General features: G+C 64.9%; 32 protein-coding genes and 2 pseudogenes (1 of these 34 cut by a window edge). 12 read left to right on the top strand and 22 right to left on the bottom strand.

The features are described 5' to 3' along the window. Window positions 1-122 (top strand): annotated as a pseudogene (locus ACYVL5_RS14845) (IS1595 family transposase); the annotation flags it as partial. 278 nt (window positions 123-400) lie between these two features. Here the strand turns inward: ACYVL5_RS14845 and ACYVL5_RS14840 are convergent. Next, complete coding sequence (locus ACYVL5_RS14840; RefSeq protein WP_460596357.1) at window positions 401-2437, bottom strand: TonB-dependent receptor plug domain-containing protein; 2037 nt, start codon at window positions 2435-2437, stop codon at window positions 401-403. A gap of 431 nt (window positions 2438-2868) precedes the next feature. Here ACYVL5_RS14840 and ACYVL5_RS14835 point away from each other — a divergent pair, with 431 nt between their 5' ends. Further along, a complete protein-coding gene (locus tag ACYVL5_RS14835) occupies window positions 2869-3612 on the top strand; it encodes a sulfite exporter TauE/SafE family protein (RefSeq protein ID WP_460596356.1) in 744 nt (247 codons plus the stop codon). A 4-nt stretch (window positions 3613-3616) separates the two neighbouring features. Here the strand turns inward: ACYVL5_RS14835 and ACYVL5_RS14830 are convergent, their stop codons facing one another. Beyond that, entirely contained in the window at window positions 3617-4108 is a 492-nt protein-coding gene (locus tag ACYVL5_RS14830) for a DinB family protein (RefSeq protein WP_460596355.1), read from the bottom strand. Window positions 4109-4318: 210 nt separating this feature from the next. Here ACYVL5_RS14830 and ACYVL5_RS14825 point away from each other — a divergent pair, with 210 nt between their 5' ends. After that, window positions 4319-5041, top strand: a complete 723-nt coding sequence (locus ACYVL5_RS14825) for a YkgJ family cysteine cluster protein (protein ID WP_460596354.1) — start codon at window positions 4319-4321, stop codon at window positions 5039-5041. Between the two features lie 11 nt (window positions 5042-5052). Beyond that, a complete protein-coding gene (locus ACYVL5_RS14820; RefSeq protein WP_460596353.1) occupies window positions 5053-5829 on the top strand; it encodes an SPL family radical SAM protein in 777 nt (258 codons plus the stop codon). A gap of 19 nt (window positions 5830-5848) precedes the next feature. On the opposite strand, the gene ACYVL5_RS14815 is transcribed toward ACYVL5_RS14820, so the two are convergent. The 4 genes and pseudogenes from ACYVL5_RS14815 to ACYVL5_RS14800 form a co-directional block, all read right to left on the bottom strand. Beyond that, window positions 5849-6232 (bottom strand): HipA N-terminal domain-containing protein, encoded by a 384-nt coding sequence (locus ACYVL5_RS14815; RefSeq protein ID WP_460596352.1) that lies wholly within the window; start codon window positions 6230-6232, stop codon window positions 5849-5851. A 116-nt stretch (window positions 6233-6348) separates the two neighbouring features. Beyond that, window positions 6349-6504 (bottom strand): annotated as a pseudogene (locus ACYVL5_RS14810) (helix-turn-helix domain-containing protein); the annotation flags it as partial. Between the two features lie 132 nt (window positions 6505-6636). Next, the gene (locus ACYVL5_RS14805; RefSeq protein ID WP_460596351.1) at window positions 6637-11103 is read right to left on the bottom strand and encodes a translocation/assembly module TamB domain-containing protein; all 4467 of its coding nucleotides are present in this window, start codon (window positions 11101-11103) and stop codon (window positions 6637-6639) included. Next, complete coding sequence (locus ACYVL5_RS14800) at window positions 11100-12863, bottom strand: autotransporter assembly complex protein TamA (RefSeq protein ID WP_460596350.1); 1764 nt, start codon at window positions 12861-12863, stop codon at window positions 11100-11102. The genes ACYVL5_RS14805 and ACYVL5_RS14800 overlap by 4 nt, the downstream gene beginning before the upstream one ends. A gap of 214 nt (window positions 12864-13077) precedes the next feature. Here ACYVL5_RS14800 and ACYVL5_RS14795 point away from each other — a divergent pair, with 214 nt between their 5' ends. Further along, a complete protein-coding gene (locus ACYVL5_RS14795; RefSeq protein ID WP_460596349.1) occupies window positions 13078-13590 on the top strand; it encodes a GNAT family N-acetyltransferase in 513 nt (170 codons plus the stop codon). Further along, the gene (locus ACYVL5_RS14790) at window positions 13587-14717 is read left to right on the top strand and encodes a M20 family metallopeptidase (protein ID WP_460596348.1); all 1131 of its coding nucleotides are present in this window, start codon (window positions 13587-13589) and stop codon (window positions 14715-14717) included. Before ACYVL5_RS14795 ends, ACYVL5_RS14790 begins: the two co-directional genes overlap by 4 nt. 172 nt (window positions 14718-14889) lie before the next feature. Here the strand turns inward: ACYVL5_RS14790 and ACYVL5_RS14785 are convergent, their stop codons facing one another. The 3 genes from ACYVL5_RS14785 to ACYVL5_RS14775 all read right to left on the bottom strand — a co-directional run bounded on the left by ACYVL5_RS14785 (window position 14890) and on the right by ACYVL5_RS14775 (window position 16883). Next, on the bottom strand, window positions 14890-15669 hold the full coding sequence (locus ACYVL5_RS14785; protein ID WP_460596347.1) for a cytochrome c3 family protein: 780 nt from the start codon (window positions 15667-15669) through the stop codon (window positions 14890-14892). A gap of 94 nt (window positions 15670-15763) precedes the next feature. Next, window positions 15764-16105: a hypothetical protein gene (locus ACYVL5_RS14780; protein WP_460596346.1), complete on the bottom strand. Its 342-nt coding sequence runs from the start codon at window positions 16103-16105 to the stop codon at window positions 15764-15766. Continuing rightward, entirely contained in the window at window positions 16089-16883 is a 795-nt protein-coding gene (locus tag ACYVL5_RS14775) for a cytochrome c3 family protein (protein WP_460596345.1), read from the bottom strand. Before ACYVL5_RS14775 ends, ACYVL5_RS14780 begins: the two co-directional genes overlap by 17 nt. A gap of 242 nt (window positions 16884-17125) precedes the next feature. Here ACYVL5_RS14775 and ACYVL5_RS14770 point away from each other — a divergent pair, with 242 nt between their 5' ends. The 3 genes from ACYVL5_RS14770 (at window position 17126) to murB (ending at window position 21717) form a co-directional block, all read left to right on the top strand. Continuing rightward, entirely contained in the window at window positions 17126-18367 is a 1242-nt protein-coding gene (locus tag ACYVL5_RS14770) for an exo-beta-N-acetylmuramidase NamZ family protein (protein WP_460596344.1), read from the top strand. 453 nt (window positions 18368-18820) lie between these two features. Then, complete coding sequence (locus ACYVL5_RS14765; RefSeq protein ID WP_460596343.1) at window positions 18821-20512, top strand: methyl-accepting chemotaxis protein; 1692 nt, start codon at window positions 18821-18823, stop codon at window positions 20510-20512. A gap of 227 nt (window positions 20513-20739) precedes the next feature. Beyond that, a complete protein-coding gene (gene murB, locus ACYVL5_RS14760) occupies window positions 20740-21717 on the top strand; it encodes a UDP-N-acetylmuramate dehydrogenase (protein WP_460596342.1) in 978 nt (325 codons plus the stop codon). On the opposite strand, the gene ACYVL5_RS14755 is transcribed toward murB, so the two are convergent. The 12 genes from ACYVL5_RS14755 to ACYVL5_RS14700 all read right to left on the bottom strand — a co-directional run bounded on the left by ACYVL5_RS14755 (window position 21639) and on the right by ACYVL5_RS14700 (window position 39225). Next, a complete protein-coding gene (locus tag ACYVL5_RS14755; protein WP_460596341.1) occupies window positions 21639-24167 on the bottom strand; it encodes an ATP-binding protein in 2529 nt (842 codons plus the stop codon). The genes murB and ACYVL5_RS14755 overlap by 79 nt on opposite strands. 9 nt (window positions 24168-24176) lie before the next feature. Then, window positions 24177-24812: a YfiR family protein gene (locus ACYVL5_RS14750; protein ID WP_460596340.1), complete on the bottom strand. Its 636-nt coding sequence runs from the start codon at window positions 24810-24812 to the stop codon at window positions 24177-24179. Between the two features lie 133 nt (window positions 24813-24945). Next, window positions 24946-25656 carry a hypothetical protein gene (locus ACYVL5_RS14745; RefSeq protein ID WP_460596339.1) on the bottom strand — a complete coding sequence of 237 codons (711 nt, stop codon included), beginning with the start codon at window positions 25654-25656 and terminating at the stop codon, window positions 24946-24948. Between the two features lie 192 nt (window positions 25657-25848). Beyond that, a complete protein-coding gene (locus tag ACYVL5_RS14740; protein WP_460596338.1) occupies window positions 25849-26541 on the bottom strand; it encodes a lipid-binding SYLF domain-containing protein in 693 nt (230 codons plus the stop codon). Between the two features lie 106 nt (window positions 26542-26647). Then, on the bottom strand, window positions 26648-26908 hold the full coding sequence (locus tag ACYVL5_RS14735; RefSeq protein ID WP_460596337.1) for a hypothetical protein: 261 nt from the start codon (window positions 26906-26908) through the stop codon (window positions 26648-26650). Window positions 26909-26939: 31 nt separating this feature from the next. Continuing rightward, window positions 26940-27395 carry a hypothetical protein gene (locus tag ACYVL5_RS14730; RefSeq protein WP_460596336.1) on the bottom strand — a complete coding sequence of 152 codons (456 nt, stop codon included), beginning with the start codon at window positions 27393-27395 and terminating at the stop codon, window positions 26940-26942. A 290-nt stretch (window positions 27396-27685) separates the two neighbouring features. Continuing rightward, window positions 27686-28357, bottom strand: a complete 672-nt coding sequence (locus ACYVL5_RS14725; protein ID WP_460596335.1) for a hypothetical protein — start codon at window positions 28355-28357, stop codon at window positions 27686-27688. 96 nt (window positions 28358-28453) lie between these two features. Then, window positions 28454-29875 (bottom strand): efflux transporter outer membrane subunit, encoded by a 1422-nt coding sequence (locus tag ACYVL5_RS14720; protein ID WP_460596334.1) that lies wholly within the window; start codon window positions 29873-29875, stop codon window positions 28454-28456. A gap of 134 nt (window positions 29876-30009) precedes the next feature. Beyond that, the gene (locus tag ACYVL5_RS14715; RefSeq protein ID WP_460596333.1) at window positions 30010-33144 is read right to left on the bottom strand and encodes a multidrug efflux RND transporter permease subunit; all 3135 of its coding nucleotides are present in this window, start codon (window positions 33142-33144) and stop codon (window positions 30010-30012) included. A gap of 10 nt (window positions 33145-33154) precedes the next feature. Next, entirely contained in the window at window positions 33155-36256 is a 3102-nt protein-coding gene (locus ACYVL5_RS14710; protein ID WP_460596332.1) for an MdtB/MuxB family multidrug efflux RND transporter permease subunit, read from the bottom strand. After that, complete coding sequence (locus ACYVL5_RS14705; RefSeq protein WP_460596331.1) at window positions 36253-37527, bottom strand: MdtA/MuxA family multidrug efflux RND transporter periplasmic adaptor subunit; 1275 nt, start codon at window positions 37525-37527, stop codon at window positions 36253-36255. Before ACYVL5_RS14705 ends, ACYVL5_RS14710 begins: the two co-directional genes overlap by 4 nt. Before the next feature lie 456 nt (window positions 37528-37983). Next, entirely contained in the window at window positions 37984-39225 is a 1242-nt protein-coding gene (locus tag ACYVL5_RS14700) for a hypothetical protein (protein ID WP_460596330.1), read from the bottom strand. Between the two features lie 286 nt (window positions 39226-39511). Between ACYVL5_RS14700 and ACYVL5_RS14695 the strand changes: the two genes are divergently transcribed. Then, the gene (locus tag ACYVL5_RS14695) at window positions 39512-40228 is read left to right on the top strand and encodes a hypothetical protein (RefSeq protein WP_460596329.1); all 717 of its coding nucleotides are present in this window, start codon (window positions 39512-39514) and stop codon (window positions 40226-40228) included. A gap of 129 nt (window positions 40229-40357) precedes the next feature. Here ACYVL5_RS14695 and ACYVL5_RS14690 read toward each other — a convergent pair whose 3' ends face one another. Then, window positions 40358-40807 (bottom strand): thioredoxin family protein, encoded by a 450-nt coding sequence (locus tag ACYVL5_RS14690; protein WP_460596328.1) that lies wholly within the window; start codon window positions 40805-40807, stop codon window positions 40358-40360. A gap of 315 nt (window positions 40808-41122) precedes the next feature. Here ACYVL5_RS14690 and ACYVL5_RS14685 point away from each other — a divergent pair, with 315 nt between their 5' ends. Further along, the gene (locus ACYVL5_RS14685) at window positions 41123-41944 is read left to right on the top strand and encodes a polysaccharide deacetylase family protein (protein WP_460596327.1); all 822 of its coding nucleotides are present in this window, start codon (window positions 41123-41125) and stop codon (window positions 41942-41944) included. A gap of 244 nt (window positions 41945-42188) precedes the next feature. Then, window positions 42189-42381, top strand: partial view of a methyl-accepting chemotaxis protein gene (locus ACYVL5_RS14680; RefSeq protein ID WP_460596326.1) — the start only. The gene runs 1424 nt beyond the window's last position; the window shows 193 of its 1617 coding nt (coding positions 1-193); the start codon lies at window positions 42189-42191; its stop codon lies off the right edge, out of view.

The following is a 42381-nucleotide window of genomic DNA, read 5'->3' as shown; positions in this document are numbered from 1 at the left end:
ATCAGTACCGCTTTAACCGTCGTTTCGATCTTGCTGCTATGCTTCCCCGCCTCGCTGCTGCCGCTGCCCGGACTGGCAGCCGACCAGAGCGGTGGTTACGCCTAGCGGAAGATTGGCGCTAATCAGGTTCAGTTATGCCTTCTTTGAAGTCATCGGCGCGCAATTCTGTTTCCTGCTGTTCGTGGTTTTTGCAGACGGGGCATCTCATAGCGCGTCTCCTTCGTCGGTTAGTCCAGTGGGAACCCTTGACGAAAAGTATGACGGCAATTTCTGCCTTGGCAAGGGGAGAGCCTCGGGAGGGGGCGCCCGCCGTCGCCGGGAGGGGGACGGACGGTAAAAGGCGGGCAGGCCCCGGTCGGTCGGACGAAGGGGACAGGCACCTGGCGGACGAGGGTAGGCGCTAGAACCGGTAGGTGAGCTTGAGGCGGAAGATCCTTCCCGGCCGGGGGATGACGTCCTCCGCGTGCTCGCCACTGCCGGGATCGCCGTACCGGGTGTCGAAGAGGTTGTAGACCGATCCGGAGACCTCAAGGCCGGGGTAGACGTCGCGGCTGAAGAGGGTCAGGTTGGTGAGCAGGTGATCGCCTGCCCCGCCCCCGGCCAGGGTCTTTCTCGAACTCATGTACTGCAGCTCGATCCCGGAGAAGAGCGCCTTCCGGTAGAGGGGGGCGATCAGGTTGAGCTTGGCCATGTGCCGCGGCGAGTTGACGAGCAGGGCCCCCGTCTGGTCGTCCCTGGCATCCTGGAAGGTGTAGCTGGCCCTCCCCTGGAAGCCGTTGCTCCACTTTCCTTCCAGTTCGGCCTCGGCCCCCAGGGCGGTCACCCCGGCGATATTTTCGAAGACCAGCATCCCGTCGTTGGGGTCGTTCACCTGCTTGATCATCCCGCGCACCTTGTTGTAGTACCCGGCCACCGTGCTGCGGAAGTGCTCGCCCAGCCCCTGCTCCCAGTCGATCTCGTAACTGCGGATCTTTTCGGGTCTCAGGGAGTCGTTCCCCTTCTGGTTGAAGTCGGGCACCTCGTAGTAGAGCTCGTAGCTGTTGGGTGCCCGGAACGCCTCGCCGTACAGGAGTTTGAAGGTGGTGGCATCGAGTGGCGAATAGATCAGGCCGGCGCGGGGACTGACGGCATCGCCGAAGGTGCTGTAATGGTCGAGCCTCACTCCGGCATTGAGGATGAGCCGGGAGGTGATGGTGTACTGGTCCTGGAGATAGGAGGCCCAGCGCCAGGTAGTACGGTCGACTTTAAGGTACTGGTGGAACGGGTCGATGTCGTGATTGTCGAAGAGCTGGGTCAGGTCGGCCTGGTAGTCGGCGCCGGCCACGACCCGGTGGTCGCCGAAGGTGTTGGCGGCCTTCACGTCGATCCCATACCACTTGTCGAGGGCGCTGTCGCGGTTCAGGACCGGGGGGGCGGCCGGATCCGCGGCGGCCAGCGGGATGTTTTCGTAGTAGTTGTAGTAGTCGAAGTATCCCCGGGCGGAGGTCTGCCAGCTGCCGAAGGCATGCTCGTACTTGAGATCGACGTAGCCGCGGCTGTCGGTGGTGTGGAAGCGCGGGTCGTTGAACACCGCATCGAACGAGGCGGTCGGGACCCCCTTGGTCCGGGTGGAGTAGGCCCCCTGGAGGGTGAAGTCGCCGAACGAGAAGGTGCTGAACAGGGAATGGTAGCGCTCGTAGTCGAGGTCGTGAGCCACCCCGTTGTTGTTGGCGGGGGTGTTGAACGCGGGGAAGTAGAGGTTCTTGTCCCCCTGGCTGTCGGCGACCGCCCCCGAGAGGGTGACGGCGAGGCCGTTTTGGAAGCGGTTGCCGTAGGTCACCCTTCCCTTGTAGCTCTGCTGGCTCCCCGCCTCTGCGGAGACCTCGGTCCCCTGCAGTTTCCCGTGCCGGGTGATGATATTGATGACCCCGAAGAAGGCGTTGTCCCCGTAGAGCGAGGAACCGGGCCCCCTGATGATCTCCACCCGGTCGATGAGGTCGGCGTCCAGCACGAACTCGTTGCCGATGAAGGCGGAGTCGTACATGTCCTCGTTGGTGCGGTGTCCGTCCACCAGCACCAGGACCCGGGAGTCGTATCCCCCCGAGCGGTCGACCCCGCGGGCCCCGATGTAATCGTAGTTGCGGTCGTTGTAGACATAGAACCCGCGCTGGGCGGCCAGGATATCGGAAAGGTTGCGGTAGCCGAAGGCCCGGATATCGTCGGCGGTGACGATGCTGACCGAGGAGGGGGCCTCGGTTACCTTCTGCTCGAAGCGCGATGCCCCGTACACCTTGGCCACCTCGATGGTGGTCAGTTGATCCAGGCTGAGCTCGGTCAGGTCCTCGGAACCGGGACGGATGTCATCGTCCGCGCGGCTGCTGACGCCCGTGCCAAGCAGGAGCGCGGCCGCCAGCAACAGGAGGCAGAGGGAGCGGTTTTTCGGAGAGCATTGCTGCATCGAAACCTCGAAACATCAAACCAAAGGGAACGGATTGCGGAGGCGGTACCCGGCATGGGCGGAGGTGGCGAGAAGCCCGGTGCGCCGCCTCGTGAAGAAACCTCCGGCCGCCTACCCGGAGCCGTATCGGCGTTAGCACGGAAAACTTGAGGTCATCATTAAAAGGGGCAGGACCTCAGGTGTTACCCTTTCCCCCCTCTCCCTCCAGTCAAACGCAGAGCTTCCCTCACCCCGGCCCTCTCACGGAGGGAGAGGGAGAACCTTTATGTGAGGATTTCAGGCCATTACAAGCCCTGAAGCGGAAAACTCCGGAGAGGAAGGAGGGAGGGGCGCAGGGGTCAGCACCTTGGGCGGGAAGGAAAAGAGTACCGGGAAAGGGGGCGAAATGTGGTATAAGCGGGCTGGCGGATCGACGGGGAGATCGGGATCGGATGTTCATCCAGTACGTAATCATAACTTCGGTGGCCTTCTTCGCCGCCTGCCTCAGCTCCATGAGCGGTGCGGGAGCCGGCATGCTGACCACCCCGGTCTGGCTCGCGCTGGGCTTTCCGCTGCCGGTGGTGGTGGCGTCCAACCAGCTGAACGGGGCGATCTGGACGCCGCTCGCCGCCCGCAACTACCTCAAGGGGCGTACTGTCGACTGGCGCCTCGTCCTCTTCATGATCGCCGTCGGCCTGGCGGGCGCCTATGCCGGGACCACCATCATCCGGGGGGCCAGCCAGCACCTCCTGCAACGGATCATCGGCGGCATCATCCTTTCGCTGGTGGTGCTGGTGGCGATCAACCCGTCGCTCGGAGAAAACGAAAGCGACAGCAGGCTGTCCCGGGCGGTGACCGGGCTTTTGGCCTTCCCGCTCGGGGTGTACGAGTCCTTCTTCGGTTCCGGCAACGGGCTCTTCACCTCCATGCTCCTCGTGAAAAGCCGCGGGCTCACCCTCCCGACCGCTCTCGGCTACTACTACCTCATCGCCTTCTTCTGGAACGGTTTCGCCGTCGCCGTCTACAGCGCTGGCGGCTACGCCGATGCGGGACTGATGCTCCCCTCCACCATCGGTTCGCTCGCCGGAGCCTACCTCGGATCGCGGATAGGACGCCGCAGCGGGCACCTGGTGGTGCGCAGGGTCTTCCTGGTACTGGGCGGGGTCCTCGGGACCAGGCTCGCCCTCGGGTGGTGAGGCTTTAGGCAAGCCTCGTGAGGTAGGGATCCCTGGTCAGCCAAAGCTCCTCCATCCGGTACATGTGCCAGTGGTCGTGCATCAACAGGTGGCGGACGACGATGTAAAGGGAGTAGGCATCGTACTCCGGGTGGGACCCGCTCTTTTGCCAGCACTGCTGGTCGGCGCCCTTGAGAAGCTCGAGCTGCTTCGCCCGGACGTCGGCGAACTGTTCCAGGGCTTCTGCCATCTCCAGCCGAGGAGGCGTCGCCGGTTCGTCCTCACCCTTGCCGGGAAGGTAGGGAACGAACTCCGGGTGCTCCTCCTTCAGGAACCGTTCAAAGCGCCCCAAAAGCATCGGCTGAACCTGCGCCAGGTGACTCACGTGCTCCGCGATGGTCCAGAAACCTTCCCCCCTTCTGATATCCAGCTTCTCTTGAGGGATGCTCTGCACGAACGAGGAGAGTATCTTCGGGGAGCGCCCAAGGGCGTCCAGCAAATCGGGGATATCCCGCATGGTGTTCTCCTTTGCGCTGCCGGGTAACGACAGCTTACCGAAATAATTTTACTCTCTTTCCCCCCTCATTTAGTACATTTCCATCCGGGAGTAAAGGGCGTTCACAAAGCGGTGCAAAGCAAAAGCCGATGTGCTATATCTGCACCACCACCGGCAAGATGACGGTACATTCAATCACCACGCAGGTTATGAGAGGAAGATAAGGAAGCAATGACTTCATCAAGCGAGGCAATCGAGCAGCTTCTCGACCAGGTAAAGCAACAGCAGGCCTTTCTCGAGATGTTCGTCCGCTCCTGGGTGAGCGACTACCGCTCCGGGGGCGGGACCATCTTCTGCGGCAAGGGGTGCCGCAACTGCTGCAGCCTGGCGGTCCACACCGGATTCGCCGAGGCGCTCGCCGTGGCGGCCGAGCTAGGCGAAGCCCAGGCCGGGGCCATCGACGCCTACGCCGTCAAGCTGCGGGAGCTGGTGCAGGGGGTGAGCGAGCTTCCCCACTACCTCCGCCTCCACCGGCAGCAGATCGGGTTCTGCCCCCTTTTGAACGAGGCCGGTGAGTGCAGCGTCTATCCGGTCCGCCCCATCACCTGCCGCTCGCTCATCTCCACCAAGGAGAGCGGCTGGTGCGGCACCGACTTCAGCCAACTCACCCCCTCCGACCGCGACGCATTCATCGCCAGCCTCGACCGCAAGGTGGTGGCCTTCCCCAGCCATTACGTGGCGGTGCTCCAGGAGAGCGGCAAGGAGTTCGAGGAGGCGGGTGCCAAAAGGATGCGCACCCTCCTGGGCTTCGCCCTCTACGGAAACCTGGGAATCCTCGTGCACCTCATCCGGCGGCACGGACTGGTCGAGGCGGCCCTCAAGGGGGGAACGGAAGCGGCCGAGGCGGTCGCCCGGGCAGGTTTCGACAACCCGCTCCTGGTGAGCGTCTCGTAGAGGAGGTGGGTATGACCCGTGATACCGGGCAGGAGGAGCCGGCCTTACTGGTCCGCGAGATAGAGGCGAAGAGCATCCTGACCGCCTCGAAGATCTATCCCTACGTGATCAATCCGTACGTCGGCTGCCAGCATGCCTGCTCTTACTGCTACGCCCGCTACATGAAGAAGTTCACCGGCCACCGGGAGCCGTGGGGGACCTTCGTCGACGTGAAGATCAACGCGGCCGAGTTACTGAGAAAGGAGGTCGCCAGGAAGAAGAAGGCGACCGTCTGGATGAGCGGAGTGTGCGATCCCTACCAGCCGCTGGAGGAGAAATACCGGCTGACCCGGCACTGCCTGCAGGTGCTCCTCGAGGCGGAGTGGCCGGTCGTGGTACAGACCCGTTCGCCCCTGGTGCTGCGAGACATCGACATCATTGGGATCGGGAAGAGTATCGAGGTCGGCTTCTCCATCACCACGGCCGACGACGACATCCGGAAAAGCTTCGAGCCGCACGCGCCCCCCATCGCCGAGCGGGTGAACGCCCTCGCGGAACTGAAGCGGGCGAAGGTCAGGACCTACGCGATGATCGCCCCGATCCTGCCGGGGGCGGAAAACCTCATGGAGATGCTGGCCGGGAAGGTCGATTACATCCTGGTGGACCGGATGAACTATCACTACGCGGATGCGCTTTATCGCAGGTTGAAGCTCGAGGAGAGGCGGTCGGAAGAGTACGCATCTTCGGTAGCGCACAAGATAGCCGCCGACTGCGAACGCCTGGGCATCGGCTGCACCATCGTCTTTTGACCTTTCCAAGCGACCTCTATCACTGTCTGAGGGCGCCCATCCGGGTGCAGTCCTGGACTCCCAGGAGGAAATCCCAGGCATCCAGGGTGCGCGGTGAACGCCCCTCCTCCCTGGCCTCCACCGCCTCGCGGCGCCTCATCAGGACCTGCCCCCAGCGGTCGGGGGAGGAGTCCATGAAGACTCCGAAGTTGGAGCCGCCGGGAAAGAACTCCCCCGGGAGAAGGTCAAGTTCGGGGTCGAGCGGGAAGGCCTGGGCCTGGTTGAGCCACCCCATGTCGTACGCCAAGCGGACGCTCCCCCGTTCCCCCCTGGAGAGGGTCCCGATTCGCTGCAGCGCTCCGAAGGCGGGGTCGTCCAGCCAGACCTCCAGCAGTTTCCCCTTGGGGACCCTGGCCCTAGCCATCCTCTCCACCTCCCGGGGGGGCGGATGCGGGGAGCCCTCTTCCGGTGGGGGAGCGCCTCGTCCTGGAGACGGCGCCCCAGGAGATCCTCCTTGGCGACCAGGGCGAGATCACCTACAAGACCCAGCACCCTCAGAACTTGAACGTAGGTCCCCATGGAGACCGAGGGGTCGCCGGACTCCACCTTGTAGAGGGTGGGGCGCGAGATGTCGGCGCGGGCGCAGACGGTTTCCATTGAGAAGCGCCGGCGGATCCGGGCGTCCTTGAGTGTCAATCTTTATTTACATTAACCACCAAAACCGCTACTTCAGTTTCCGCAGCGCAACGGTTGAAAAACCGCCGCCAATCGGCTTACCAGCAGTTTTTCCAACGCGGCGAAACGCTCCAACCACTTGGAAAAGTCTGCTCAGTCGAACTCCAGCTTATAGTAGATGTCCGCGCCGCTCTCGCTGCCGCTTTGGGTCTCGATCTGGATGTGGCGGAAGAGGTCGTAGCGGAGCAGGAAGAGACTGCCGCCGGTGACCAGCGAGCGGCCGTAACTGACGTAGAGCCGCGGGGTCAGGTACTTGCCGACCGTCAACAGCGACTGGGTGGCGGCGGCCTTGGAGGGGACACCGGTCGGAGAGGTGACCGGTACCTCGCGATACCCCATGCGGCCGGAGGTGGAGGGGGTGATGGTTTCCATCCCGAGGACGCTCAGCCCGAGACGGTCCTTGATCTGCGCCTGCAGCGACTCGGACTGCCCGGTCGAGAAGAGGCTGCTGGCGGCCAGGGCCAGGGTACCCGCCTGCTCGGTGCCGGTGCCGGCCGCCAGCGGATGCCCGAAGAGCATGTAGGCCAGGATGTCCACGTCCGCCATAGTCGGCTCGGAGTACAGCTTGATCACCGGCGACCGCAGGTACCCCCCCACGGTGACGCCGGCCTTGACGTCCCCCACCGTTCTCAGGGCGAGGATGTCGAGGGTCGGCTGGGTCACCGGGTCGTTGTTGTAGTAGATCCGCCCGCGGACGATGTCCAGGTCCAAGCCGTAGGCCCGGTAGCTCCCCTTGACCACCTTGATCTCCCCGCTGCTCGTGATGTGGTCGAGTCCCGCCAGGGTGAGATCCATCTCCCCTCCCAGCCTAGCGTCGATGCCGGAGGCCTTGACCTGCACCTTGTCCCCCAGCGCCACGTGGATCGCCCCGTCCAGCACCAGCGGGAACGCGGGCTTGGCCGCCTTCTTGGGGGCTCCTTCCAGCACCACGTCCGGACTCTGCTCCACCGCGCTTTGCACCGGGGGGCCCGCCACCAGCATCTCCGGAACCAGCACCGTGCCCCGCACGACCACCTTGTCCGGTCCTCCCTGGAAGGTGAGCCGCGGAGAGGTCACCATCTGGAGCTCGGGGAGGAACACCGTCCGGAAACGGTCGCCGGTGAGGGTGCCGCTGTAGCCGGCGATCCGCCAGCCGCTCAGCCGCGCCTGCAGTTTCCCCTGCAGCGATCCGGCCCCGGAATCCGCCCTCAGGGTATCGACCACGATCTGGTCCCCCTGCAGCCTGGCCGCGAGCTGGACGTTGGCGAGGGTGATCCCGGCCCGGGGGAGGTAGGCCCCGGCCTGGGCAAGCTGCACGGTCCCGTCCAGGCGGGGATCGCTCCAGATCCCCCCCACCCGCAGGTCGAGGTCGAGCCGGCCGTGGCTTTCCTGCACGAGACCGGGGAGGAAGGAGGTCAGCAGGCCGTGTTCCTGGACCCGCCCGGCGAACCTTCCCCGGACCGGACCGCGGGGATCGGGCGCCACCGGGAGACGGGCCGGGATCGGGAGGACCAGGTTTCCGCTCGCCTGGCCGTAGTCGGCGAGGGCGAGGTTGAGATCGGCGGTCAGAGTGTCGCCCCGCCAGGCGAAGGTGAGGGTGGCGATCCGGACGTTTGCCTTCAGCTCGCCCCCCTGCGATTGCCAGTTGGCCTTCCCCTGCGAGAAGACGGCCTCTCCGGCGAATTCCACCCGCTGGCCCGGGAGCAGGCGCCCGCGTCCCTGCCCGGCGAAGTTCCCCTCCAGGTCCAGCCCGGCCGGCAGCATCGGCTTGAGCAGGGCCGGATTGATCCCTCCCCACTGGACCGAGAGATCTCCCGTCGCAGGGAGCCCGAGGCCGACCGGCGCCGGCGAGGAAAGAAGGGCCCGCACGCTCCCCCCACCCTGCAGGGAAGCGTCCAGGGAGGCCCGGGTGCCTTGGCGGTTGCCGTCCAGCTTAAGGGAGAACCGGCTCAGCACGACCCGCTGTTCCTTGGCGGCCATGGTGGCCGACCCGGAGAGCCGCGCGGAGACTTCCAGGATCCCCTTCTCCCACTCCTTGCCGGCCGTCGTCCCCCACCAGTTGAACTCCACCTCCGCGGTGTCGAGCACCCCCTCCACGTCCCGTTCCTTTTCCCGGTAACCGAGCCGTCCACCGGCCACCGAGAGGTTCCCCCTCAACTCCAGCCGGGAGGCGGGACGCAGTTTCCCCCGCAAAAGCCCCCCTACCCTCCCCTCCACCGTGCTCCCCGCCGGGGCCACCGGGGCAAAGAGCGCCAGGTCGAAATTGGCCAGCTGGAGGGAAAGATCCCCCTCGCGTGGCAGCCGAAGGGCGGCCGGAGCCGTGGAGGTGAAGGTGAGGTGGGCCTCGCCGCTTCCCCGGGCCAGCTGCAGATCGGCCCTCGCCTCCATGCCGCGCCGGTCGCCACGCAGCATGACGGCGGCACGCTGGAGATCCACCCGCTCCCGGTCCCCCTCGAAGGTGCCGCTTGCTTCGGCGTCGAGCGCCACCACGACCGCCCCCCCCGGGAAGAGGGCCAGGTCGAGCCTGCCGGCGGCGGTGCCGGTAACCTGCTCACCCTTGAGCCAGGCGTCGGCGCGGGAGAGGTTCAGCCCGGTCCAGCTCCCGCGCAGCGTGCTGGAACGCGTGCCGCGGTTCATGGCGCCGGCCACCTCCACCCGCTCGCCGGGAAGGCCGTCGATGACAAGGGGGGAGACGCTGAAGCCGCTGCGAGATACCGAGAGCCGGGAGGGAGCCGCCAGGGCCCACGGCCCCACGGCGTCGCGACCGGAGAAGGTGGTGAGTAGGCCGTTCCAGGCGCCGTTGCGGTAGCCGCCGGAAAGCTCCATCCGCGCCTCCGCCCGGGAGGAAACCAGCTCGGCCTCCAGGCGATGGTTGGCCGCCGTCCCCTGCATCCCGAGATCGACGCTGTCGGTCTGGAAGCTCCCCGCGGTGACCCCGCGCAGGGATGCGGCGAGCGAGACCGGGTACTCCCTCCCCTCGCCCAGGCTCGCCTCGAGCTGCAAGGCGGCGGCCTTGACGCCGGAGACGGCCACTCCGGCCCCCTCGCCACTGGCACTCCCCGACCACTCCCCTTCGCGCCTGCGCACCCACCCGGCCGCGGCGAGCTCGCCGGAGGCCCCCGGGAGGAGGCGGGAAAGATCGCTCACCCGGGCCGAGAGCTCCAGCCGGCGTTCCAGCTCTCCCGCGCCCTGCAGGTCGAAGCCGTTACCGGCCAAAAAAAGCCGGTCGACCCGCAGCCACTCCCCGGCGAAGGCCGCCGCCCCTTCACCGTGCAGGTTCTGCCCTCGCAGGCGGCTCTCCAGGAGTTTCCCCTTCACCTCTCCGGCCGGCCTGCCGCCGGGGGGAAGTTCCAGGTTCCCCGCCAGGTCCAGGTTCACCTCACCGGGCCACCCCGCGACCAGCCGGCCGGGATTGATCCCCCGCCCCGAGAGGGTCCCGCTCACCCGCATCAGCTTTTCCCAGCCGATGACGAGGTCCCCCCGGAGAGTCCCGTCGAGGAGCTTGCCGTCCATCCGGGAAAGGGTGACTCCCCCCTTCCCTCCCCTGAAATCTGAGGCGAGGGAGGCGCTCTCCCACCCGGGCCCCCTGTTGGCCAGCGAGAAACTCCCCCGGTAATCGGCCACGCTCCCGGTGATGGAGAGGGAGCCGGAGAGCCTGGTCGGGCGCTTCACCGCCTCGGCGAGGTCGAGGTCACGGGCCTTCAGCCGGAGCGAGAAGAGGGGGTCGCCGGCGGTGAGGGTCAGGGCGCCGTCCGCGGTGACCGTCCCGCGCCGTCCGGGACGCGCCATGGTCACCTGCCGCAGGGTAAAGCCGTTGGAGGTCATCCCCACCGTCCCGGCCACCTTGAGCCGCTCCTTCCCGCGGTGCCTCCCCTCCAGGGTCAGCGGCCCGCTCATCTGCTCGGGAGCCCGGGCCGGCGTCAGGTCGCTCTTCAGGTAAAACTCCTCCATCCCCTGGAAAGGTTTCACCGCGCGGGCGGCGAGGTCGATCTTCAGGGAAGGGTGGAAAAGCCCGATGGCGAGGGTGCCCGACGCCCGCCCCTCGGGAGCCTGGAGGGCCAGGCGGGGAAGAGAGAGCAGACCGTTGTCGATGATGAGCGAGGAGAAGAAATCCTGGATGACCACCGGCTGCGCGTCAAGCCGCCGGTAGGAGAGCGCGTCCAGCTGGAGAAGCAGGACCCTGACCTTGAGGTTGGCCCAAAAGCCGGTCAGCCGGGGCCAGGTCAGGTCGGGAGCCTTCCCGGAGGGAGGGGTGTCGTCCTGCACCCGCACCCCGGTGAGGGCGAGCCGCCGCACCAGGAACTGGCCGTGGAGGAGCGCCCGCGGAGTCCAGGAGAAGTCGAGGAGATTGACCACCGCCACTTCCTTCCCCTTCTCGGCCCGCAGCCCCGACAGGACGACGTGATCCCACAACCGCCCCTGCACCTTGGCGATGGAGACCCTGAGCCCGGCCACCATGGCCCCCCTGGTCAGCGCGAAACGGGCGCCGGGAGCGGTGGCCAAAAGCCAGTAGAGTCCTCCCAGGAGGATGATGACGAGCACCGCGACCGGCACGGTTATGTAGAGCCAGAGCCGTCTCAAAGCTGGAACCCCACGGTGAAATGGATGTAGTAGACCTCCCTGCTGGTCCCGAGCCGCTTGGCCAGCGAAAGGTTGAGCCCGCCGACCGGTGTGTAGTAGTGAAGCCCGATCCCGGCCCCTTGGGCGAGGCGGACGTTACTTAAATCGTTGAAGGCGTTGCCCGCGTCATGGAAGAGGGAGACGCCCCACTTCTCGAAGAGGGCGCGCTCGATTTCCACCGTCCCGGTCACCAGGTCCCGCCCCCCCACCACCTCCCCCTGGGCGTTCTTGGGCCCGAGGCTCTGGTAGGAATAGCCGCGCACGCTCTGGTCGCCGCCGGCGAAGAAGCGGATCGAGGGGGGAAAGTCCGCCAGCGGGTCGGCCAGCTGGCTGAGCCCCACCCGGCTCTTCACGTGGAGGGAGAGCCGCCAGGGGAGCGGGAGCACGGCGTTGCCGTCCGCTATGAACTGGACCAGCGCCGAGTCGGAACCGAAGTAGGGATGGGCCCCCCTGAGATCGAGCGCGTAGCGGTACCCGATGGTCGGGCGGATGAGGTTGTCGAAACGCTCGCGGGTAAAGCGGAAGCCGGGGAGCACCAGCCGTGAGCCGGAGGTCACCCCGCCGATGGTGTACCTCTCCTCCTGCACCCTGATGTAGGGGGTGGCCAGCTCCCCCGTCCCCAGGCTGTGGTTGTAGTCGAACTCCAGGGCGGCCAGCTGGCTCACGTAGGTGGTGACGTCCTCCTGCTGGAGGTTGAGAAGAAAGGCCTTGGACCCCTTGATGTCGCGGGCGCTCGGGATCGTGTAGCGGGCGGCAAACCCCTGGAGATTCTGGGCCGCGTAGAGGGTGGAGTCGAACTCCTGCCCCTTGTGGAAGAGGTTCAGGTCGCGGAAGTGGACGGAGAACCTCCCGCCGGTGTCGGTGCCGTAACCGATGCCGGGGCGGATGGAGCGCCTCGGGGCGCTCACCAGCTTGACCAGGACGGGGACTTCGTGGTTCTTGGCCTTCTCCTTTTCCGGGGTGATCAGCACCTCCTTGAAGCGCTCGGAGTTGGAAAAGTTCAGCTGGGTCTCGCCGATCTTGGAGAAGGAGAAGAGCTCGCCCCGCTGGAAGGCGATGAACCGTCTAAGGTAGGGCTCGGGGAAATCCGTCCCCCCCTCGATGGTGGTCTCCCCGAACCGGTAGCGTTCGCCGGTCTCCAGCACGAGGGTAATGGTGGCCGCGACCTCCCCGGGGGCGATGCGGATCTCGTGGCGGGTGAAATCGGCGTCCAGGTAGCCAAGCCCCACCGCGCGGGACTTCAGGGCGCTCTTCTCCCTTTCGTAGACGGTCTGCAGGAGGATGTCCCCCGGGCGCAGCGGAAAGGTCCTGACCAGCTCCTTGATCTCCCGCTGATCCTTCCCCGCCCCGGACACGGTCACCGACACGGCGGTAAGCCGCACGGCCGGGCCCGGTTCCACGTTTACCTGCAACCGGTACTCCTCTTTTTTCGTCTCCCGGATATCGGTGGAAACCTTGGAATGGTAGTAGCCGAACGGCTCCAGGGCCAGCCGGACCTTCTCGTCGGCCTGCTTGGCGAAGCGGTCGAGCCAGAGGCGGTCGACCTTTCCCTCCCGCACCAGGCCGTAGGGAAGGACCAGGGCCTGCTCCACGTTTTTGAGGGCGTCCCCCGTCACCCCGTTCACCTCGACCTCGACCGGATCGGCCAGGGCCGGAGTCGCCAGGGAAAGGGCGACGAACATGGCGAGTAGCCATCCCTTACGCGGTGACAATGGTGGCATGACGGGCAGGTTCTCCTGAGGGGATGACCAAAGGCGGCAAATCCGCCGATTTCATTCCAAGAATTCTACCATCTTTCCCGAAAACCGTAGGACGCGGGCGAGTTCCCGCCGGATGCGGATCCTCTCATGGGACCGTATACCAATCGAGTCTAAGAACTCTCGCCAGGGCCTGCTATACTTGAGGAGATTCAAGCATGGCAGCCGGAGAACAAGCATGAGCGAACCAGGCAGTCCCCTCCCCGAATTCCCCCGTATCAGAGAAATGATGATCGACGACCTCCCCGAGGTGTTCCACATCGGGGAAGAGCTTTTCACCGCCGAGTATTCGAAGAACCTGTACCGGACGTGGGACGAGTACGAGATCACCACCCTCTTCAATTCCGACAGCGAGCTCTGCCTGGTGGCCGAGCACGAGGAGCGGCTGGTGGGGTTCGCGCTCGGCACCACGGTCAAAAAGCAGCACTCCCCCTGGAAGTACGGCTATCTGGTCTGGCTCGCGGTGCGCCCCGACATCCAGAAGATGCAGGTGGGCGCCCGCCTCTTCAAGGAGCTCAAGCGGCGCTTCAAGGAGCAGGGGGTCCGGATGATCATCATCGACACCTCCGCCGACAACGACGCGGCCATCGGCTTTTTCAAGAAGCACGGCTTCGACAACATCCAGCAGCACGTCTACATGACCCTGAACCTCTCCCGCCGGCACAAGAAAAAAACGGGGAAAAAACCATGAGGGGAGACCTCGACAAAATCGTGGCGGCAGTCGATCCGGAAAGGCTCAAGCGGACGCTCTTGGAGCTGATCGACATCTACTCCCCCTCCGGCAAGGAGGAGGACATCCAGCTCTACCTGGAAGAGCTGTTGACCCGGGCCGGGTTCGCCGTGGAGCGGCAGGAGGTCGAGGAAGAGCGCTACAACCTCAGGGTCACCATGGGGAAGGGAGAGCCGCGGCTGTACCTCGTGGGGCATGTGGACTCGGTCCCGGCCTGGGACCTTGAGGAGGTGGCGGCCCGCGAGGAGGGGGGGATCATTCACGGGCTGGGGAGCGCCGACATGAAGGGGGGATGCGCGGCGATGATCGAGGCGTGGCTCGCCGTGGCGGAGACGCTCCCCGAGGCGGAGCGCCCGCCGGTGGGGCTTTTGCTGGTGGTCGGGGAGGAGGAAAACGGCGACGGGAGCGTCCGCTTCCTGGATGAGTGCTCGGCCCCCTGGGCGGTGATCGGCGAGCCGACCGGCCTTGCCGCCTGTTTCGCCCACTACGGCTACCTCGAGGCGGGGTTCGTGACCCAGGGGGTGAAGAGCCACTCCTCGCTTCCCGAGCTGGGGCACAACGCGGTGGAATCCATGCTGAGGGTGCTGCTCCACCTGGGGCGCAACCCGCTCTTCCGGCGGGAGCAGACCGAGATCGTCTACTCCATCCGCGAGATGCACTCCTCCCGCAAGGGGTTCGTGGTCCCCGACCGCTGCGAGGCATGGATCGACCTCCACCTCCCCCCCGACCGCGACCCGGAATCGGTGGAGGAGGCGATCCGCCAGATGGCGGCCGAGGCGAAGCGCCACATCCCGGGGCTCGATCTCAGCGTCGATTTCAACTTCGCCTCCCCCGGCTACCGCCTGGGTACCGACAATCCGGTGGCGGCTGCCGTCTCCGACATCTACCGGCGGCTCGGTCTTCCCCTCAAGTTCGACGCCTTCCGTTCCCACTCCGACGGGAACCTCTTCTTCGCCGCCGGCTGCCGCCCGATCATCCTGGGGCCCGGCGCGCTGGAAATCTGCCACACACCCGGCGAACGGGTCGATTTCGCCGAGGTACTCGCCGCGGCGCGCATCTATGCAAACCTTCTCAACAACAGGTTCTAGGTTCTACGTTCTAGGTTCTACGTTGAAACCAATGACTGCAAAAAACTTGGGGCCGGCGAGCGAAGAGCTTCGCTGAAGTCTAAGAGGCTTTTCAACTTAGAACCTAGAACCTGGAACATAGAACGGCTGCTGGTTTAATACCTGGAACATAGAACGTAGAACGGCTGCTGGTTTAATGGTTACTCATCTTCCTGTGACAGCGCCGGCAGTCGTTCATCGGAAAGGCCACCTGCATGTGGCAGGCGCCGCAGAAGCTCCCGTAGATGTTGCTTTCCATGGTGAAGGAGACGGTCGACTTCCGCTTGATGTTGAAGAGATCGGGATGGCAGCTCGAGCAGTCGAGCTCGGCGAAGTGATCGGCGTGCGAGAAGAGGACGTCGCTGCGGGGGGAGTTGGTGCCGAGCTTGAGCGGCTTGCTGAGCTTTTCGGGGACACGGAGGTCGGGGGGCGTTCCGTCGAGGGAGTTGATCGGGGTGATCGCCCCCTCCCTCAAGGCCGCCGCCCAGTCTATGCCGTTGCCGAAGGAGGCCGAGGGGAGGCCGTTGATCGCCTCGAACTTATCCCTGAGGAGTTCCGGGTTGGGGAGGTGGCAGCGGTGACATTCCTGCTTGGGGCCGGGCACGACCGAAAAGGCGACCACCCCGTCATGGCAGGCTCCGCAGAACTCCCCCTTCCAGTTGCGGCGCATGGTGATCCCGGTCTCCCACTGCCGCATGCTGAATCCCAGCTCCAGGTGGCAGACCCGGCAGGTGTAGTAGCGCCGGTGAGCCCAGTGCGGGAAGATGACCGGAGCCTTTCCCGCCTTGCGCGACCTAAGCGGCATCGTCACGTTGCCGTACTCCCAGTACGCCCCGTTGGGAGGAATGGTGGCGAGGACCCTGCCGAACTCTTCACGGTCCAGCGCGTTCACCTCCGGCACGAGGAGAATCAGCAGGAAAAGGAGAGGCAGCATTTTCCCCACGGTCCTTTTACCGCCCCTCCCCGATCCTCTATCCATGCCCCACCTTCCCGACGTAGGCTCAGTCCCCGGCACTGCGGGGAGAAAATCACTCTTTGGCCGGCTGCTGGTTCTTCTTGTAGTCGAGGAGATAGGCGAAAAGGTTCCGGCAAAGCTGCAACCTCTTCAGGTAGACCTTGCGGGTCGTTTCCTCTTCGGCCTGGATCGACTTCTCGAGCTCCGCACACTTCTCCAGCAGAGCCGTCAACTCCGGCACCGTCAGGCTCATCCCCACGCTGGTCTTGTTGCAGGTCTCCTCGAAAGCCGGCATCCACCCCGGCTCCGCCCCGACCTCGGCCGGCCCGGCCGCCAGGACGAGCAGCCCCAGCGAGAGCGCGGCCACCGCTACCGATCCTCTGGCGAGGAGGCTTCCCCTAGACCGGTTTCGCATGGCAGCGCTTGCACTCTGTCTGCGGGAAGGCGACCTTGTCGTGACAGACGCCGCAGTACTTCCCTTCGAAAAGCTCGATCATGGAATACTTGGTGGCTCCCCGCTTGACGCCGACGAAGATGTCGGGATGGCAGAGCTCGCAGCCGTTCCAGACGGTGTGCCGGGCATGAGAGAAGATGATGTCCGGCATGCCTTCGATCTTGGCCTTGAGGGCGAAGTCGTCCTGGACCTTCATGGTGGCCGGCTTGAGGGAGACCCCCTCCAGCCGGTCGATCGGCTTGAGGAGCCCGCTCTCCTCGGCCTTGCTCCAGTTGATGCCGTTACCGAGGATCTCCCGCGGCATCTTGGCGGCAAAGGTCTCGAAGGATTCCTGGAAGGCGGGGTCGCGGTCCACCTGGTGGCATCTCCCGCACCTTTGGATGTCGTCGTGGGAGTAGCTGGTGGCGCAGGAGGCGAAGATCCTGCTCTTCTTGAAGGTGCTCACCCCGTTATGGCAGGTCCCGCAGAAATACCCCTTCATGTTGTCGGCGGCGCGGATCTTGGTGGAGTTGGCAGTCATGCCGAAACCGATGTCGACGTGACAGAGGCGGCAGGTGTAGTTCTTGCGGTGCACCCAGTGATCGAACCGGACCGGGGCCATCCCCGCCTGCTGGGAATAGTTGCTGATGGAGACGCTTCCAAAGTCATAGGGAAGGGGCTTTTTCCTCTTAGTCCCCGCTCCCCAAACGATGCCGGCACCCGCCAGCAAAAGCAGGGCGACCAGGAGCACACGTTTCATACCATCCTCCTTTGCATAGAAAGGGCAACGACAGAAGTTCAGCAATTTTACTTGAACATTTATAATTAGACAAGACTTATCTTGATTTATTTCAAACAGTGTCACAAAATGGCTTTCACTGTCCCTCCCCCGGCTCCCGATCCGGGACGAATAACTATCATCCCCTTCAAGTAAATCCTTGCGCATCCGATACGTTAAGAGTAATGTGCTGCGCGATTCCAGCTTCAATCAAGGTGGTCCCCGTGTTGCGTCACCTCTCGTTTATCCCTCTCTTGCTTATCCTGCTCGTTGCAGCCCCGGCGCTGTCCGCCGCCGAAACCGTCAAGCCCGGCGACCAGCTTCTGTACGAGGAGGGGTTCCAGCCCCTCAAGGGGAAGCGCTTCGCCCTGGTGACCAACCACTCCGCCATCGTGGAGGGGGTGCACGTCCTGGAGCTGATGGGGCGCAAGGGGGTCATGCCGTCGGTCATCTTCACCCCGGAGCATGGCCTGGAGGGACGGGCCGAGGACGGCGCGCGCCTCGATGACGGCAGCTACCACGGCGTCCCGGTCAAAAGCCTCTACGGGGCGAGCAAGAAGCCGAACCCGGACGACCTCAAGGGGCTCGACCTGGTGGTGTTCGACATCCAGGACGTCGGCGTCCGCTTCTACACCTACATCTCCACCATGGGATACGTGATGCAGGCCGCCGCCGAGGCGGGGGTTCCCTTCGTGGTGCTCGACCGACCCAACCCGCTCGGGGGGAACTACGTGGCGGGTTTCGTCCGCGACAAGCTCCCCGCCACCTTTACCTCGCTCTACCCGATCCCCGAGGCCCACGGCCTCACGGTGGGGGAGCTCGCCTACCTCATCAAGGGGGAGGGATTGCTCCCCGGGCTCGCCAACCTCGACCTGTCGGTGGTCCGCATCCAGGGATGGGAAAGGTGGATGCGCTGGCCGGATACCGGACTTCCCTGGATCGCCACCAGCCCCAACCTGGCCAGCTTCGACTCGGCGCTCCTCTACCCCGGCACCGGGCTATTGGAGGGGACCAGCGCCTCGGAAGGGCGTGGCAGCAACGAACCGTTCAGGCTGGCGGGGTGGCCGGAGATCGACGGCCAGGCCCTGGCCACCAAGCTCAACGCCGAGGGGCTCCCGGGGCTTCATTTCGAGCCGGTCCGTTTCAAGCCGGTGAGCATGCCGGGGGTATCGAGCGCTCCCAAGTACAAAAACCGCGAGATCTCCGGGGTGCGGCTGGTGATTACCGACTACCACTCGGTGCTGCCGGTGGAGAGCGGGATCGCGGTGCTGGCGGGGCTTTACCGGGCGGTGAAGGAGCCGGCCCGCAAGGTCTTCTTCCACGGGGGCATCGACGACATGTCGGGCTCCACCGAGGTGAGAAGCGGCATCGAAGCCGGAATGGGTGCCCCCGCCATCGTGGCCAAGTGGGGAGAGGGAGACCAGAAGTTCCTGGAGCTGCGCCGGAAGTACCTGCTCTACCAGTAGCGCCTCCGCCCGCAGAAAGCCGGCCAACCGGAAAAACAAACAGGCACCTGCCGTTATTAGAAACGACAGGTGCCTTTTTTCGTCCTGCGGTATCGGCCGCATCAGGACACGTCTCCGGAAGGTAGGACAAGATGCCCGGGAAAAGGCAGTTCTCGCGCCCGGCCGCACCGCTCTCAACGGTAGCGGCAATCCGCCTTCTGCGCGATCCGCATCGCGTCCGAAAGCTCCGTCAACTTGAGATTCTTATCGCCACCGCTCTTCCGGACTTTAGCGCCGACCGCTTTATTTTCCCTCCCCGCCCCGGCGGCACGTGGTGCCCGCCCTACCTTTGCCGGCCTCCCTCCGGATTCACCCGAAAAAATCCGGCCGGACCGCTGGCAACCGCTAAACTTTCATGAGCGCCGGCCGATATCAAAGATAATGAAGGATAGAATCTCTTCCCGGGAGGCAACGATGCTTCTTTCCCGCTTAACCTTTCAGACCAAGGTGCTCCTGCTGGTGATCGGCAGCTGCTGCGCGCTCGGCGCCCCGACCGGTGCGGTGGCGCTCAAGAAGTTCCAGCAGACCTACGCGAGATCGGCGCAATCCTATAAAAAGGTCCTCTTCGAGGATTCGGATAACCGGATCAAGGCCGAGGTACAGACCGCGATGAGCATGCTCCAGGCGATAAGCGATCGCCAGCAGCAGGGCGAGATGACCCTGGAGGAGGCCAAGCGCCAGGGTGCCGACCTCTTGAGAAGGCTCAAGTACGGCGAGGACGGGTACTTCTGGGCCGACACCTCGGACGGCACCAACGTGGTCTACCTCGGGAGGGACGCCGAGGGTAAGAACCGCCTGAACGCCAAGGACTCCGACGGCAAGCTCTTCATCAAGGAGATCATCGACAACGGCAAGAAGCCGCAGGGAGGCTTCACCGAGTACCGCTTCCCTCGCCCCGGCACCATGACCGCACTCCCCAAGCGAAGCTACTCCCTTTACTTCGCCCCCTTCGACTGGGTGGTGGGGACCGGCAATTACGTCGACGACCTGCAGGCCATGGTAGGCAAGGGGCTGGAGGCCAACCGCAGCGAGCTCATCCACGGCGTCCTCGTGATCGTCGGCCTCACGGCGGTGATCCTGACGCTGATCTACGTGGCAGCGGTGAAGGTGGTGCGCCAGCTGATTTCCCACATCGGGACCGAGCCCGCCGAGCTCGAGCAGATCGCCGCCGAGGTTGCCGAGGGGAACCTCACCGTGCGGCTGAGCGAGGGGAAAACCGGGATCTACGAAGCGATGCGCCGGATGGTGGAGGGACTGCGGGAAGTCATGGAGAAGGTCAAGGAGAGCGCGGTCGACGTCTCCGCCTCGGCGGCCGCCCTCCACGACACCGCGGGAAGAACCGCGGAGGGGGCACAAGACGTCATGCAGCAGACCGAGACGGTCGCCTCCGCCAGTGCCCGGATGTCGGCCACCAGCTCCGATATAGCGCTCAACTGCCACCATGCGGCGGAAAGCTCCCAGCAGGCCAGCGCCTCCGCCCGCAACGGTTCCGACATCGTGAGGGAGATCGTGCAGGGGATGGACCGCATCGCCCAGAAGGTGAGGAACTCCGCCGGCTTGGTGGGGAGCCTCGGCACCCGCAGCGATCAGATCGGGGAGATCGTCGCCACCATCGAGGACATCGCCGACCAGACGAACCTCCTCGCCCTCAATGCGGCGATCGAGGCGGCGCGCGCGGGCGAGCAGGGGCGCGGGTTCGCGGTGGTGGCCGACGAGGTGCGGGCGCTCGCGGAAAGGACCACCAAGGCCACCCGCGAGATCGGGGAGATGATCAAGAGCATCCAGCAGGAAACCAGGCAGGCTGTCCAGGCGATGGAGGAAGGGGTAGTGGAGGTGGAAAGGGGGACCTGCGAGTCGGCCCGATCCGGCAAGGCCCTCGAGGAGATCCTCCAGCAGATCAACGACGTGACCGGCCAGATCAGCCAGATCGCCACCGCCGCCGAGGAGCAGACCATGTCCACCAGGGAGATCGCCGGCAACATCCAGCAGATCTCGGATACCGCCCAGATCAGCGCCAACAGCTCGCGGGAGATCTCCTCCGCCTCCTCACGCCTCTCCGCCCTCTCCGGAGAGATGCAGGAGGTGGTGCAGCGCTTCAGGCTGTAAGGGGCATCGCCAACGCCGTCATCGCACCCACCTTCGACCCTTTAGAACCTCCCTCACCCGCCTACCCTCTCCCCTATCTTCGTCTCCCCTCGCCCCCATCGGGGGAGAGGGTGAGGGGGCGGGGCGAGCGGACGCACGTCTCCTCCACCGTTTCGGACTCCCCGCTTGCAAATCCGGTATCATTGTAGTAACAGCATCGGCATTTCCCGCACGGCAAGGACCACTCAATGATCGACATCCAGGAAAACGTCCCGCTTGCCCCCTACACCACCTTCGAGATCGGCGGCCCGGCGCGCTATTTCGCCACGGCGACCGACGTGGAGGGGCTCCGGGAGGCGCTGCTCTTCGCAAAACGTGAGGGGGTCCCCTTCGCCATCCTCGGGGGCGGGAGCAACGTCCTCGTGAATGACGACGGATTCCCGGGTCTGGTGGTGAAAATCTCGCTGGAGGGAATGGAGTTCCAGGGGGTGCAGGTCGAGGTCGAGGCGGGGGTCGATCTGATGGAACTGGTCCGCAGTTGCACGGCCCACGGCCTCTCCGGGCTGGAGCCCTTGGCCGGTATTCCGGGACAGGTCGGCGGGGCGGTCCGGGGGAACGCCGGCGCCTACGGTGCCAACATCGGGGAACTCTGCCGCCGCGTCCGGGTGCTCAACGCCGACACCCTCGAGCTCGAGGAGTGGGAGACGGCGTCCTGCGGGTTCCGCTACCGCAACAGCCGCTTCAAGGAGAGCGGCGGGCTCGTGGTGGTCTCGGCCCTTTTGGAGCTGATCCCCGGGAAGCCGACCGAAATCGGGCAACGGGTGGAGACCACCCTGGCCAAGCGGGCGGCCCGTAACCTTCAATGCGAGCGGAGCGTAGGCTCCTTCTTCATGAACCCGGTGGTGAGCGATCCGCTCCTGGTGGAACGGTTCGAGATGGAGCAAAAGGTGCGCTGCCGGGACGGCAGGGTGCCGGCCGGCTGGCTGATCGACCGGGCGGGGCTCAGGAGCACCACGGTGGGGGGCGCCGCGGTCAGCCACCTGCATGCCAATTACCTGATCAATACCGGCGGGGCCACCGCGGCGGAAGTGGTGCAGCTGGCCCGCCTGGTCAAGGAGCGGGTGCTGTCCGCGACCGGGGTGGAGCTTCAGGAGGAGGTGAGCCGCCTCGGCTTCTCCTCCACCGACGACAGGCGCCGGGTGCCCGACTCGCCGCCGCTCCCGTAACGGCGGGCGATTTCCGGGGCCCGCTCGCAGAAGGCGCGGAAGGCTTCCCACAGATCCGCGAAGAGAACGGCGAAGTTGCTGTCGTCACCCTCCTTGGCCTCCGCCTCCAACCTGGTTGCCAACTCCCGCATCCTCTCGGCGCCCATGCTGGCCGCCGCCCCCTTCAGGCTGTGGGCCGGTCGGCGGACCTCCTCGCATTCCCGGCGCTTCACGGCAGGTGCCATCTCCTCAAGCACGCCTCCGGCGCTCTCGATGAACTTCCCGACGAACATCTCGAGGTAGCTTGCGTCCCCCACCCGCTCGAGGAACCCGACCACGTCGAAAATTTCGCGATCGGAGGGCTCATCATCATGGCCGGTCGCCGTGCCCGTCCCCACCCCCGGCACCTCCCCTTTCGCCGCCTCGAGCGGGACCTCCCGATCCGGAAGCCAGCGTAGCAGGATCCCGCGCAGTTGGCCTATGTTGAAGGGCTTGGAGAGGTAATCGTCCATGCCGGCCTCGAGACAGCGCTCACGGTCACCGGCGATGGCATTGGCGGTGAGCGCCACGATCGGCAGCCGTCCCGCTCCCCGCTCCCGCTCGCCCTCGCGAATGATGCCGCAGGCGGTGAAGCCGTCCATCATCGGCATCTGGCAGTCCATGAAGATCAGGTCGACGCCGCCTCGGGCTGCCGCCTCGACCGCCTCGGCACCGTTGGCGGCGATCTCCACCCGGCAGCCGAGCATCCTGAGGAGATGGCGCGCCACCTCCTGGTTGACCGTGTTGTCCTCGGCCACCAGGATGGAGGCGGTAAAGAACGAGCCGGCGCCGGGCTCCGGGGCAAGGGCGGACGCGGCCACCGCGTTGGCGGCAGCCGCCGTCGACTTGGCGAACCCCGCGGTGAACCAGAAGGTCGATCCCTTCCCCGGCTCGCTCTCCACCTGCAGATCGCCCCCCATAAGGGCGACCAGCTGCCTCGCGATGGCGAGCCCGAGCCCGGTCCCGCCGTAATTGCGGGTGGTGGAGTTGTCCGCCTGGGAGAAGGAGTCGAAGATCCGCTGCTGCGCCTCGGGGGAGATCCCGATGCCGGTGTCGCGAACCTCGAAGAGCATGCGCACCCATTCCCCCTGCTCCTCGGCGAGTGCTATCCTCAGTTGGACCTCCCCCACCGCGGTGAACTTGATGGCGTTGGCCACCAGGTTGAGCAGCACCTGGCGCAGGCGGACCGGGTCCCCCTCCAGGTACTGCGGGATGCCCGGTCCGGAGACGATGGAAACCTCGAGCCCCTTCCTGACGGCCAGCGGGGCCAGCATCTCTCTCACCTCGCAAATGAGGTCGCCGACCGGGAAGCTCGTCAGCTCGAGTTCCATCCGCCCCGCCTCGATCTTTGAGAAATCGAGGATGTTGTTGATGATCGACAGGAGCGATTCCCCTGAGCTCTGCACCGCCTCCGCGAAATTACGCTGCTCGTCGGTCAATCCCGACTCGAGGAGCAGCGACACCATCCCGAGCACGCCGTTCATCGGGGTGCGGATCTCGTGGCTCATGTTGGCCAGGAACTGGGACTTGGCCACGCTGGCCGCCTCCGCCGCCTCCTTGGCCTCCCTGAGCTCCTCGACCGTCCGGCTCAGTACCTGGTTGGCGGCCCTCAGCTCGCCGGTCCTGCGCCGGACCACCGCCTCCAGTTCGCCGCTGTAGGCCTCGAGCCGCTGGTCGCGCTGCTGGATCTGGTCCAGCATGTCGTTGAAGCATTCCACCAGCGCCCCGAGTTCGTCATCGCTCCCCTTCTCGGCGCGCATCGCGTAGTTCTTCTCGCCGGAGACCTCCTTCATGACCTCAACCAGGTGGTCGATCGGTTCGGAGATCACCCGCTGCAGCCGGGAGGCGAGGAGATATACCAGCAGGAATCCCCCGAAGGTGACCGCCGCCACCAGCGACAGGAAGACCTCCAGGCGGGCGGTGAGCTCGCGGCTGTCGGACTGGATCACCACCCGGCCGACCTGCTGGCCGTCCAGCACGATCGGGGAGTCGACGAAGAGGCGCCGTTGCAGCAGCAGCGGGTTGGCGGTGCGGGCCACCTCCACCTGCAGGCGCTTGCCGTCCACCCTCACTCCGGCCGCCCCCTCCACGATGAAGGGGACCTGGGAAAGGGTCACCCCGTGCGCCAGGTAGCTCGCCAGCACGGTGCCGTCGGACTCGACGACGAAGGCCGCCATCACCGCCGGTTTCGCGCGCAGGCCGGCGAGGGTCTCGGTGGCGGCGGTGCCGTCATTGAAGGCCACCGCTGCGGAGCTGTTGTTGCCGAGGATCTCGGCGAGCGCGGTCAGCTCTCCCCGCATACCGGTCCGGAAGGTAGCCGCCTCGTTGACCACGAAGGCGGCCACGACCAGGGCCAATACGATGGCATTGGTGAGGAGCAGGATCGCTATCAGCTTGCGGCGTATGGTGAGATCGCGGAATCGGGTCATCATCTGTGGCACCTATTCCAGCACGCTGTGGGCCAGGCGCAGAAGCTGAGAGCTGACCTTCAGCCGTGCGCGGTTGGCTGCCGCGAGATTGACGTCGAAAGCGATCCGGTTGTTGACGGTGATCAGGTTGATCATCCCTCCCGCCTCGCAGAACCCTTCGTGGTCCGCGACGGTGAGAAGGTGCAGGGCGTTCGCCTGCTTGAGGAGATGGGAGAGGTGCCCCTTTTCCGAGGCACTGACAAAAAGGAGGTCGCACGATCTCGCCTCCTCCACGCTCCGCACGCGGAGCACCACCACCCGCCTCCCCTTGGCGCGCTTTCCCTTCAGGGAATCGAGGGCGTCCTCGAAGGGATCCCTCCCGAGGATCCCGATGCAGATGGTGGCGGGTGAGGTGACCGCCTCGGCGGGGCGATCGACGAATTTCAGGAAGTTGTAGAGAAATGCCGCCTTGAGCTGGTATTCACCGGCCCCCGCACGGGCCGCGGGCGGCGAAGCCAGCCAGGCGGAAGTCGCCAGCAGGCAGACCAGCAGCACGAGGCGCCACGGCATCCCCCCTCCCCTCGCCAGGCGATGGGGCGCAGCGGGACGGGAGCAGCCATCGGGAGCTGCCAGGGGTGGATGGGCGTGCAGAGGGCTACGGGGGATCATGTACCTTCCTTCAAGGATGACCGTTCCGGCCCCCCGGAGGGAGCGCATCACGGCCTCATTAGCTTGTCGGCAGGCGGAGTGATTACTTAAGACTTTAGAGGAAGCGGGAGATTGGGAAAAATGGCGGAGGGGGTTACTTGGCCGGCTTGGTGAAGACCTGCCTGATAGCGGCAAGTTCGACGAGCATCAGGCGGGAAACCTTGGAGTACTCCTCGGGAACCTTGGCGACCTCCAGGCGTCCCATCAACTCGGAGAAACGCTTGAGCTCCCGGCTGGCGTTGTGGTCGAGCAGCTTGGGCATCAGGGTCTGCCAGGCGAGGTGCATCCGGATGACGATGTTGGAAAGCTTCTCGGCACGCCTGAGCTCGGACCAGATCTCCAGCTCGCGGGCGTTGTAGTCAAGGACCAGCACCTCGGTGGGGGTCGGCGGCTTGTAGGGAACCTGGACGGTGGCGGCGATCAGGGTGAGGCGGTTGGCGTAGCGCATGGTGTCGAGGCGGTCTTTGGCGTTCACCGCCAGTTCGAGATCCGCCATGGTCCGGTTGAGCCGGGGAAGGAGGAGGGTACCGGAGTCATCGGTGATGGCCGGGAAGGAGGAGGTGCTCTTTTTGAGCGCCTCCAGCTTCTTGGGGACCCTATCCATCTTCCCGTTCAGGGCGAGCTGGAAGATCTCGTCCGCCCCCTCGGCGAGGGAGTCGAATCCGGCGATGATCGGGTGCAGGTGGAGGGTCGCGTTGACGGGGCGTCCGGAGACACCCTGGCGCGGGGCGTCCTTGCCCGTCTGGGCACCGGCGAAAGTCGCCGAGGAAACGAGGATCGCGGCGGCCGCCGACAGAGAGATCAACGGATGAGGGTGCCGTCGGGGCGGGATGGATTTTTGGGTTGATTGCGTCATTGCAGAACCGATCCCTGAGAGATGCCAACTCCTCTAGCACATGGAGGCATGGCCAGGCAAGGGAATATTTTTTTTGCAAAAAGAAACATGCCCAGGCCGTAACCTGGGCACGTGTCGGAACAGGCCATCGTCAGGCCGGCCTTATCTCATCTCGGAGTAGCGGTGGAGAAGATCCTGCAGCCGCCGGGTCTCGGCCCGTTTCCTGCCTCCCATGCCGGCGACGATATCGCGGGCGCTGAGCGGCCTACCGTAGTACTTCTCGTTGGCATCCTGGCTCACCAGCAGTGCGGCGCCTTCCAGCGAAACCCCGCCGAAGAAGCCGCGGCTGCGCGAGTAGGAGAGGATCTCCGATTTCAGCATCACGTCGGTGGCCGCCTCGGCGGAACGCCCCACCGGTCCCGCCGCGACCGAGGCGTCGGCACCCAGGGTGAACTTACCCTTCATAAGCCCTTCCACCCCCTTCATGGACTTGAATACCAGCACCAGGTCGGTGGCCTTGCCGCCGATCTGCCAGCCGATGCTCGCGCCGGAAATGCTCACGAACAGGGGGTCGCTCCATTTTCCGTTCTCCTGGCGCACCAGCGCCACGCCGGTCCCGTGACGCCCACCGACGATGAAGGCACCCTTGATGGTATCGGGGATGATCACCACCGCCTTGGCGTCCCTCAAAAGGGCCGGGGGGATCCCTTTTTCCGGTATGCGCATGATCTCCTGCAGGACTTCAGCCGAGTCCCGTACATCTTTGACCACGTTTCTGGTAAAGGCTGCGGAGGCGTACACAGAGGTGAACAGCAGGGTAGCCACAGCCAGACAGAGGACTCTTGCAATCTTCATGATCAAACCTCCTTTTAGCTTTACTGCGCCACGCTACGAGTTCAACTGCTTCCGGTTCCCTTCTCTTCTACACTGCCGTCTTCATAATACCCTCTCTACCGGGATTCTAGTACCCCCTCCGATGGTGGGGTTCATGCCCCCGCCCCCGGCCGGGGTCGCCGAGGATGTACCCGGTAAGGGCGCCGGCTGCACCACCCAGGACCGCCCCGACCGCGGGGCTTCCGCCGGAGATGCCGCCCAACAGCGCGCCGCCACCCGCACCGATGGCTCCACCACTGAGGACCCCCTGCTGGCGGGGGCTCATCCCGACACAGCCGGAGAGCATGAGTCCCAGCAACATGACGATGACGATAGCGATCGACCTCATGGATATCCTCCTTGACCGGTCGCGCCGGTGCCTAATGCTCGTTGTCCTGCAGCGGACGTCCCGCGATACCGGCGGTGAGCTTCGGTTTCACGATCTGCCGCCAGATCACCCTCATGACCGGCAGGTCGACGTCGTCCGGGTTGTACCGGTAAAAGTCGTCGACCTGCTGGACGATGGAGATCATCGGGATCCCTTTCAGCCCCTCGGACAGCTTCTCGGTGAAGTCCTCCCTTTTTAGCTCGGGATGGCGCTGCACCACGTGCTGTTCCACCGTCACCACGTGACCGATCCCCCAGACAAAGGCGAGCTTGCTCTCCGGGGAAAAGGTCTGCCACTGATCACCGGTCAAAACCGGCATCTCCTTCATCTCCTGCGCCTTCTCCAGGGGAACCGACTCGGCCGGCTGGTCGTTCGCCAGCGCGACGGCCGGAAGGAGGAGCGACACAGCCGACAGGCATCCTATTGCCATTAGCTTTAGCTTGGTCATACGGCCCACCTCCGTTTATTAATATTGACTAATATTAGATAGCACACGGACCGGGGAAGTCAAACGGGGCAATGGCGGCTGGCAAGGGGGAGCATCGGGCGTGCGGGTCAGGGGGAGGGGGGCGGGGCAGGCGGGGCGGAAAAGCGCCCTCACCCGGCCTTCGGCCACCCTCTCCCCTGAAGGGGCGAGGGTATACGTGTGGGGGACTTCGACCACCCTCTCCCCTGAAGGGGTGAGGGAATCAATGTGGGGACTTCGCACGGCCGGCGCGGGACGAGAAGGCTTCCGGGTTACTGGGCGGGGAGGGTTACCGGGAAGAGGAGGCCGTCGATGGTGAGGGTGGTGGTGCTGTTGGCGTCCTTGCGGACCAGGATGACCTGGTTGTTGAGGTTGGTCACCGAGAGCGATCCCCCCTGGCCGACGAGCTGGATGGGATTGAGGTTCGCGTCGGCGATGGCGAAAGTGGCGGTTTTATTCGAGTCGTCGATGGAGATGGTGTGAGCGGTGGCGGTGTCGATGCTCGAAACGGTGGCGCGGGTCTGGAACTGGGTGCCGACGACGAGCCGGGTGGTGAAAGCGGAAAGGGCCACCAGCTGGGCCCTGCTGGTAAAGGTGGCGGAGACGTTCCCGATGGTCAGCGTGGACTGGGCAAATCCTCCGGCGATGCTGGCCGCGGTGTGGGCTACCTGGACGGTGTCGCCGTTGCTGACCGTACCGGCCGTACTGGTGGGGGTGCCACCGTTGATGATGTACATGCTGTCGGGGGCCGGTCCGCTGACCGAGATGGGGCTCGTGGTCGCCGTCAGGCCCGAGACCGTGATGGCATCGGAAATGGCGGTGGTACCCGGGGCGACGTTGTCCTTTTCGGCAAAGGAGAAGTTATCCGGCGTCGTGGGCTGGCGATGGTAGGCAGGGAACCAGTCGGCGCCGCAGCCGGGCAGCATCGCCAGGAGGGCCAGCACGAGAATGCTCAGAGCCAGATTATGTCGGGTGGCAGGGCGTGGCATGACGACGGATAGTACCCCATTACGCGGATGATGACAAGTTCACTCTTCGTCTTAGAGGGAGGAGGCGTCCCAGCCCCCTCCCAGGGCCTTGATCAGGAGGACCGTGGCGTTCAGGCGGCGGGCCTGGATCTGGGCGGCCGTCCGCTGGTTGGTGAGCGCCGTGGTCTGGGCCACCACCACGTTGAGGTAGCTCACGATCCCCGCCTGGTACTGGTTGTTGGTCACCGCCAGGGTCTCCAGCGAAGCCTTCACCGCCTCGTCCTGGGCCTGGGCCTCCGCCGTCAGGATCCTCAGGGCGGCCAGGTTGTCCTCCACCTCCTGGAAACCGGTCAGCACCGTCTGGCGGTAGTTGGCCACCGTGGCGTCGTAGGCTGCCCGGGCGGCCTCGGTCTGGGCCTTCCTGAGCCCACCGTCGAAGAGGGTCTCGGTGAGGGCTCCCCCGACCGCCCAGAAGCGGCTGGGCCAGTTGAACCAGCTCGCCAGCGTCAGAGCCTCGAAACCGGCCGAGGCGGAGAAACGGAGGTCCGGGTAATAGGCGGCCTGGGCGATGCCGATCTGGGCATTGGCGGAGGCCATCCTCCTTTCGGCGCCGGCGATGTCCGGCCTTCTCTCCAGAAGCCGGGAGGGAAGCCCCAGCGGGATGTCCGGGAACTGGCTCGCCATCGGGGCCACCGGGAGCGAAAAGGTGGAGGCGGGCTTGCCGATCAAGAGGGCGATGGCGTGCTCAAGCTGGGCCCTTTGCACCGCCAGGTCGATGGCCGCCGCCTGGGTGGTCTTCAACTGGGTTTGCGCCTGCAGGACGTCCGACTTGGCCGCCACCCCGCTCGCGTAACGGTTCTTGGTCAGCTGGAGGGCCCGCTGGTAGCTCGCCACCGTGTCATCGAGCAACTGCCTCTGGACATCCTGGCTGCGGAGGAGGAAGTAGTCCTCGGCCAACAGCGCCTGAGCGCTCAGCCGGGCGGCGGCCAGGTCGGCCGCGGTGGCCTGAGCGTTGGCGCTGCTCGCTTCCACCGTGCGGCGGATGCGCCCCCAGACGTCGGCCTCCCAGGAGAGATCGACGGGAAGCGAGTAATCGGTGACGATCTTGCTCGTGCCGGTGGTGCTGCTCTTCGAGCCCGTGTTGATCGACGGACCGGCGGTGACGGTGGGGAAGTAGCCCGCTCTTGCCTCCCGGACCAGGGCCCGGGCCTGGCGCACCTGGGCCTCCGCCGCCTTGAGGTTCTGATTGGAGACCGAAACCTGCTCCTCGAGCGCGGCCAGGACCGGATCGTTGAAGGCGTCCCACCACTTCTGGGGGATGGCGTCATCCTTGGGAGTGGCGACCTTCCATCCGGCCGCTTCCTTGAAGGCGGCCGGCATCGGCTCGTTCGGCAACGGCTCCGGCTTCACGTAGTTGGGCCCGACCGTGCAGGCGGAAAGGAGGGAGGCGAGAGCCACTGCGGTCACTAACCACCTGGTGCTGTATGTCGTCATAATATCGATCCTCATGCGGTGATCGTCAGAATCTTCCCTCACCCCGGCCCCTCTCCCCTAAAGGGGCGAGGGGGTATCACGTATACCCTCGCCCCCCTGGGGGAGAGGGTGGCCGAAGGCCGGGTGAGGGGGGTTTATTCCCCGTCCGGCGTCACCTGCGCCCGGCTCTCCTCGTACTGTTTTCTCGAGGCGCTTCTCCCCCGCTTGCGGTCGATCCAGATCCTCAGGCGGTCCATGTAGAGGTAGACGACCGGCGTCGTGTAGAGGGTGAGCGCCTGGCTGAAGATGAGCCCCCCGACGATGGAGATGCCGAGCGGGCGCCTCAGCTCTCCACCCACCCCCATCCCGAGCGCCAGCGGTACCGCACCGAAAAGCGCCGCCATGGTGGTCATCATGATCGGGCGGAAGCGGAGCATGCACGCCTCGTAGATGGCTTCCTCGGGACCTTTCCCCTCGGTCCGCTCCGCCGTGATGGCGAAGTCGACCATCATGATCCCGTTCTTCTTCACGATGCCGATCAAGAGGATCACGCCGATCATGGCGATCAGGCTCAGGTCGGTGTTGAAGAGCATGAGCGCCAGCGCCGCCCCCACCCCGGCGGAGGGGAGCGTGGAGAGGATGGTGAAGGGGTGCATGTAGCTCTCGTAGAGGACCCCGAGCACGATGTAGACCGTCATCAAGGCGGCCAGGATCAGGAGCGGCTCGTTGGCGAGCGAGGCCTGGAAGGCCTGGGCGGTTCCCGAAAAACTCCCCCTCACCCCGGCCGGGATGCCGGCTTCGCGCTGGGCCCGGTCGATGGCCTTGACCGCATCTCCCAAAGCGACCCCGGGGGCGAGGTTGAAGGAGAGGGTTATGGAAGGGAACTGCCCCTGGTGGTTGACCGCCAGCGCCGAGGCCGACGGCTCGAAGTGGGTGAAGGAGGCGAGCGGGACCAGGGTGCCGCCCGCGGCCGGGACCCAGATGTCGCGCAGGGTCTCCGGGCGCTGCCAGAACGCCGGATCCACCTCCATCACCACGTGGTACTGGTTCAAAAGGGTATAGCTGATCGCCACCTGCCGCTGGCCGAAGGCATCGTAGAGGGTGCTGTCGATAACCTGGGGGGTGATCCCGAGTCTGGCCGCGGTGGGACGGTCGATCACCAGGGTCGCCTCCCGCCCGCGGTCCTGCAGGTCGCTGGAGACGTCGGCGAGCTGGGGGACGCTCCTGAATTTTCCCAAAAGCTTCTGGGCCGCCGTGTTGAGGTCGGCCGGGTTATTCCCCTGCAGCGTGTACTGGTAGAGGGCGTTGCTGATCCTCCCCCCCACCCTCAGGTCCTGCACCGGCTGCAAAAAGGCGGGGGCGCCGGGAATCGAGGCGAGCTTGGGGCGGAGCCGCTTGATCACCTGCTGGGCGGTCGCCTTGCGCTTGTCGAACGGCTTGAGCGAGATGAACAGCCGCGCCGTGTTGGTGGTGGCCCCCCCTCCCCCTCCGGTGAAGCCGACCACGTAGTCGACATCGGGGTCGGTCTTGACGATGGCGACCACCTGCTTGAGCTTGTCGCTCATCGCCTGGAACGAGATGTCCTGGGCGGCCTGGATGCTTCCGGCCAGCCGCCCGGTGTCCTGTTCGGGGAAGAACCCCTTGGGTACCAGGTAGAAGAGGAAGCCGTTGACCACCAGGGTGGTGAGCATCACCGCCAGCGTGATGCGATGGTGCCGCAACGCCCAACGCAGGGTCTGCCGGTAGGTGCCGTGCATCCAGTCGAACATCGCCTCGCTGGTACGGAAGAAGACACCGTGCTGGCGGGGGACCTCGGGCTTGAGGAACCTCGCGCACATCATCGGCGTCAGGGTCAAAGAGACCAGCAGGGAGACCATGATGGCCGCCGAAAGGGTCACTGCGAACTCCCGGAAGAGCCGCCCCACCATGCCGCCCATGAGGAGGATCGGGATGAAGACGGCGACCAGCGAGACGCTCATGGAAAGCACCGTGAAGGCGATCTCGCGGCTCCCGGTGAGGGCCGCCTGCATGGGGCTTTGCCCCATCTCTCGATAGCGGGTGACGTTCTCCAGCACCACGATGGCGTCGTCGACCACGAAGCCGGTGGCGATGGTGAGCGCCATCAGCGACAGGTTGTCGAGCGAGTAGCCGCAAAGATACATGATGAGGAAGGTGCCGATGATGGAGACCGCGACCGCCACCGCGGGGATCACCGTCGCGCGCACGTTCCTCAAGAACCAGAAGACCACCGCGATGACCAGCATCCCCGAGACGATCAGCGAGACGCCGACGTCGTGGAGCGAGCCGCGGATGGGGGGGGTGCGATCGACCACCACGGAGAGGTCGATGGCGCCGGGGAGCGAGGCCTTCAGCTGGGGGATGAGGGCGCGGACATTGTCCACCGTCTCGATGATGTTGGCCCCCGGCTGGCGGAAGAGGATCACCATGACGCACGGCTTGCCGTTCACGAGGCCGGTGGTGCGGATGTCCTCGATGGAATCCTGGACGTTGGCCACGTCGGCGAGCCTGACGGCGGCGCCGTTACGGTAGCTGACCACCAGCGGGAGGTAATCCTGGGAGGTCCTCAGCTGGTCGTTGGCCCCCACCTCCCAGGTACGGTCCTTGGAGGAGAGAGAGCCCTTCGGCTTGTTGACGTTGGTGGCGGAGATCACCCCGCGGACGTTGTCGAGGCTGATGCCGTAGCGGTTTAACTGCAGCGGGTTCAATTCCACCCGAACGGCCGGGAGCGAGCTTCCCCCCACGAAGACCTGCCCTACCCCTTTCACCTGGGAGAGTTTCTGCTGGAGGATGCTGGAGGCGGCGTCGTAGAGCTTGGGCTTGGGGATGGTGTCCGAGGTGAGCGCCATGATCAGGATCGGCGCGTCCGAGGGGTTCACCTTGCGGTAGGTCGGGTTGTTGGGGAGGTTGGCCGGGAGAAAGCCCCGGGCGGCGTTGATGGCCCCCTGCACGTCGCGGGCGGCGCCGTTGATGTCGCGGTTGAGGTCGAACTGCAGGGTGATGCTGGTGGAGCCGCGGTTGCTGGTGGAGGTCATCTCGGTGACCCCGGCGATGCGGCCGAACTGGCGCTCCAGGGGTGCCGCCACCGAGGTCGCCATGGTCTCCGGGTCGGCCCCCGGGAGCCCGGCCTGGACCGAGATGGTCGGGAAATCGACCTGCGGAAGGGGCGAGACCGGCAAAAGGTGGAAGGAGATGATCCCCGCCAGCACCAGTCCCAGCGTGAGGAGGATAGTGGCGACCGGCCGCGATATGAAGGTGGATGAGATGTTCATGCGGCGGTCTCTACCCCTCGGTCGGTGCGGAGGCTTCGGCGGGGGACGCTTTCCTCACCCTCCGGGAGAGGCGGTCGAAGGCCAGGTAGATGACGGGGGTCGTGTAGAGGGTCAGCACCTGGCTGATCAGGAGGCCGCCGATGATGGAGATCCCCAGGGGACGGCGAAGTTCGCTCCCCACCCCGTGGCAGAGTGCCAGCGGAAGGGCACCCAGAAGCGCCGCGGCGGTGGTCATCATGATGGGACGGAACCTGAGCAGACAGGCCTGGTAGATGGCCTCCTCGGGGGGCTTTCCTTCCACCCGCTCGGCCTCGATGGCGAAGTCGACCATCATGATGCCGTTCTTCTTCACGATCCCGATCAGGAGGATGATCCCGATGACGGCGATGACGCTGAGATCGATTCCGCAGACCATCAGCGAGAAAACCGCACCGGCGCCCGCCGACGGCAAGGTCGAGAGGATGGTGACCGGGTGGATGAAGCTCTCGTAGAGGACACCGAGCACGATGTAGACGGTGATGAGCGCCGCCAGGATCAGGATCGGCTCGTTGGTGAGCGAATCCTTGAAGGCCTGCGCGGTCCCCTGGAAGCTCCCCTTGATGCTGGCCGGAAGCCCCATCTTCCTGGTGGCGTCCTCGATGGCGGCCACCGCGCCCCCCAGGGACACCCCCGGGGCGAGGTTGAAGGAGGTGGTGACGGCGGGGAACTGCCCCTGCCGGTTCACCACCAGCGGCGTGGTCGCCTCGCGCGGGCGGGCGAGCCCCGAGATCGGGATGCTCCCGCCGCTTCCCTTGAGGTAGATGGAAGAGAGCCCGGCCGGCCCCTCCTGGAACTGGTTCTGGACCGAGAGGATCACCCGGTACTGGTTCAGGTCGGTGAAGATGGTGGAGATCTGCCGCTGGCCGAAGGAGTCGTAGAGGGTGTCGTCGATCACCTGGGGGGTGATCCCGAGGCGGGAGGCGGTGGCGCGGTCGATGTCGAGCGACATCAACAGCCCCAGGTCCTGCTGGTCGGAGCTCACGTCCCGCAGCTCGGGGCGCTGGGAGAGCACCTCCACCACCTTGGGCGCGAGCCGCTTGAGCTCCTCGGTATTGGGGTCCTCGAGGGTGTACTGGTACTGGGTACGGCTCACCCGGGCGTCCACGGTCAAGTCCTGCACCGGCTGCATGAAGAGCTGGATTCCCGGGACCTCGGCAAGCTTCGGCTGCAGCCTGCGGATCACCTCGCTGGCGGAAAGGTCGCGGTCGGCGAGGGGCTTCAGGTTGATGAGGATACGGCCGGAGTTGAGGGTGGTGTTGGTCCCGTCGACTCCTATAAAGGAGGAGAGGCTCTCCACCGCCGGGTCCTGGAGGATGACGCGGGCGAGCGCCCGCTGACGTTCGGCCATCGCACTGAAGGAGATGGACTGCGCCGCCTCGGAGATCCCCTGGATGGCGCCGGTATCCTGCACCGGGAAGAATCCCTTGGGGATGTAGATGTAGAGAAGGACGGTGACCACCAGGGTGGCGACCGCCACGACCAGCGTGGCCCCCTGGTGTTTCAGCACGAACTGGAGCGACTTCCCGTACTTTTCGATGATGCGGTCGAAGAGGCGGCCGGTGACGTGGTAGAAGCGTCCCTGCTTCTCCTCCGGGACGTGCTTCAAGAGGCGCGCGCACATCATCGGGGTAAGGGTCAGCGAGACCACCGCGGAGATCAGGATGGTGACGCCGAGCGTAATGGCGAACTCCCTGAAGAGCCGCCCCACCACGTCCCCCATGAAGAGAAGCGGAATGAGGACGGCGATCAGCGAGATGGTGAGCGACAGGATGGTGAAGCCGATCTGCTTCGCCCCCTTGAGGGCCGCCTGGAGCGGCTTCTCCCCCTCCTCCACGAAACGGGAGATGTTCTCGATCATGACGATGGCGTCGTCCACCACGAAGCCGGTGGAAATGGTGAGCGCCATCAGCGAGAGGTTATTGAGCGAGAAGCCGAGGAGGTACATGACCCCGAAGGTCCCCACCAGCGACAGCGGCACGGCGACGCTCGGGATGAAGGTGGCCGGCAGCGACCGGAGGAACAGGAAGATGACCATGACGACCAGCACCACGGCCAGGAAGAGCTCGAACTCGACGTCCTTCACCGACTCCCGGATGGTGGTGGTGCGGTCGGTGAGGACCTGGACCTTGATGGAGGCCGGCAGCGAGCTCTGGAGCTGAGGGAGGAGGCGCTTGATGCGGTCGACGACCTCGATGACGTTGGCGCCCGGCTGGCGCTGGATGTTCACGATGACCGCGGGGGTCTCGTTCATCCAGGCGGCCTGGTTGACGTTTTCGGGGTCGTCGATGACCTGGGCGACGTCGGTCAGCTTGACGGGGGCGCCGTTACGGTAGGCGACGATCAGCGGCTGGAAGTCCTTGCTGGAGTAGAGCTGGTCGTTGGCGCCGATGATGTAGGCCTGGCGGGGGCCGTCGAAGCCGCCCTTGGCCTGGTTCACGTTGGCCGTGGTGATGGTGCTTCTTAAGTCCTCCATGGTGAGGCCGTAGGAGGCGAGCGCGGTGGGGTTCGCGTGCACCCGCACCGCCGGGCGCTGGCCGCCGGATATGCTGACCAGGCCGACGCCGGGAAGCTGGGAGATCTTTTGGGCGAAGCGGGTGTCGGCGAGGTCCTCGACCTGCGGCAGGGGGAGCGTGTCCGAGGAGAGCGCGAGGGTGAGGATCGGGGTGTCGGCCGGGTTCACCTTGCTGTAGACCGGCGGGTTGGGGAGATCCTTGGGAAGGTAGGTGAAGCCCGCGTTGATGGCGGCCTGCACCTCCTGCTCGGCGACGTCCAGGGAGAGGTCGAGGGTGAACTGCATGGTGATGACCGAGCTCCCGTTGGAACTGGTGGAGGTCATCTGGGTGAGCCCCGGCATCTGCCCGAACTGCCGCTCGAGCGGCGCGGTGACCGAGGTGGCCATGACGTCGGGGCTCGCGCCGGGATAGAAGGTGCGGACCTGGATGATCGGGTAGTCGACCTGGGGGAGCGCCGAGACCGGCAAAAGCCGATAGGCGGTGGCTCCCGCCAGCAGGATGGCGATCATCAAGAGCGTGGTCGCCACCGGCCGCAGGATGAAGGGACGGGAGATGTTCATCGCGACTGCCCGTAAGGTGCACTGGCGCCCGTCTGACCCGTCTGACCCGTCTGACCCGTCTGACCCGTCTGACCAGTCTGACCAGGCTGACCAGGCTGACCGCCCGTGCCGCCCATGCCGCCCGTGCCGTGGCCGCCGTGCTGCCCGCGGCCACCGCCACCGGCGCCCGGCTGCCTCAGGTCGACCCTGGCGCCTTCCCTCAACCGCTCGGCCCCTTCCACCACCACCAGCTCACCCTCGTTGAGCCCCGCGGTAATCGAGGTGTCGTCGCCCTGGGTGGCACCGATGGTTATCGGCCGCACCGTGACGGTCTTGTCGGGCTTCACCAGGTAGACGAAGGTCCCCTGCGGCCCGCGCTGGATAGCTGAGGTGGGCACCAGTACCGACTGCCGCTTGATCTCCAAAAGGAGCTTGGCGTTGACGAACTGGTTCGGGAAGAGCTCGTTGTGCTCGTTCGGGAAGACCGCCTTGAACTTGACGGTGCCGGTGGTGGGATCTATCAGGTTGTCCACGGTGAGCAGCGATCCCACCGCAAGCTTCTGCTTCATCTCCCGGTCGTACGCCTCCACCGGCAGTTTGGCCCCGGTTTTCAGCTTGGCGAGCACCGGCTGCAGACTGTCCTCCGGAATCGGGAAGACGACGGTCGCCGGCTGCACCTGGGTGATGACCACGAGACCGTTCACGTCGGCTGCGTGGATGATGTTGCCGATATCCACCTGCTTGAGGCCAACGCGTCCGGAGACGGGAGCGGTAATGCGGCAATAGACAAGCTGCAGGCGCGCCGCGTCGATCTGCCCCTGGTCGACCTTGAGTGCCGCCTCGTACTGGCGGACCAGCGATTCCTGGGTATCGAGCTGCTGCTTGGGGATCGAGTCCTGGGCCCAGAGCTGACGGTAACGCTGCAGATCGACCTGGGCATTCTTGAGCAGGGCGGTATCGCGCGCCATCACCCCCTCGGCCTGGGCGAGTTGCACCTGGAAGGGACGCGGATCGATGACGGCCAAAAGGTCGCCCCGCTTCACCATCTGCCCCTCCCGGAAACGGATCTCCATCAGCTGGCCGTCGACCCTCGACTTCACCGTCACCGTGTTGAGGGGGGTCACCGACCCCAGCCCGTTGAGATAGATCCCCACGTCCCCCTTGCGGGCAGGCTGGGCAAGGACCGGCGCGGGAGGAGCCTTCGGCTTGGCCCCCTTCTTCGCCCCGGGCTCCCCGGCCCTCCCCGAAAGGATATAGATTCCCCCGGCGAGCAGCGCTACCGCGAGGACCACATACCACCAGCTGCGCCGGGAACGCACAGGAGTGGGTTGATCCGGGGCGGAAGGATGGCCGGGGGTCGGATTTTCAGCTGGGATCGTCATGGTACTTTCTCTCTTTCTGGAGGTCGCAGAACAGCGGGCACATCGAGCGGATAATCATCGGAAGCTACCAGAAGGCCCGGCGGTATGTCAATTTTCATTATGTCAAACATGTTAAAAATTTATCGTCTGCGGGCGGTGTCTACTACCGGGGGGTGATAAGTCGGCACCGCTCATTTCGAGGAGACGCAACTCCCTTGAACGACTCGACAGTAGCAGCGAAATAGGGAGCAAATATGGAAGAAATGAGGAACGAAGCGCTCGCCCTCTAACGCAGACCGCCTCCCCCTCCCGCGGAGGAAGATTCCGGGGGAGGGGGAGGCAGGCCGTATTGCGAGGCTTCGAAGGCGAGGCGAAGAGGTGCGGAGGCTACGAGCTCTTCTTGACCTTGAGAGGCAACTGCGTGCTGTTGATCTCGGTCTGGTCCTCCTTGAACGCGCGGCTGTTATAGCGGTTGAGGTCGTAGATCAGCCGGGCCTTCACGGTGTACTCCCCCGGTTTGAGCGCGGGCTCCCAGGGAAGGACCCGTTCCTCGCCTGCCCGGATGATCTCCTCGTGAGGCCCCTGGGCGTCGGCCTGCATGGCGGCGACGGCGTCCGGACGCGTCTTGTCTTCCTCCAAATACTTCCGGTCGTCCGGCCGGTTGCCGTACCAGGGGGCGAACATCCACTCCTTGCGCTGGACCGTCTTACCCTTCCGGTTCTGCACCTCCACCTTCAGGTAAATGGCCCGGCGGTTGGAGCCGGTGGGAACCGAATGCCCCGCCCCGATGTTGATGACGTGGAAGCCTAGCCTGGAGCCTCCCGCCCCCTCCTGGGTGATCGACAGGCTCAGTGCGCTCGCCAGCCGCTGGTGGGAGCGCCCCCCGGTCCAGAGATGCCGCGCCACCGGCCGCAACGGGACATCGTACTGCTCCGCGGTCTTGCGCATGGTCCGCGGCATGTGGCAGTCCTGGCAGTGCTGGCTCCCGAGCCCGGGCGCCATGAAGTCCTCGCGCCACTCAAGGAAGGTCTGGGTCTGCTTCCCCACCACCCTTTTCCCGAGGCTGTGGCAGTAGGCGCACATGGCGGCCGTCCTCACCGCCGGCTCTTCCACGGTCGCGTGCGGGGCGTTCACCCCGTGCGGCCCCCTGATCTTGTTGTCGCGGGTGAGGTGGCAGCTCGCACAGGTCAGCCCTCCCCCCTGCAGCTTCGCATCCCGCCCGTACGGCTTGATTAGTTCGGAAACGCCGAGGTGGGGAAGGTCGAACGGCTGCGGGAAGTGGCAGACGTTGCAGGCCCGCCCGCTCTCCTCCGCATCCCTCGCGTGAATGGGATAGGGATCGACCCCGGCTATCGCATGGGCGGTGGCCGTGGCGGAGACCGATGACGGCATGACGAGCTTTTGGTCGGGGCGCCCGGGAAGCGTGGTAGGAACGGCGACGGTGTCGCTGCCGAAGCCGAAGGCGTACTCACGGTAGATGGCTTGGTGGCACTTGCCACAGCTTTCAGAGCTCGTTGCCGTTCCTTCCGGAAATGTTACTTCCTCTGAGATACCGGGTGCCGGCAGAACCAGTTGCGCGGTAAGGACCGCACAGCAAAAAAGCAGACTGAACTTGGCAGGGTTTTTCATCGATGGGGCTCCTTGTCTCAATGTATCAAATCACAATCAAAGCGGATCAATTCAACCCTGCTGTCACTATCGGAGGTTCCCCAGTGGCATCCACCCAAACGATAACGGCCTTGAGATGAATCTTAGAGGGTTATTCTTACAGAGAATCCAGAAAATTCAACCCTTCCCCTTGGAAACCCTTGGCATTCCGCAAGACCGGTGTACCATTATGACAATTCCCTAATCAGCGAGATCGCAGACCTGCATCATGACGGACCGCCACAGGTAGTCTTACAGGAGCGTGGCCATGGCTGAAAAGGACGACGGGAAGGAGCCCTTCGAACGGAGGCCGGAAACGGCGACGTTGGAAGCCAACGGGAGCAGCAAGGATACCGGGGGTACCGCGGGGACCGCTACCCGCGAGGGGACGGTGGTAAGTCTCGCCCCCTTCCGTAGCGTCTACCTCGGGCTGGCAGCCGGCTCCGCCTTCAAGGTCCGCAACCTGGTCGGCTCCGACCTGAACGGCGAGCCCTGGACGGGGTCGTACCTCCTGCTCGCCGACGGGTTGCGCATCCTGGAGGGGCGGACCCTCACCAGGTCACGCGAGGTGATCACCCTGAAGACCGGGGAAGGGGTTCCCGTCATCAGCATGAGCACCCGGTACTTCAGGCTGGACGGCAGCGGCATCTACAAGGTGGTCTTCAACAGCGGGATCACCTACGTCCCGATATCACAGGCCCCTTTCCCCGCCCTCATGAGAGTGGGAGAACGCGGGACACTGGGAGTCTTCGAGGGGAGCGATTTTTCGACGGTGACGGTCGGCTGGGAGCTCAAGCCCGATTTCAACGGCTACTCCACCCTCGAGATCAACTCGGTCGCCACCGGCGAGGGGGGCTCCGCCACCGAGGTGGACAGTTTTCTCCTCGACTCGTCCGGTATCCCCCGCAAGGTTACCATGAGTGCCTCCGCGGCGGACAACAACGTGACCGTTTACGGCCGGGGCACCAACATCGGCGAGAACTGAAGGTTTCCCCCCCTCCCCTCCCCGATCCCCCTTATCTTCCCTAACGAAGAAAGGGGGATCTTCCTTTGGAAAATCCCCCTTTCGCGGTACATCGTCGACCTGTCAGCGTGGCGGACCCTGCCGCCGGTACTATCGTTGGCCACCCAGCTGGTGCCTGAACCAATCAACTACCGCTTCGGCGCTCTGGGCACCTCCCAAGGAACCGACCACTCGGCCATGGTCGAGGAGATACAGCACCGGGATACCCCTCACCCCGAACCGCGAGGAGAGGTCGGCATTCTCATCACTGTTGACCTGGAGGACCGCCGCGCTTCCTGCCAGTTTTTCGGCAACCGTTCGCACCGCCGGTGCGAATTTCACGCAGTGCGGTCACCAGGGAGCCCAGAACTCCACCAGCACCGGTCCCGGATAGCTCGCGACGAATCGGTCGAAGGTCTCGGCGTTGCCTGCTTGAGGTTGGCTGTAGAGCGGGGGAAGGTCGGCCTTGCAGCTTCCACACTTGCCGGCTACCCCTTCCTTATCGGCCGGGATGCGGTTTGACGCCCCGCAGGACCGGCAGGTTACCTGGTACGAGTCCATGTCTCCTCCTGAGTGTGCTTGGGAATCTGCATGACGCTCCATGCATACAGACAATTGTACCGCGAGGCACACGTCGCCGGGACGGCGCCCTCTCCCCTTTTTTAATCTTCCCTGGCCCCGTCACCTCCCTCACCCGGCCTTCGGCCACCCTCTCCCCTAAAGGGCGAGGGTATTCTTATCCATGGGCGGGGACCGAGGGTGAAATAAGAGTGAACGAATTCGGCGTTTCACATTTCACGCGTTTCTGCTAAGGTAGGGAGTTGCTCGGCCCGGCCGGGCATCACATACACAGATACAGCGGAGGTTTCCCCCACGATGAAAAGCCGAATCCTGTTCCTGGTACTGATCGCCGTCCTCTTCGCGGCAATCGGCGTCCAGGCATCCCAGCCCCAAATCAAAACCAACCAGCCGGCCCTCACCCAGGGGCTGAACGTTCCGATACTCCTCTACCACCGCCTCGGACCCGCCGTCGTCGACGGCATGACCATCAAGACCTCCGTCTTCGAGGAGCACCTGAAGTACCTGAAGGCCAACGGTTACCACGTGATCCCGCTGAAGACCCTGGTCGACTACTACTACAAGAAGGGCCCCGCACCCGGGCCGAAATCGGTGGTCATCGTCGAGGACGATGCGCACAAGTCGGTCTACAGCGACATGCTGCCGCTGGCCAAGAAATACAACATTCCGGTCACCGTCTTCGTCTACCCTTCCGCCATCTCCAATGCGAAATACGCCATGACCTGGGAACAGCTGAAGGAACTCAAGAAAAACGGCTTCGACATCCAGTCTCACACCTTCTGGCACCCCAACTTCAAGAAGGACAAGAAGAAGATGACTCCGGCCGAGTTCGAGAAGTCGGTCAACACCCAGCTCAAGAAATCGAAGGCCCGCCTGGAAGAGAAACTGGGCGGCACCGTCGACATGCTGGCCTGGCCGTTCGGGATCTATGACGACTATCTCCTGAAGAAGGCCACCGAGGCCGGCTACCGGGCGACCTTCACCATCGAGGCGCACCACGCCACCTCCCGGGATTCCGTCATGAAGCTCCCCCGTTACCTCCTGATCAACGCCGACCAGGGGAAAAACTTCGCCCGCATCGTGGAAGGGAGCGCGCCCAAGAGGAACATCGTCTACTAGGCTCGCGCCGTCAGGGGGATAGAGGGCTCCCCGGCACACCTTCCGAACATCGCCCTCAAAGAAAGATCCCCTGGGAGAAAACTCCCGGGGGATTTTTTTGTGTCCCCCCCTCCCCCTCACCTCCGTCCGAAGCCTCCCCCGTTGTAACACATTCGCAACATTATCTTCTTCAAACCGACCTAAAGTTGCGGCTGCAAATTCCGAAATAAGAGCTAGTTGCCAATATTTCTTATGGGGGTTGAACATGAGAACCATCCGCGCTGAGCTTTCGGCGATCATGGGTCTGGGGGTCGTTGTAGTGCTGGCAGGAGGTCTGTTCGGGCTATGGAGTTCGTGGAACAGCATCACGACCCTGGGGAGCAAAGTCAAACAGGGAAACGCGAACACTTTCGCCGTCCTCAAGATGACCCTGGACTTCAAAAAGCAGGTGCAGGAGT

Source organism: Geomonas sp. Red276, assembly GCF_054784495.1.
This window is presented reverse-complemented; position numbering and strand designations above follow the sequence as displayed.

What these genes read in the sequence shown, in the direction of transcription:
- ACYVL5_RS14840 (WP_460596357.1), bottom strand. Translation starts at nt 2,437, where the DNA reads ATGCAGCAATGCTCTCCGAAAAACCGCTCCCTCTGCCTCCTGTTGCTG.
- ACYVL5_RS14835 (WP_460596356.1), top strand. Translation starts at nt 2,869, where the DNA reads ATGTTCATCCAGTACGTAATCATAACTTCGGTGGCCTTCTTCGCCGCC.
- ACYVL5_RS14830 (WP_460596355.1), bottom strand. Translation starts at nt 4,108, where the DNA reads ATGCGGGATATCCCCGATTTGCTGGACGCCCTTGGGCGCTCCCCGAAG.
- ACYVL5_RS14825 (WP_460596354.1), top strand. Translation starts at nt 4,319, where the DNA reads ATGACTTCATCAAGCGAGGCAATCGAGCAGCTTCTCGACCAGGTAAAG.
- ACYVL5_RS14820 (WP_460596353.1), top strand. Translation starts at nt 5,053, where the DNA reads ATGACCCGTGATACCGGGCAGGAGGAGCCGGCCTTACTGGTCCGCGAG.
- ACYVL5_RS14815 (WP_460596352.1), bottom strand. Translation starts at nt 6,232, where the DNA reads ATGGCTAGGGCCAGGGTCCCCAAGGGGAAACTGCTGGAGGTCTGGCTG.
- ACYVL5_RS14800 (WP_460596350.1), bottom strand. Translation starts at nt 12,863, where the DNA reads ATGCCACCATTGTCACCGCGTAAGGGATGGCTACTCGCCATGTTCGTC.
- ACYVL5_RS14795 (WP_460596349.1), top strand. Translation starts at nt 13,078, where the DNA reads ATGAGCGAACCAGGCAGTCCCCTCCCCGAATTCCCCCGTATCAGAGAA.
- ACYVL5_RS14790 (WP_460596348.1), top strand. Translation starts at nt 13,587, where the DNA reads ATGAGGGGAGACCTCGACAAAATCGTGGCGGCAGTCGATCCGGAAAGG.
- ACYVL5_RS14785 (WP_460596347.1), bottom strand. Translation starts at nt 15,669, where the DNA reads ATGCTGCCTCTCCTTTTCCTGCTGATTCTCCTCGTGCCGGAGGTGAAC.
- ACYVL5_RS14780 (WP_460596346.1), bottom strand. Translation starts at nt 16,105, where the DNA reads ATGCGAAACCGGTCTAGGGGAAGCCTCCTCGCCAGAGGATCGGTAGCG.
- ACYVL5_RS14775 (WP_460596345.1), bottom strand. Translation starts at nt 16,883, where the DNA reads ATGAAACGTGTGCTCCTGGTCGCCCTGCTTTTGCTGGCGGGTGCCGGC.
- ACYVL5_RS14765 (WP_460596343.1), top strand. Translation starts at nt 18,821, where the DNA reads ATGCTTCTTTCCCGCTTAACCTTTCAGACCAAGGTGCTCCTGCTGGTG.
- murB (WP_460596342.1), top strand. Translation starts at nt 20,740, where the DNA reads ATGATCGACATCCAGGAAAACGTCCCGCTTGCCCCCTACACCACCTTC.
- ACYVL5_RS14755 (WP_460596341.1), bottom strand. Translation starts at nt 24,167, where the DNA reads ATGATGACCCGATTCCGCGATCTCACCATACGCCGCAAGCTGATAGCG.
- ACYVL5_RS14750 (WP_460596340.1), bottom strand. Translation starts at nt 24,812, where the DNA reads ATGATCCCCCGTAGCCCTCTGCACGCCCATCCACCCCTGGCAGCTCCC.
- ACYVL5_RS14740 (WP_460596338.1), bottom strand. Translation starts at nt 26,541, where the DNA reads ATGAAGATTGCAAGAGTCCTCTGTCTGGCTGTGGCTACCCTGCTGTTC.
- ACYVL5_RS14735 (WP_460596337.1), bottom strand. Translation starts at nt 26,908, where the DNA reads ATGAGGTCGATCGCTATCGTCATCGTCATGTTGCTGGGACTCATGCTC.
- ACYVL5_RS14730 (WP_460596336.1), bottom strand. Translation starts at nt 27,395, where the DNA reads ATGACCAAGCTAAAGCTAATGGCAATAGGATGCCTGTCGGCTGTGTCG.
- ACYVL5_RS14720 (WP_460596334.1), bottom strand. Translation starts at nt 29,875, where the DNA reads ATGACGACATACAGCACCAGGTGGTTAGTGACCGCAGTGGCTCTCGCC.
- ACYVL5_RS14715 (WP_460596333.1), bottom strand. Translation starts at nt 33,144, where the DNA reads ATGAACATCTCATCCACCTTCATATCGCGGCCGGTCGCCACTATCCTC.
- ACYVL5_RS14710 (WP_460596332.1), bottom strand. Translation starts at nt 36,256, where the DNA reads ATGAACATCTCCCGTCCCTTCATCCTGCGGCCGGTGGCGACCACGCTC.
- ACYVL5_RS14700 (WP_460596330.1), bottom strand. Translation starts at nt 39,225, where the DNA reads ATGAAAAACCCTGCCAAGTTCAGTCTGCTTTTTTGCTGTGCGGTCCTT.
- ACYVL5_RS14695 (WP_460596329.1), top strand. Translation starts at nt 39,512, where the DNA reads ATGGCTGAAAAGGACGACGGGAAGGAGCCCTTCGAACGGAGGCCGGAA.
- ACYVL5_RS14685 (WP_460596327.1), top strand. Translation starts at nt 41,123, where the DNA reads ATGAAAAGCCGAATCCTGTTCCTGGTACTGATCGCCGTCCTCTTCGCG.